The sequence below is a fragment of the Sphingomonas sp. Leaf21 genome (assembly GCF_916858675.1).
Classification (GTDB): domain Bacteria; phylum Pseudomonadota; class Alphaproteobacteria; order Sphingomonadales; family Sphingomonadaceae; genus Sphingomonas.
Window position 1 is genome coordinate 1 of sequence record NZ_CAKASM010000017.1, and the last position, 55629, is coordinate 55629.

The 55629-nt window shown below is 67.6% G+C and carries 55 protein-coding genes and 1 tRNA gene (1 of these 56 only partly in view); 24 read left to right on the plus strand and 32 right to left on the minus strand.

Annotation, left to right across the window (positions count from 1 at the left end; translation table 11 throughout):
- Window positions 1-68: 68 nt before the first annotated feature.
- Window positions 69-1736, minus strand: coding sequence for an aminotransferase class III-fold pyridoxal phosphate-dependent enzyme (locus LRP66_RS12800; RefSeq protein WP_230482991.1), 1668 nt, complete (start codon window positions 1734-1736; stop codon window positions 69-71).
- A gap of 38 nt (window positions 1737-1774) precedes the next feature.
- On the opposite strand from LRP66_RS12800, the gene asd reads away from it, so the two are divergent.
- Window positions 1775-2635, plus strand: coding sequence for an archaetidylserine decarboxylase (gene asd / locus LRP66_RS12805; RefSeq protein WP_230482992.1), 861 nt, complete (start codon window positions 1775-1777; stop codon window positions 2633-2635).
- A 24-nt stretch (window positions 2636-2659) separates the two neighbouring features.
- On the opposite strand, the gene LRP66_RS12810 is transcribed toward asd, so the two are convergent.
- From LRP66_RS12810 to LRP66_RS12830, 5 genes are all read right to left on the minus strand, one after another.
- Window positions 2660-2736, minus strand: a tRNA-Arg gene (locus LRP66_RS12810).
- A 130-nt stretch (window positions 2737-2866) separates the two neighbouring features.
- Entirely contained in the window at window positions 2867-3298 is a 432-nt protein-coding gene (locus LRP66_RS12815; RefSeq protein ID WP_230482993.1) for a DUF1178 family protein, read from the minus strand.
- Window positions 3295-4119 carry a carbon-nitrogen hydrolase family protein gene (locus tag LRP66_RS12820; protein ID WP_230482994.1) on the minus strand — a complete coding sequence of 275 codons (825 nt, stop codon included), beginning with the start codon at window positions 4117-4119 and terminating at the stop codon, window positions 3295-3297. Before LRP66_RS12820 ends, LRP66_RS12815 begins: the two co-directional genes overlap by 4 nt.
- Window positions 4116-4373, minus strand: coding sequence for a glutaredoxin 3 (gene grxC, locus LRP66_RS12825; protein ID WP_230482995.1), 258 nt, complete (start codon window positions 4371-4373; stop codon window positions 4116-4118). Before grxC ends, LRP66_RS12820 begins: the two co-directional genes overlap by 4 nt.
- 31 nt (window positions 4374-4404) lie before the next feature.
- Window positions 4405-5163, minus strand: a complete 759-nt coding sequence (locus LRP66_RS12830; RefSeq protein WP_230482996.1) for a ComF family protein — start codon at window positions 5161-5163, stop codon at window positions 4405-4407.
- Between the two features lie 46 nt (window positions 5164-5209).
- Here LRP66_RS12830 and LRP66_RS12835 point away from each other — a divergent pair, with 46 nt between their 5' ends.
- Window positions 5210-6058 (plus strand): class I SAM-dependent methyltransferase, encoded by an 849-nt coding sequence (locus tag LRP66_RS12835; protein ID WP_230482997.1) that lies wholly within the window; start codon window positions 5210-5212, stop codon window positions 6056-6058.
- 333 nt (window positions 6059-6391) lie between these two features.
- Here LRP66_RS12835 and LRP66_RS12840 read toward each other — a convergent pair whose 3' ends face one another.
- The 8 genes from LRP66_RS12840 to LRP66_RS12875 all read right to left on the minus strand — a co-directional run bounded on the left by LRP66_RS12840 (window position 6392) and on the right by LRP66_RS12875 (window position 19939).
- Window positions 6392-6781 (minus strand): response regulator, encoded by a 390-nt coding sequence (locus LRP66_RS12840; RefSeq protein WP_230482998.1) that lies wholly within the window; start codon window positions 6779-6781, stop codon window positions 6392-6394.
- Between the two features lie 66 nt (window positions 6782-6847).
- On the minus strand, window positions 6848-9259 hold the full coding sequence (locus tag LRP66_RS12845; RefSeq protein WP_230482999.1) for an ATP-binding protein: 2412 nt from the start codon (window positions 9257-9259) through the stop codon (window positions 6848-6850).
- Entirely contained in the window at window positions 9246-10568 is a 1323-nt protein-coding gene (locus tag LRP66_RS12850) for an EAL domain-containing protein (protein ID WP_230483000.1), read from the minus strand. Before LRP66_RS12850 ends, LRP66_RS12845 begins: the two co-directional genes overlap by 14 nt.
- A gap of 298 nt (window positions 10569-10866) precedes the next feature.
- The gene (argE, locus tag LRP66_RS12855) at window positions 10867-12036 is read right to left on the minus strand and encodes an acetylornithine deacetylase (protein WP_230483001.1); all 1170 of its coding nucleotides are present in this window, start codon (window positions 12034-12036) and stop codon (window positions 10867-10869) included.
- Window positions 12037-12147: 111 nt separating this feature from the next.
- Window positions 12148-16389, minus strand: a complete 4242-nt coding sequence (locus LRP66_RS12860) for a translocation/assembly module TamB domain-containing protein (protein WP_230483002.1) — start codon at window positions 16387-16389, stop codon at window positions 12148-12150.
- Window positions 16389-18602, minus strand: a complete 2214-nt coding sequence (locus LRP66_RS12865; protein WP_230483003.1) for an autotransporter assembly complex protein TamA — start codon at window positions 18600-18602, stop codon at window positions 16389-16391. Before LRP66_RS12865 ends, LRP66_RS12860 begins: the two co-directional genes overlap by 1 nt.
- A 141-nt stretch (window positions 18603-18743) precedes the next feature.
- The gene (locus LRP66_RS12870; RefSeq protein WP_230483004.1) at window positions 18744-19181 is read right to left on the minus strand and encodes a hypothetical protein; all 438 of its coding nucleotides are present in this window, start codon (window positions 19179-19181) and stop codon (window positions 18744-18746) included.
- On the minus strand, window positions 19178-19939 hold the full coding sequence (locus LRP66_RS12875; RefSeq protein ID WP_230483005.1) for a prepilin peptidase: 762 nt from the start codon (window positions 19937-19939) through the stop codon (window positions 19178-19180). The genes LRP66_RS12870 and LRP66_RS12875 overlap by 4 nt, the downstream gene beginning before the upstream one ends.
- A gap of 102 nt (window positions 19940-20041) precedes the next feature.
- Here LRP66_RS12875 and LRP66_RS12880 point away from each other — a divergent pair, with 102 nt between their 5' ends.
- On the plus strand, window positions 20042-21223 hold the full coding sequence (locus LRP66_RS12880) for an acetyl-CoA C-acyltransferase (RefSeq protein WP_230483006.1): 1182 nt from the start codon (window positions 20042-20044) through the stop codon (window positions 21221-21223).
- A gap of 259 nt (window positions 21224-21482) precedes the next feature.
- On the opposite strand, the gene LRP66_RS12885 is transcribed toward LRP66_RS12880, so the two are convergent.
- Entirely contained in the window at window positions 21483-21983 is a 501-nt protein-coding gene (locus LRP66_RS12885) for an SH3 domain-containing protein (protein ID WP_230483007.1), read from the minus strand.
- Between the two features lie 121 nt (window positions 21984-22104).
- Between LRP66_RS12885 and LRP66_RS12890 the strand changes: the two genes are divergently transcribed.
- A complete protein-coding gene (locus LRP66_RS12890) occupies window positions 22105-23103 on the plus strand; it encodes a 2-hydroxyacid dehydrogenase (protein ID WP_230483050.1) in 999 nt (332 codons plus the stop codon).
- Between the two features lie 30 nt (window positions 23104-23133).
- Here the strand turns inward: LRP66_RS12890 and LRP66_RS12895 are convergent, their stop codons facing one another.
- A complete protein-coding gene (locus LRP66_RS12895) occupies window positions 23134-23496 on the minus strand; it encodes a hypothetical protein (RefSeq protein WP_230483008.1) in 363 nt (120 codons plus the stop codon).
- Window positions 23497-23654: 158 nt separating this feature from the next.
- Between LRP66_RS12895 and LRP66_RS12900 the strand changes: the two genes are divergently transcribed.
- A complete protein-coding gene (locus LRP66_RS12900) occupies window positions 23655-23846 on the plus strand; it encodes a hypothetical protein (RefSeq protein ID WP_230483009.1) in 192 nt (63 codons plus the stop codon).
- Window positions 23847-23907: 61 nt separating this feature from the next.
- Here the strand turns inward: LRP66_RS12900 and LRP66_RS12905 are convergent, their stop codons facing one another.
- The 3 genes from LRP66_RS12905 to LRP66_RS12915 form a co-directional block, all read right to left on the minus strand.
- Entirely contained in the window at window positions 23908-25311 is a 1404-nt protein-coding gene (locus LRP66_RS12905; RefSeq protein WP_230483010.1) for an NAD(P)H-dependent flavin oxidoreductase, read from the minus strand.
- A 118-nt stretch (window positions 25312-25429) separates the two neighbouring features.
- The gene (locus LRP66_RS12910; protein WP_230483011.1) at window positions 25430-26566 is read right to left on the minus strand and encodes a glycosyltransferase family 4 protein; all 1137 of its coding nucleotides are present in this window, start codon (window positions 26564-26566) and stop codon (window positions 25430-25432) included.
- A 303-nt stretch (window positions 26567-26869) separates the two neighbouring features.
- The gene (locus tag LRP66_RS12915; RefSeq protein WP_230483012.1) at window positions 26870-27730 is read right to left on the minus strand and encodes an alpha/beta fold hydrolase; all 861 of its coding nucleotides are present in this window, start codon (window positions 27728-27730) and stop codon (window positions 26870-26872) included.
- Window positions 27731-27767: 37 nt separating this feature from the next.
- Here LRP66_RS12915 and LRP66_RS12920 point away from each other — a divergent pair, with 37 nt between their 5' ends.
- From LRP66_RS12920 to LRP66_RS12955, 8 genes are all read left to right on the plus strand, one after another.
- Window positions 27768-29144 carry a protein adenylyltransferase SelO family protein gene (locus LRP66_RS12920; protein ID WP_230483051.1) on the plus strand — a complete coding sequence of 459 codons (1377 nt, stop codon included), beginning with the start codon at window positions 27768-27770 and terminating at the stop codon, window positions 29142-29144.
- Between the two features lie 9 nt (window positions 29145-29153).
- Complete coding sequence (gene astD, locus LRP66_RS12925; protein WP_230483013.1) at window positions 29154-30569, plus strand: succinylglutamate-semialdehyde dehydrogenase; 1416 nt, start codon at window positions 29154-29156, stop codon at window positions 30567-30569.
- Between the two features lie 62 nt (window positions 30570-30631).
- Window positions 30632-31423 carry a uroporphyrinogen-III C-methyltransferase gene (gene cobA, locus LRP66_RS12930; RefSeq protein ID WP_230483014.1) on the plus strand — a complete coding sequence of 264 codons (792 nt, stop codon included), beginning with the start codon at window positions 30632-30634 and terminating at the stop codon, window positions 31421-31423.
- Window positions 31420-31716 (plus strand): DUF2849 domain-containing protein, encoded by a 297-nt coding sequence (locus LRP66_RS12935; RefSeq protein ID WP_230483015.1) that lies wholly within the window; start codon window positions 31420-31422, stop codon window positions 31714-31716. Before cobA ends, LRP66_RS12935 begins: the two co-directional genes overlap by 4 nt.
- Window positions 31717-31727: 11 nt before the next feature.
- A complete protein-coding gene (locus tag LRP66_RS12940; protein ID WP_230483016.1) occupies window positions 31728-33353 on the plus strand; it encodes a nitrite/sulfite reductase in 1626 nt (541 codons plus the stop codon).
- Window positions 33346-33804: a DUF934 domain-containing protein gene (locus LRP66_RS12945; protein WP_230483017.1), complete on the plus strand. Its 459-nt coding sequence runs from the start codon at window positions 33346-33348 to the stop codon at window positions 33802-33804. Before LRP66_RS12940 ends, LRP66_RS12945 begins: the two co-directional genes overlap by 8 nt.
- Window positions 33797-34534 carry a phosphoadenylyl-sulfate reductase gene (locus LRP66_RS12950; protein WP_230483018.1) on the plus strand — a complete coding sequence of 246 codons (738 nt, stop codon included), beginning with the start codon at window positions 33797-33799 and terminating at the stop codon, window positions 34532-34534. Before LRP66_RS12945 ends, LRP66_RS12950 begins: the two co-directional genes overlap by 8 nt.
- 20 nt (window positions 34535-34554) lie before the next feature.
- Window positions 34555-35133, plus strand: coding sequence for a dihydrofolate reductase family protein (locus LRP66_RS12955; RefSeq protein ID WP_230483019.1), 579 nt, complete (start codon window positions 34555-34557; stop codon window positions 35131-35133).
- A 77-nt stretch (window positions 35134-35210) separates the two neighbouring features.
- Here LRP66_RS12955 and LRP66_RS12960 read toward each other — a convergent pair whose 3' ends face one another.
- Entirely contained in the window at window positions 35211-36704 is a 1494-nt protein-coding gene (locus LRP66_RS12960) for a replicative DNA helicase (RefSeq protein WP_230483020.1), read from the minus strand.
- A gap of 99 nt (window positions 36705-36803) precedes the next feature.
- Here LRP66_RS12960 and LRP66_RS12965 point away from each other — a divergent pair, with 99 nt between their 5' ends.
- From LRP66_RS12965 to LRP66_RS12975, 3 genes are read left to right on the plus strand one after another with little or no spacing between them, the layout of a single operon-like run.
- Window positions 36804-37286 (plus strand): UPF0262 family protein, encoded by a 483-nt coding sequence (locus tag LRP66_RS12965; protein WP_230483021.1) that lies wholly within the window; start codon window positions 36804-36806, stop codon window positions 37284-37286.
- Window positions 37286-37960 carry a GH25 family lysozyme gene (locus LRP66_RS12970; protein ID WP_230483022.1) on the plus strand — a complete coding sequence of 225 codons (675 nt, stop codon included), beginning with the start codon at window positions 37286-37288 and terminating at the stop codon, window positions 37958-37960. The genes LRP66_RS12965 and LRP66_RS12970 overlap by 1 nt, the downstream gene beginning before the upstream one ends.
- Window positions 37957-38409 carry a cytidine deaminase gene (locus LRP66_RS12975; protein WP_230483023.1) on the plus strand — a complete coding sequence of 151 codons (453 nt, stop codon included), beginning with the start codon at window positions 37957-37959 and terminating at the stop codon, window positions 38407-38409. Before LRP66_RS12970 ends, LRP66_RS12975 begins: the two co-directional genes overlap by 4 nt.
- Before the next feature lie 127 nt (window positions 38410-38536).
- On the opposite strand, the gene LRP66_RS12980 is transcribed toward LRP66_RS12975, so the two are convergent.
- The gene (locus LRP66_RS12980; RefSeq protein ID WP_230483024.1) at window positions 38537-39316 is read right to left on the minus strand and encodes a MerR family transcriptional regulator; all 780 of its coding nucleotides are present in this window, start codon (window positions 39314-39316) and stop codon (window positions 38537-38539) included.
- Between the two features lie 111 nt (window positions 39317-39427).
- Between LRP66_RS12980 and dcd the strand changes: the two genes are divergently transcribed.
- Window positions 39428-39982, plus strand: coding sequence for a dCTP deaminase (gene dcd / locus LRP66_RS12985; protein WP_017979400.1), 555 nt, complete (start codon window positions 39428-39430; stop codon window positions 39980-39982).
- A gap of 84 nt (window positions 39983-40066) precedes the next feature.
- On the opposite strand, the gene LRP66_RS12990 is transcribed toward dcd, so the two are convergent.
- The 5 genes from LRP66_RS12990 to LRP66_RS13010 all read right to left on the minus strand — a co-directional run bounded on the left by LRP66_RS12990 (window position 40067) and on the right by LRP66_RS13010 (window position 43439).
- Window positions 40067-40426: a tetratricopeptide repeat protein gene (locus LRP66_RS12990; RefSeq protein ID WP_230483025.1), complete on the minus strand. Its 360-nt coding sequence runs from the start codon at window positions 40424-40426 to the stop codon at window positions 40067-40069.
- Between the two features lie 449 nt (window positions 40427-40875).
- A complete protein-coding gene (locus tag LRP66_RS12995; RefSeq protein WP_230483026.1) occupies window positions 40876-41301 on the minus strand; it encodes an ExbD/TolR family protein in 426 nt (141 codons plus the stop codon).
- 34 nt (window positions 41302-41335) lie between these two features.
- Window positions 41336-41809 carry an ExbD/TolR family protein gene (locus LRP66_RS13000; protein ID WP_230483027.1) on the minus strand — a complete coding sequence of 158 codons (474 nt, stop codon included), beginning with the start codon at window positions 41807-41809 and terminating at the stop codon, window positions 41336-41338.
- 100 nt (window positions 41810-41909) lie between these two features.
- The gene (locus LRP66_RS13005; protein ID WP_230483028.1) at window positions 41910-42707 is read right to left on the minus strand and encodes a MotA/TolQ/ExbB proton channel family protein; all 798 of its coding nucleotides are present in this window, start codon (window positions 42705-42707) and stop codon (window positions 41910-41912) included.
- A 51-nt stretch (window positions 42708-42758) separates the two neighbouring features.
- Entirely contained in the window at window positions 42759-43439 is a 681-nt protein-coding gene (locus LRP66_RS13010) for an energy transducer TonB (protein ID WP_230483029.1), read from the minus strand.
- 215 nt (window positions 43440-43654) lie between these two features.
- On the opposite strand from LRP66_RS13010, the gene LRP66_RS13015 reads away from it, so the two are divergent.
- The gene (locus LRP66_RS13015) at window positions 43655-44548 is read left to right on the plus strand and encodes a hypothetical protein (protein WP_230483030.1); all 894 of its coding nucleotides are present in this window, start codon (window positions 43655-43657) and stop codon (window positions 44546-44548) included.
- Here the strand turns inward: LRP66_RS13015 and LRP66_RS13020 are convergent.
- Together LRP66_RS13020 and LRP66_RS13025 are read right to left on the minus strand one after the other, a co-directional pair.
- Window positions 44524-44826 (minus strand): Rossmann fold domain-containing protein, encoded by a 303-nt coding sequence (locus tag LRP66_RS13020; protein WP_230483031.1) that lies wholly within the window; start codon window positions 44824-44826, stop codon window positions 44524-44526. The two genes, LRP66_RS13015 and LRP66_RS13020, sit on opposite strands and share 25 nt — an antisense overlap.
- A gap of 5 nt (window positions 44827-44831) precedes the next feature.
- The gene (locus tag LRP66_RS13025; protein ID WP_230483032.1) at window positions 44832-45200 is read right to left on the minus strand and encodes a dihydroneopterin aldolase; all 369 of its coding nucleotides are present in this window, start codon (window positions 45198-45200) and stop codon (window positions 44832-44834) included.
- 115 nt (window positions 45201-45315) lie between these two features.
- On the opposite strand from LRP66_RS13025, the gene LRP66_RS13030 reads away from it, so the two are divergent.
- The 4 genes from LRP66_RS13030 to LRP66_RS13045 are packed head-to-tail and all read left to right on the plus strand — an operon-like array spanning window position 45316 to window position 48193.
- The gene (locus LRP66_RS13030; protein ID WP_230483033.1) at window positions 45316-45834 is read left to right on the plus strand and encodes a GNAT family N-acetyltransferase; all 519 of its coding nucleotides are present in this window, start codon (window positions 45316-45318) and stop codon (window positions 45832-45834) included.
- 48 nt (window positions 45835-45882) lie between these two features.
- Complete coding sequence (locus LRP66_RS13035) at window positions 45883-46455, plus strand: DUF1285 domain-containing protein (protein ID WP_230483034.1); 573 nt, start codon at window positions 45883-45885, stop codon at window positions 46453-46455.
- Window positions 46452-47045 carry a CoA pyrophosphatase gene (locus LRP66_RS13040; protein ID WP_230483035.1) on the plus strand — a complete coding sequence of 198 codons (594 nt, stop codon included), beginning with the start codon at window positions 46452-46454 and terminating at the stop codon, window positions 47043-47045. The genes LRP66_RS13035 and LRP66_RS13040 overlap by 4 nt, the downstream gene beginning before the upstream one ends.
- Entirely contained in the window at window positions 47033-48193 is a 1161-nt protein-coding gene (locus LRP66_RS13045; protein ID WP_230483052.1) for a CCA tRNA nucleotidyltransferase, read from the plus strand. The genes LRP66_RS13040 and LRP66_RS13045 overlap by 13 nt, the downstream gene beginning before the upstream one ends.
- Here the strand turns inward: LRP66_RS13045 and LRP66_RS13050 are convergent.
- From LRP66_RS13050 to LRP66_RS13060, 3 genes are all read right to left on the minus strand, one after another.
- Entirely contained in the window at window positions 48184-49776 is a 1593-nt protein-coding gene (locus LRP66_RS13050; RefSeq protein ID WP_230483036.1) for a putative bifunctional diguanylate cyclase/phosphodiesterase, read from the minus strand. The genes LRP66_RS13045 and LRP66_RS13050 overlap by 10 nt on opposite strands.
- 189 nt (window positions 49777-49965) lie before the next feature.
- Window positions 49966-52218 (minus strand): DNA topoisomerase IV subunit A, encoded by a 2253-nt coding sequence (gene parC, locus LRP66_RS13055; RefSeq protein ID WP_230483037.1) that lies wholly within the window; start codon window positions 52216-52218, stop codon window positions 49966-49968.
- Between the two features lie 48 nt (window positions 52219-52266).
- Window positions 52267-54048, minus strand: a complete 1782-nt coding sequence (locus tag LRP66_RS13060) for a chloride channel protein (RefSeq protein WP_230483038.1) — start codon at window positions 54046-54048, stop codon at window positions 52267-52269.
- 53 nt (window positions 54049-54101) lie between these two features.
- Here LRP66_RS13060 and LRP66_RS13065 point away from each other — a divergent pair, with 53 nt between their 5' ends.
- Complete coding sequence (locus LRP66_RS13065) at window positions 54102-54512, plus strand: MarR family winged helix-turn-helix transcriptional regulator (protein ID WP_230483039.1); 411 nt, start codon at window positions 54102-54104, stop codon at window positions 54510-54512.
- Window positions 54513-54618: 106 nt separating this feature from the next.
- On the opposite strand, the gene LRP66_RS13070 is transcribed toward LRP66_RS13065, so the two are convergent.
- On the minus strand, window positions 54619-55008 hold the full coding sequence (locus tag LRP66_RS13070) for a hypothetical protein (protein ID WP_230483040.1): 390 nt from the start codon (window positions 55006-55008) through the stop codon (window positions 54619-54621).
- A gap of 311 nt (window positions 55009-55319) precedes the next feature.
- Between LRP66_RS13070 and purC the strand changes: the two genes are divergently transcribed.
- Window positions 55320-55629, plus strand: the start of a protein-coding gene (gene purC, locus LRP66_RS13075; protein ID WP_007405170.1) for a phosphoribosylaminoimidazolesuccinocarboxamide synthase. The gene runs 470 nt beyond the window's last position; 310 of the gene's 780 nt are visible here — the first part of the coding sequence; its start codon is at window positions 55320-55322; the stop codon falls past the right edge of the window.

The window sequence follows — 55629 nt, forward strand, 5'->3', positions numbered from 1 at the left end:
AATTGGGTTTCCCCATCGTCGCCTCCTGTCCTCAAAATTAGGACCCGAGGCGTCCAGAAATCTAGGGGCTACTCAAACCTTACCGCCAGCGACTCCTTCAGGATCCGCCGCCGGATCGCCTTGTTCGCCAGCCTCAGGTCGCCCGGCGCATCGGGAGAGGTCCACCACCAGCCATCGTCACGCATCTGTTGTCCCGCTGCAACGAAGCGGTCGCAAATATCGGCGAACAGGGTGTCGTCGATGTCGAGGCTGAAGATCAGCCGCCCGGTCCCGACCCAGCTCAACGCCAGCCCTTCGGCCCGGAGATAATATTGCAGCATCCAGTTATAGGGCGAGGCGACCGAATAGAGGATGGTCCAGATCGCCTGGACCTGCGCGACCGACAGGGGCAGTCCGGCCTCCGCCATCCGCGCATTGAACATCGCCGCGCGCGCGTTCCAGCGGTCGTCCAGCCCGTCATAGAGCGCCGCCACCTCGGGCGTCTCCAGCCGCCGCAGAAACGCGTTCATCGCCCCCATCACCATGGGGTGCGAGTTGAAGGTGCCGCGCGCGAAGCAGATGTCGACCGGGCGATCCTCGCGCCAGCGCTTCATCAGATGGGTGGGGCCACACAGCACGCCGACCGGCAACCCGCCGCCCAGCGTCTTGCCATAGGTGATCAGGTCGGGCTTCACCCCGAAATATTCCGGCATTCCTCCCTTCGCGAGGCGGAAGCCCATGAACACCTCGTCGAAGATCAGGACGATGCCGTTCGCGCGGCAGGTATCGGCCAGCTTGTGCAGCCATTCGCGATACGCGACCAGATCGGCGCCCGCCTTGCGCCCGCCATCGACCAGTTGCCCGTCCGAGGGGGCCGAACCATTGGGGTGCATCGCCTGGAGCGGATTGACCAGCACGCACGCGATGTCCTTGCGCGTCGCCAGCACCTTCAGCGTCCGTTCCGACATATCGGCCAGGGTCAGCGTCCGGTCGGCGGGCACGGGATTGCCGATCCCCGGCTGCACATCGCCCCACCAGCCATGATAGGCACCCGCGAACCGCACGAGGCGCGGACGGCGGGTGTGATAGCGGGCGAGCCGCACCGCCTGCATCACCGCCTCGGTGCCGGACATGTGGAAGGACACCTCGTCCATCCCCGACAAATGGGTCAGGCGGCGGACATTGTCGGCGACGACCGGGTGGAAGGATCCCAGCACCCCGCCCAGGTCGGCCACCATCGCGGCCCCCTCGGCCATGGTCCGCTTGTAGAAGTCGTTGCCGAACAGGTTGACGCCGTAGGAGCCGGTCAGGTCGATCAGGCGATTGCCGTCCAGATCGACCAGGATCGGTCCCTCCGATCGCTCGTAAAAGGCGCCGGTGGCCAGCGTGGTGCGCACCTTTTCGCGGAACTGGAAGGGCACGCGGTAGGCACCGGTGAATTGCAGGTCGGACAGACCGGAACGCGTTTCCCTGGTCAGCGCCAGCGTCCTGGCGAATCGCGTCGCGAACAGCTCGCCCAGCCGCTCGAAGCCCGCGCGACGCCGTTCGGCGACCGCGTCCGGCGCATCGTCGACGCGAAAGAAGCGATCCTCATCATAGCTGTAGAACGGGATCTGCCCGGCGATCCGCTTGGCCATGCGGACATGGCCGCCAAGTCCCGGATGCTTGGCACGCGACAGGGTCAGTCGGCGATGCCCTTTTGTCAGGGCGACCGCACCGGCGGAGGCGGCCAGCAGGCCAGCGAGAATCGGGTTCATGCGGCCTTTGACCGCGTGCCCATGACGGAGGCATGACAATGCGTGGACCGATCATGCGGTTCTTCCTGAACGAGGACATCAATTTCCTCGTCACCAACCGTCTGCCACGCCGATTCGCGACGAAGCTGGTCGGCAAGATCGCGCGTATCGAACATCCGCTGGTCGCGAAGCCCAGCATCGCGCTGTGGAAATTCTTCGCGGGCGTCGACCTGTCCGACGCGCGGACGACGCGGTTCAAGTCGTTGCGCGACGGCTTCGTCCGCCCGCTTCGCGACGATGCGCGCATGTTCGACACCGACCCGGACACGATCGCCAGCCCCTGCGACGCGCTGGTCGGCGCGCATGGCCGGATCGAGGACGACGGGCTCTATCAGGTGAAGGGCTTTCCCTATCACCTGGGCGACCTCATCCCCGACCCCGATCTGGTCGAGCGATTTCGCGACGGATCGTTCGTCACGCTGCGACTGACGGCGGGCATGTATCACCGCTTCCACGCGCCGGCCGACATCGCGGTGGACGGCGTGACCTATCTGTCGGGCGACTGCTGGAACGTGAACCCGATCGCGCTCAAGCGGGTCGAACGCCTGTTCTGCCGCAACGAGCGTGCGGTGATCGAGGCACGGACGCTGGTTTCGGGACGCCCCCTGCTGATCGTGCCGGTCGCCGCGATCCTGGTCGCGAGCATCCGCCTCCACTGCCTCGATACGGAACGGACGCTGCGCGACCACGGCCCCGGCCGCCGTCCCTGCAGCGCGCGGATCGCCAAGGGCGAGGAAATGGGCTGGTTCGAGCATGGATCGACCATCCTGCTGTTCCTGCCCCCTGGCATGATGCTGTCGGACGAACTGGCGGAAGGACGGATGATCCGCGCGGGCGAGGTGATCGGGCGCGTTTCGTAGAAGCGCTCCAGGGCAATATGCGCGTGGTGACCCCGACTGGATTCGAACCAGTGGCCCCCAGATTAGGAATCTGATGCTCTATCCTGCTGAGCTACGGGGCCCCACGCGGACGCGGTGATACTCGGGACGCCCGGCGGGGTCCAGAGCGGTTCGCCGCTCATCCGAAACGACGTCTTGCCTTCCCTCGCCCCTCGCAGACGGGAGAGGGAAAGAAGAACGGTATTTCGCCAGTCAATTGACCTGCTTGGGCGGCACCACGGGAAACGGCAGCGGTGCGACGGGGACGCCCTCTTCGACCAGTGCCTTCGCCTCGGCCAGGCTCGCCTGACCGTGGATCTGCGCGACCGGTGCCTCGCCCTCGTGCATCGCCCGCGCGCGCTCGGCGAAGGCGGTGCCGACCCAGGTCGATTTTTCCAGCATCCGGGCCTGCTGCCCCGCGAGCTGCGCAAGGGCGATGCGGATCGCCTCGGGCGAGGGCGTATCCGGGCGGCTGTTGCCCTTGGCGGGGATTTGCGGCGCCATGACCGCCTTCTCGATCTGGCGATCCCCGCATAGCGGGCACGCGACCTTCCCGGCCTCCTGCTGTTCGGCATAGGCGGTCGAGGACGCGAACCACGCCTCGAACACATGACCCGTGGCACAGCGGAGATCGAAGACGATCACAGTCGCTCCACGGCCGGGATGGCGCGGCGATGGCGGATCGCGGGCAGACGCTGGCGAACCGCGTCGACCTGCGCCGGATCGATGGTCGCGAAGCCGAGCCCGGGTGCCTCGCCCATGTCGAGCAGCACCTCTCCCCACGGACCGACCACCAGCGAATGGCCATAGGTCGCGCGGCCGTCCTGATGCTCACCGGTCTGCGCCGCCGCCACCAGATGGACGCCCGCCTCGATCGCGCGGGCACGCAGCAGGACGTGCCAGTGCGCGGCACCGGTCGGGCGGGTGAAGGCGGCGGGTACGGACAGGATCGTCGCCCCCGCCTCGGTCAGCGCCGCGAACAGTGCCGGAAAGCGCATGTCGTAACAGATCGACAGGCCCAGCCGCCCGACAGGCGTATCCACCACCACCGCGCGCTCGCCGGGCGCATAGGACGCCGATTCACGCCAGCTCTCCCCGGTCGGCAGATCGACGTCGAACAGATGCATCTTGTCGTACCGCGCGCGGATGTCGCCCCTGTCGTCGATGACGAAGGCGCGATTGGCCAGCCGCCCGTCGGAACACCTGATCGCGAGCGAGCCGGTATGGACCCACAGCCCATGCGCCGCCGCCGTCGCGCGAGCGCGGGCGAGTACCGGATCATGCTCCTCGACATGGAGATGCGGCGCCGCGCGCGCCTTGTCACGGTCGATCAGGCCCGACATTTCCGGGGTGAACAGCATGGCCGATCCGCGCGAGGCCGCCTCGGCGATCGCCTGTTCGAGCGTATCGGCATTGGCGGCGGGATCGATGCCCGCCGTCATCTGAAGGACCGCGATCGCGGTCATGCGGACAGGAGCGGGTCCAGCCCTCCACGTTTGTCGAGCGCGGCCAGATCGTCCGAGCCGCCGATATGACGCCCGTCGATGAAGACCTGCGGCACGGTGGTGCGCCCGTTCGCACGCTCGATCATTTCGGCGCGCTTGGGCCCGCCCATGCTGATGTCAAACTCCTCGGGCTCGACGCCCTTGGAGGCGAGCAGCGCCTTGGCCCGTGTGCAATAGGGGCAGAACGCCTTGGTGTAGATTTCGACCTTTGCCATGATGCTCAGGTGTGGCGCGGGGGGCCGCTTGTCAATCGTCGGACCCCGCGATGACGCGCGCCCAGCACAGGATCGCGACCGACGCCGCGCCCGCCGCCAGCAGCGCGCGAACGCAGGCCCCCGCCGTCGCGCCGGTCGTGTAGACATCGTCGATCAGCACGATCCGGCGACCCCTAACGGCATCCGGCTCGCGCACGTCGAACGCCGCCGTCACCGCCGCCCGGCGCTGTTGCGGCGACAGTCCGCGGAGCAGCGGCGTGGCGCGAACGCGCCGCAACGCGGTGCAGGCGATCGGCACGCCGGTCCGCCGCGCCACGCTTCGCCCGATCAGCACCGACTGGTTGAACCCGCGTCGCCACAACCGCCAGCGGTGGAGCGGAACCGGCACGAGCAGGTCCGCCCCCGGCGGCAGGCGCCGCGCCATCGGCCCCGCCATGGTCTCCGCCACGCCGATCCGCCCGCCATGCTTGAGCCGGATGGGCAATTCGCGCGCGATCCGGCCATAGGCGACCGCCGCATGGATCCCCGCGTGTCGCGGCGGCTTCGCCAGGCACGGCGCGCACCAGCGTTCGCCGAGCGCATCGCCGTCGAGCGGAATGCCACAGCGCGCGCATCCGCTATCGTCCAGAAAGCGCAACTGGCCCCAGCATGATGCACAGAAGCGATGGTCCGCCTCGACCGGCTCGCCACAGCCGGGACAACGCGGTGGCAGCGCCCAGCGGACCGCCCCGGCGATCAGCGCCGCGCCCCGCTCCAACGCATATTCCGGCCAGTTCGTGCGTGCCCCCATCGGCTTTGTCTTGTCCGCTATCGCGCAAGCGCGCACAAGCGCGCGGGTGAGCAATCCGAATATCTTCGATCGCCAGGCGCGCCGCCTGCGCCGCGACCGCGCCCAGCCCGACTATGCCGAGCATGATTTCCTGCGCGCCGCGATGCTGGACGGAATCGCCGAGCGGCTGGATGCGGTCACCCGGCCGTTCCACGATATCCTCGATCTCGGCTGTTTCGACGGCGCCTTCCTGGCCCCACCCGGCACGCGGGTCGCGCGGCTCGACCCCGGATTCGCGTTCGCGCACGCGGCACGCGGTGTCCAGGGCGACGAGGACCGCCTGCCCTTCGCGGATCGCAGCTTCGATCTGGTAATCAGTGCGGGCGTGTTGGACCAGATCGACGATCTGCCGGGGGCGCTGACGCTGATCCGGCGGGTGCTTCGGCCCGATGGGCTGTTCCTGGGGGCATTCGTCGGCGGCGGATCGCTGCCCCGGCTTCGCGCCGCGCTGCGTGTGGCGGAGGCCGAGCGGCCCGTCGCCCGGCTTCACCCGCAGGTCGATGTGCGCTCGGCCGGAGATCTGCTGATGCGCGCGGGCTTCACCCTGCCGGTCGCGGATATCGAGACGCTGACGGTTCGCTACCGCGATTTCGTTCGGCTGCTCGGCGACCTGCGCGGAATGGCGGCGAGCAACCTGCTCGCCGAACGCCGCCCGATCGGCCGCGCGGCGCTGGCGGCCGCGGCATCGGCCTTCGCCGACATGGCCGACACCGATGGCCGCGTGGCCGAGCCGTTCAACCTGATCTTCCTGACCGGCTGGGCCCCCGACCCGTCACAGCCCCTCCCCGCCAAGCGCGGCAGCGCGACCGCGTCGCTCGCCGATGCGCTGAAGGTCAAGCCGGATGGGGAAAAGTAGAGGTCATCCGGTTCCCCCTCGCCCCTCGCAGACGGGAGAGGGAGAAAGTAAGAATGACGCTCGGGTCCGGTCTAGGCCCGATCGACATTCAACTATGCCTGTCCATCCCTCGCCCCTCGTAGAGGGGAGAGGGTTGCGCAGACTTGGTCTTTGCGTAGCAAAGGCTTAGTCGGAGCTGGGTGAGGGGTGAAGCGCTCGAAGAGCGCGCGAGCCGAAGGCTCGCTCAACCCCTCACCCAAGCTGCGCTAGCCAGCACGCTGGCAAGCTTCGCTAACCCTCTCCCCTGTCCAGGGGAGAGGGGAGAGGGGAGAATAAGCGGAATGTCGATCCGGTCTAGCTGATCATCGCCCCGCCGCGATCGCCCGCCAGGATGCGGCCCATCGCCTCGAACAGCTGATCCATCGCCACCGGTTTGACGATCACATCGTCCGCCCCCGCGCTCATGCAGCGTTCGCGAAGATCGATGCCGCTGTCGGCGGTCACCACGATGATCGGCACCTCGCCCTTGGCATCGCCGCGCGAGCGGATCTGCTGGATCGCGGTGATCCCGTCCATGCCCGGCATGCGCAGATCGATGAGGATCATGTGATAGGCGTCACGCTCGATCATATCGAGCCCGATCTCGGCATTCTCCGCTTCGGCCATGCTGGCACCCGCGACGTCCAGCATGTCGCGCACGACACGCCGGTTCATGCGATCGTCCTCGATGAAAAGAACGTTCATCGACGTTCCTTCCCCGTATCGCATCTACTCGCGGTCATGATCCCGATCATAGCTCCGCCCTAACGATCATGCCGCTTGCGTTACAAGGGGCGTCGAGACGGTTTGCGATGAGGTGCCGAACATCTTGCGCATCACCTCGACCCCCGCGATCGGCTTCGCGATAACCTCAATTAACTCTGGGTCGAAAAATTCGTTCCCTTCCAGCGACTCCGTTTCCGGCCACAACAGATAGACGGGCGTCTCGGCGTTCCGGGCCGCCATCACGGCGGACAGGTCCGGCCGCCCCCCGGCATCGCGGATCGCGCTGTCGTCGGCCAGGATCCGGGCGATGCCGCCCTCGGCCAGTCGCTTTGCCGCCTCGGCCGAATCATCCACGAACTGCACCGCGGCATGGGGTGCGCACAGGCTGGTCCACATAGCCCGCCGGATCGGGTTGCGATCGATGATGAGGACGACGGGACGCTCCGCCTGGACCTCGGCCCTGACTTCCTCCAGCGGCAGTGCCAGGGTGAAGGTGGAGCCCTGTCCCGCGACGCTGTCGACCGTCACGTCGCCGCCCATCGCGCGTGCCAGCCGCCGACAGATGGCCAGCCCCAGGCCGGTGCCGCCGAACTGGCGCGTGGTACTGGCATCGGCCTGGCGAAACGCCTCGAATATCTGTTCCAGCTTGTCGGGCGAAATCCCGATGCCGCTGTCGCTGACGCGAACCGCCACACCATCGGCCGTCCGCGACGCCGTGAGGGCGACGGTTCCGGTGGCGGTGAACTTCAGCGCGTTGGACAGGAGATTGAAGACGATCTGCCGGATTCGCGCCGAGTCGCCGAGCACGGTCGCCGGGCAATCCGCCAGGTCGATCGTGAAGCGCAGTCCCTTGGTCGCGGCCTGCCCCTCGAACAGGCGGGAAGCGTCGCGGACCGTCGCCGCCAGATCGAACGGCGCCTGCTCCAGCGTCATGCGACCATTTTCGATCTTCGCCACGTCGAGCAGGTCGTCGACCAGCGCGCGCATGGTCATGCCCGCGCCGTGCATCACCTCCACCCGCTCACGCTGATCGCCGGGCAGGCCGGTGTCGGCCAGCATGATCTGGGTCATGCCCAATATGCCATTGAGCGGGGTGCGGATCTCGTGACTGGTCGTCGCCAGGAACTCGGTCTTGACCGCCAGGGCCTTTTCCAGGCGATCGTTCGTCACCGCCAGATCACCATGCGCCGCACGGATCCGGTTGCGGCTACGCCCCAGCGTCACCAGCCAGATGCCGAGCAGTGCGAGCACCACGATGATCGCCACGACCGATCCGATCAGGATGATCCGTTCGGTCCGCAACTGCTCGCGCTCGAAGGCGATATTGCGTTGCAGCTCGACCGCCTTCAGCCGCGCGATGCGCAGTTCCTGATTGGCGAAGTCGAACCGCGCGCCCATCAGCGCCAGGCTGGTCGAGGTGGCGAGTCGGGTCGCCTCGTCATCGATCCGCTTCAGCGCCTCCAGATGACGGAGCGCGTCCCCCGTGCGTCCGACGGCGGCGTAAATCTGATAGGCGCGCTTGTGCGCTTCGGCCTGTGACGTCGCGGTTTCGTCGACATCGACGCCCTGGAAACTCTGGTCGATCAAGCCTGCGGCCTCGGTCAGGTCGCCGCGCTGAAATGCGGCCTGCGCCGCGATGCTGGTCAGTGCGCGGTGGTCTGATGAATCGGCGCGACGCGCGCGTTCGATCGAGGCGGAGGCCGCGGCGACCCGACCGAGGCGAAGCTCGCTACGCGCGATGTTGCGCCACACCTGCGACAATAGGGCCGGGCTGTTCATCCTCTGCGCCAGTGCCGCCACTTCGCGAAGCTGAACCAGCGCGTCTTCCGTCCGCCCCAGCTCGTCCAGGGTTACCGAGCGATTGTTGAGGACGACCATGCGTAAGGCGTCATCACCGCGATAGGTGGTGCGCGCCTGCCCCAGATAGCGGAGCGCCGATGTAAAATCCTTGGCGTCGATGTAGAGATTGGCGATCTGCACCAGCGCGCGAGCCTGTCCCCGCGAGTCGCTCAATCGCTGAAAGACACGATAGGCCGCCTGATAGGAGTCGAGCGCAGCGGCGATGTTACCGCCTTCGGTATCGAGGCTGCCCTTGGACAACAGGACATTGCCGTAAAGATCGGATTGTGGCGCTAGTCGCCGTGCCGTCGCCAGCGCATCCGTGATGGCGAGCCGCGCGGTGTCGTTGTCCCCGGTCCGGCTTGCGCCTTCCCCACGCAGCCAGTCGGCCGTCGCCAGGGCCAGCGCACGCTGGTCGGCGTCGGCGAAGCCCCGCGCATAGCGTCGCGCCGCTTCGGCCTGTTGGATTGCGACCGCCGGGTCACGTAGCATTTCCGTTTTAGCCGCGGCGATCGCGCGATCGAACACCGGCTGCGGCGTTGTCGCACTGTGCGCGCGTGTCTCCAGTCCCGCCGCGAGCAGTGCCGCGACGATCAGCGCGATCCTAAGCGCGCGCATTCGCGACCAGCCGCGCGAAGGGCGCGGGCTTCGACAGCGCGACGGCGGCCTCATGCCCCTGTTCCGCGAGGAACCGGATCAGCGCATCCAGCCCGATCGGCCGACTGATCAGATAGCCCTGGACCATGTCGCACCCCATGACACCCAGCAGCGCCAGCGTGGCGGGCGTCTCAACCCCTTCCGCCACGACTTCCATCTCCAGCGCATGGGCAAGGTCGATGGTCGAGCGGACGATCAGCGGGTCTCGGTTGGAACTGGTCAGTTGCGTGATGAACAGCTTGTCGATCTTCAGCTCGCACGCGGGAAGCTGCTTCAGATAGGATAGCGACGACAGCCCCGCACCATAATCGTCGATCGCGATCGTGATGCCCATGTCGACAAAGGTCTGGAGGTTCGAGATCGCGCTTTCCGGATCGCGGATCACCGATGTTTCGGTGATCTCGAAGCCGATGCTGGCGTGGCTGTCGGTGACCAGCGCGCACGCCTCGCGCACGAAATTCTGGTCGCTGAGCAGCATTCCCGAGATGTTGACATAGATACGCAGGTCATGACCCGCGCGGGTCAGGCGCTGCTGGTCCGCGATGACCCGCCGGAGCGTCCAGAGCGTCAACGCCGCGATCGACCGCGACTCTTCGGCAACCGGGATGAATTCCATCGGCGAGATCATGCCGTGGGTCGGATGGCGCCAGCGCAACAGCGCCTCGATGCTGGATATCCGCTGCTGCCGGACATGCACCTTCGGCTGATACTCGACATAGAGCCCGTCGCATTCGACCGCCTGGCTGAGATCGCGGGCCAGGGCGATCCGGTCGAGCCGGTCGGCCCGCGCCGCCATTTCGCGCACCACGGGTCGGCATTCGATATGCGCGTCCGCGAGCGCATGTTCGGCATCCTCGAGCAGTCGCACATCGTCGTCATGCGGCACGGTGGTCACGGCGATCCCCAGGATCGGCTCGATCCGGCAGCGATCCTCCGCGACGACGAACGGGTCGGACAAGAGCGATGCGATCGCCGCCAGCCGCGCGTCCAGCATGGTGCGGGTCGGCGCCAGGAACATCATCTCGATCTGAGCGGCACCGGTCGGCCGTACCACCGAATCGGGGAAGCCCTCGGCCAGACGGATCGCGACATCCTCGATCAGGGTCGCGCAGAGCGGGCGACCGAATCGCCGCCGCAACATGGTGAAATTGCCGACCGCGAGCAGGATCAGGAACTGCCACTGCGGCGCTGGAGCCACCGCCACGACATCGCTGCCGGGCACATCGGGCGCAGAGTCGCCCAGGGCGATTCGAGGAGGGCTGTCGTTCACGCCTCGAAATGTAACCGTCACCCCTGAAAAAGGGGTTAACCTCCTTTCACCCCGATTCCCAGTCCGTTGGCGGATTCTATTGCCCATTGCGTCATGGTTAATTCGATATTAACTATCGTTACGCGCCCGAAAATGGCGTCAACGAGGGAGTAAATCCATGCTGAAGTTCCTTATCGCGCTGATCCACGGCGAGACGATGCGCCCCTGGTAAATCAGGTTAAGTCGTGAGGCGATTTCGTGCGGGATCCACCGCCGAATCGCCTCATGATTTTCGGGCCGCCGTGCCGACGACGGCCTCTCAGCGCGACAGATCGTCCGCCAGCCGCAGCATGAACGCCGCGCCCCGCTCGACCTGAGCCACCTCGATATATTCGTCCGGCTGGTGCGCCTGCGCGATCGATCCCGGACCGCAGATGACGGTCGAAAAGCCCGCCCCCTGAAACTGACCGGCCTCGGCCGCATAGGGCACCGCCCGCGCCGGGCCATTATCCCCCGCCCAGCTCCTTGCCAGCCGCTCCGCCGCACCGTCGCTTTCGGGCGCGAAGGCAGGCGTTCGCGACCGCCGCTCGACCAGTACGCCCGCGCCGGGAAATCGCTGGCGCAACGCCGCATCCGCATTGGTACAGGCCGCGAAGAAGGGGGCCAGGATCTCGTCCGGCTCCTGCCCCGGCAGCGTGCGCAAGTCGAAGGCGAAGCGGCATTCGCGTGCCAGGATGTTGACCGCCGTGCCGCCCGCCATCTGCCCGACGGTCAGGGTCGCATGATGCGGACAGAATGGCCCATGCGGGTCCCCTTCCCCGGCCAACCGATCGGCGAGATCGGACAGTTGCTGCATCAGCCGGATCGCAACCATGTTCGCCGACACGCCAAGATGGGTCAGGCTGCTATGCGCTTCATGCCCGGTGACCGTGATGGTCCAGGTAGCGATCCCCTTATGCCCGCTGACGACGACCATCTCGGTCGGCTCGCCCACCACCACGGCGGCGGGTGACGGAAGCTCGCGTGCGATCTCGGCGATCATCGACGGCGCGCCCAGGCAACCGACCTCCTCGTCATAGGAGATCGCCAGATGCAGCGGACGCGCCGCCATACCGCGCGCGATCTCGGGCGCCAGCGCCAGCGCGAGCGCGATGAACCCCTTCATGTCGCAGGTGCCCCGCCCCAGCAACCGGTCGCCGCGCCGGGTCAGCTTCCAGGGATCGCTGGTCCAGGGCTGGCCATCGACCGGCACGACATCGCTATGCCCCGACAGGACGACGCCGCCGGGCACCATCGGGCCGATGGTGGCATAGAGATTGGCCTTGCTGCCATCGGCGTTGAGCACCCGCCGCGCGGTAACGCCGAACCCAGCCAGATGCCGTTCGACATAGGCGATGAGGTCGAGATTGGACTCGCGCGAGGTCGTGTCGATCGCGATGAGATCGGCAAGGATCGCGGTGGCCTGGGCGGACAGCTGGTCGGGGGTCATGCCGCCATCCTGCCGTATGTTACGGTTTGGTGAAACCCCGTCGACGCGCTGCAACCCTTATCCTTCCCACCCGCTTGCAGCGGACGGGAAGGGTTAGGGTGCTGGCGCCACTTAGAAATCCCGCGAGTAGCGCAGGCTCGCCGCCGAGCCGCCGAACGATCCCGTCTGGGTGAGCAGGCTTAGGGTACGGGTCAGGGCGATCTGCAATTGCGTGGCGGTGAAGCCTCGCGCGTCGGTCACGATCTCCACATAGATCTTGTCGGTCAGGTACTTGCCCGCCGCAAGGCTCGTCCCCCGGCCGGTCGCCTCATCGGCGCCCAGCACGCGCAGCCGGTCGAACCCGGTCGCCGAGCGCAGCTTGCCCAGCGGGTTGAGCCCGCCGCCGCCCGAACCGCGCAACGAGTTGAGCGCGGCGGCGAGCTGGATCGCCTCGGTCGCCGACAGGTTTTCCGGATTGGTGCCGAACAGCAACCGGCTGAGCACCTCGTCCTGCGGCAGGGTTGGCGTCGAGGTGAAGCTGATCTGCGGACGCTGGCCCGTCCCCGTCACGTTAATGACCGCGGTGATGCCGTCGGTGGTCGTCGTCGCCTGGATGTTGATGTCCGGATCGGTCAGCGCGCCGCCCCGGAAGCGGATCGTGCCGCGATTCACCTCGAAGCGCTTGCCCGCGAAGCTGTAGGTGCCGCGCACGAGGTCAAGGCCGCCATTGATCGTCGGCGCCGCGCTCGTGCCGCCGATGCGCAGATCCATCTCCCATTCGGACTCCAGCCCCATGCCCGACACGAACAGCTGGTTGTTCGCCCGCACGCGCAGGTCGAGGCGGAACAGCCCCGGCGGTGCGGCGGGCGCAGGCCGGTCGGTCGGACGCGGCGTGCGGATCTCGCTGCGACGCCGGACGCCGGTCAGCTCGGGCACTTCGGCCTGTCCCTGACGGATGATCTGATAGCGCGCATTGGGCACGGTCAGGTCGCCCTGGATCAGCCCGCCGTCGCGACCATGGGTCAGGCGGACCGTCCCGCTCGTCGTCGCGGCGAGTGCGTCACTGTCGGCGAGACGTGCATTGTCGAGCTGTGCGCGGATATCGATCGGATAGCCGCTGTCCGCCGCCAGCCCGATCGTGCCCTGCGCCTGGATGCTGCCCTCACCCGCCTTGGCCTGGAGACGCGTGATCTCCAGCCGGTCGTTGGAGAAGCGTCCCGCCAGCTGCATGTTGCTCAACCGGGTGCCATAGGTTTCGTTGTCATAGGTCAGGTTGTCGGCGCGGATCAGCCCGTTGAGCTGCGGCGCGGAGACGCGGCCCGAGAAATCGGCGGCGACCGCGATCGGACCCGAAAGCTGCTGGTTGGGCAAGGCCGCGAAGGAGAAGAGGACAGCGGACGGGCCGTTATAGCGGATGCCGCCCGACAGCGGGGCCTGCATCAGCCGGTTGACCCAGCCGCCATTGCCCGGCGGCAACGGACGCAGATTGGCGACCATCCGCCCGACGACGAGCTGCCCGCGCCGGATCAGCGCGCGCGCCTCGCCGCCATCGGGGACCAGGCGTCCGGCGAAGACGATGTCCACCGCTTCCGATACCGCCGACAGGCCGGTGCGCCGGAAATTGGCGATGGTCAGGCGGGCCTCGGCGGCGGGGAAGCTGGCGTCGCGCGCCTGGGAGAAGTCGAGCGCACCGCTCGCCTGCCCCGAAATTCCCAGATTGGGGACGAAGGCGTCGAGGATCGACATGTCCAGCTTGTCGAGACGGGTCTGGACCTTCATCCCCTTGCCATAGCTGCCCGCGATCCGCACCGATCCCTGGCCAAGGTCGATCCGGGTCGGCGACAGCTGCCATTCGCCGGCGACATTCTGCACCCGCGCAGGGTTGGTCGTGCGGAAGTTGATGCCGTTCGCCTGTCCCTTCGCCGCGATCAGATAGTTGTTCGGCGACAATTGCGCGTTGAGCGCGACATTGAACGGGATGCTCGACGATCCGGTCAGCACCGCCTGTGCCGTGCCGCGCCCGCCGGTATAGTTCACCTTGGCGCGCGCCGACTGGATCACGATCTCGCCATAGCGGGTGTCGGCCAGTTGCGCGTCGGCCACGATCTGCGGCGCCTTCGGCAGCATGACGACGCTGGCATTGACGATGGCGCGGCCGATGGTGAAGTCGACCATGCCGGGCACGCGCGCATTATAGGCCCGCGCCGCGATGTCGGCGCGCTGGTTGCCGCCCTGATCGGCGAGCTGGACGCGACCGTTGATCCCCTGCCCCGCGAATTGCAGCGCCCCCGCGAACGGACCGGCGGGCGTCTGGACGACGCGGCCCGTCGCGTTGATCCCGGCAAAGACCAGGCTGCGGATATCGATCGCCAGTTGCCGCCCGGTGCTGACCAGCACATTGGCGGTGAAGGGGCCGTAATCGGTATCCCCGCTGGCGTTGACCGCATAGGCGCCGTTGCGCCCGACCACCCGCGCCTGGAGATTGGCGAGGCCGACCCCCACGCCCGGCTTGGCCGCGCGCAGCACGATCACCGGATTGGTCTGCGACCCCGTCACCCGCGCGCTCAGCGGGCCATATTGGTTGGAATAGGCGTCCGCCGCCACGGCCACCGCGCCGGTCGCGGGATCATAGCGCCCCTGCCCGCGCGTCACGCGGAACTGGGGCGCGGTCAGGCGAAGGCCGCTGAACGTCACGATGCCTTGCGGGCTATATTCGACATCCGCGCGAACGATCGCATTGCCGCCCAGGAAGTTGCGCGCGCCCTCGTTGAAGATCTGCGAGGTCCGCGCGACCACGCGGCCCTTCATCCCGAAGCCGCTCGGCGTCGCCACCAGATTGGCGTCGGTGGTCAGGTTGATGATGCCGATGCTCTCGACCCGGTAATTGTTCACCCGGCCCTTGAGCGCGCCGGTGTAGCGCCCGGTCTGCATATTGGCGACGACCACCGCGGTCGCGTCGATATTGTCGGAGCGGATACGCAGGTTGTCCGACAGGATATTGGGCATGGCGACCGCGAAGTCGCCCTGGATCGCGACATTGTTGGTCAGGCCGCCGACCGCGGCGTTCAGCCCGGCGATCCGCCTGGCGCGCGCCTTGACCGGCACCAGGATGCGGTCGGCATTCACCTTCGCCAGGCCCTCGGCATAGAGATTCTCGACCGAGGTCTCGCCGAAGCCGAGCGAGGTTGCGCGGATCTTGTAATCGACGGTCGGCGTCGCGAATGCGCCGTCCAGCACCACGCGCGCCAGCACGTCGCGGCCGCGCAGATTGGGTGCGATGGTGCCCGGCGTCAGCAGCTTGGCGTCGACCGCGAAATTGCCGAAGCGGCTGTTGGCGAGGTCGAGCAGACCGCCCGCATCGACCATCAGCGCGGCGGAGCGCAGCTTCATCCGCGTATCGGCGCGCCGCTGGTCAAGCGTCGTATCGATAGCGACCTGAAGCGCGGGCGCGGTCAGCCGCTCGACTGGGCCTTCCAGATACAGGCCGGGGCGGGTCAGGCCGCGCACCGCGATATGGCCGTCGCGCGCGGTGGCGGTGAGGTTGGCGAGTTCGCCGCCGCCGAGCGTCGCGATCGCGCGGCCCTGCCACGCCTTCCAGCCGCCACGGCCATCGACCGACACGGTCAAGGGCGCCTTCAGCCCCGCCATCGACGCGACCACGCCGCCGGTCGGCGCGGTCAGCTTGACGTCGACCGCCAGCTTGTCGGCATCGGGCACCGCGTCGAGGACGAGGCGAAGACGATCGCCACCCGCGACGCCCGGTCCGCGCAGCGCGTCGACACTGGCGCTCACCTGTGCCCGGCGGTCGGCGATGTGCACCTTTCCGTCCATCGCCAATATGTGCCGCTGCCCCGTGACCGGCGCGCCGATCACGAAGCGCTTCACGGTCAGCCGGTTCACATCGATGTCGAGATCGGGCAGCAGCGGCGCGTTGGGGTCGCTGGGGGTCGGCTTCAACACCGGCTTGCGCGCCAGCGTGACGAGGTCGGCATTCAGCGACCGCACGTCGATATGGTTTTTGGTATAGGCGAAGGGACGCCAGTCGACATCGAGACGCGGGCTCGACAGGAATACGCCCCTCGGATCGCTGACCCGCAGGTCGACCAGGCTCATCCGGCCATAGAGAGAGCCCTCGATACGCCCCACCCGGATATTCAGGCCCGACGCGGTGGTGTAGCCGCCAAGCTGGTTCGCGACGAAGCGCCGACCCGGATCGGTGTTGATCCCCAGCAGGATCGCGCCGACCAGCAGCACGAGGCCCAGCAGGACGATGCCGATCCACTTCAGGATGCGTTGCCACAGCGGGCGGCGGACGACCACGGTCCGGGTCGCCGGGACTTCGGGTTCGGGCGCCATGGTCTGTTCGTCCGCCATCAGAAGGCCTGCCCGATCGAGATATACAGGGCCACCTTGCCGTCACCCGGACGCGGGTTCAGCGGCGTCGCGACGTCGACGCGCAGCGGCCCGAAATTGGTGTAGAATCGCCCGCCGATGCCCGCACCGAAGCGCAGATCCTGACCGGTGGGCAGCGTGCTCGCATAGCTGTTGCCCGCATCGACGAACGGCACGATGCCGAAATTGCCGAAACGATAGCGCGCCTCCAGCGCGAATTCGTTCAGGCTGCGACCGCCGACCGGATTGCCCTGCGGATCGAACGGCCCGAGCCGCTGGAAGCCATAGCCGCGCACCGACCCGCCGCCGCCGCCGTAATAGCGCCGCGAGGGCGCCAGATCGTCACGGTCGATGCCGAAGATCGCACCCGCGCGCGCACGCCCCGCGATCACCAGGCTGTCGTTGAAGGGATAATAGAAGGTTCCCTCGATCATCGTCCGCGCATAGGGCTGCACCGCGCCGCGCACCGAGGTTTCGGGGCTGAGGTTGAGCTTCAGGCGGTAACCGCGGGTCGGGTTGAGCAGATCGTTGGACTGGTCGAATACCACCTGCCCCGGAATGGCGGCGATGCCATAGGTGGCGCGCACCCGTTCGCCACGCGCGAAATCATAGACGCTTTCGTTGGTGCCGGTCAGCTCGCCACCGAACGCATAGGTGAACTTCTTCTGCCAGATCGGCGTCGAGTCGTAGCTCCAGCGGAAGGCGACGGTGCCGATAAACGCGTCGAACGCGTCGTAATTCTGATGGCTGGCCGAGGCGATGACCTGGAAGGTCCGGTCGCGCTGCCCGGCGTTGGAACGACGGAAGGTGCCGCTCACGCCCTGTTCCTGCGTACCCGCGATCACCGAGGCGATCAGCGCGCCTTCGTCGGGGAAGGCGTTGCGGTTGGTGAAGCTGCCCTGCAGGCGGACGCCCTGGCCGGTCGAATAGCCGCCCTCGCCCGACAGCGTGCGACTCTTCCCCTTGGTCTGCGTCACCTGGAGATCGATGGCTTCAGTGCCGTCGGCGTTGATCCGACCGGTCCGCTTGGGCTCGACCGCGATGCCGTTGAACAGTCCGGTCGCGACCAGCGCGTTGCGCAGATCGTCGGTCAGCCGCGAATCGTACAGCTCCCCCTCGTCGAAGCGCGGGAAGATGTTCAGATGGTCGAGGTCGAAGACCTGGTCGCCGATCGTGGTCAGCTTGCCGAAGGACGAACGCGGTCCCGTATCGACCGGCAGCGTATAGGCTCCGACCGGCTCCGGCCCCTGATCCTCCAGCAGGATGTCGCGGTCGCCGACCTTGACGAAAGGATAGCCGCGCTGGGGAAGGACCAGGCTGACATTGGCCTCCGCCCCCTCGATCCGCGCCGCCTCGATCGGGTCACCGACCTTGATCGGCAGGTTGTTGCGGACCAGGTCGGGCGGGGTCGTGGGCTGCGCGTTCACGGTGACCGAGGACAGGCGGTAGAGCCGCCCCGGCGTCGCGGTCAGCAATACCTTCAAGCGCCCCGTCTCGCCTTCGCCCGCGCCCTCGCGCTGGAGCGTCGAGACGGCGGTGGCGTCGTAATAGCCGAGCGACTTCATCAGGCGGATGGCAAGCTGTTCGTCCTCGCGCGCGCGCGCCGACACCTGGGTCGCATTGGCGGCCTTGCCCTTGCCTTCGCGCAGCGATGACAGGCCCTTGAACTCGTCGTCCAGCTTCAGTTCGGCCAGCCCGCGAACCTCCATATCGTACCGGATCTCCGGCGCGCGCTCGCCCTTCGGATCGGCGGCGAGCTGAAGCGGCGTCGAATCGAAGCTGCCGAGCGGGGTCAGCGGCTGGGCGAGTTGCGGATCCTCGGGCGCGACCGGGCCGATCGCCTCGCCGGTCGCCAGCGGCTCTGCGGTCTGCGCCTGGGGCAGCGGCGGGGCGGCCTGCGGCGTCGGGATCGTCTGCGCCTTCGGCTGGTTCGTCGACATGGTCGACATTGGCTCGAGCGGTGCGTTGATGTCGCCGCTCAGAGGAGGGAGTGCGGCGTTGAACTGGGCGTCGGGCAGGATCGGGGCGTTGCCCTGCGGATCGGCCGTTCCGTCACGCTGATCCTGCGGCACGCTGGGCCCCTGCGCGGGCGCGGTGCCGGGCTTCGCGAGCTGCGCCGTTGCCGGGGATGACAGGAAAGTGGGAGCAATCAGCGCGACCGCGAGCCAGGTGTGTCTGCCGTTCCGTCCCGCCACGCCGTAAAAAACCCCTTTCCGCGTAAAGGTCTTCCGTCGTTCGGATCGATCCCCCAGCGCTTCCCTAACGTCGAAAGGTCAGTGGGGGTTCCGTGATTTTGCGGCAAGCCGAGCGCATCCGCCACCGCAAAGCATTGCGTGTCAGGGACGGGCGACAGGCGCGCAGCCGACCAGCCCGCCGACCGGCACGACGACCTCGTCCTGTCCCGCGCGGGCGAGGCTGAGGCTCGCGTCGGAGACGATCGCGCCGTCCTGCAACGTCTCGCGCTGGGCGATGGTCATGGTCAGCGTCGCCGTTACCCCGCCCCCGGCATAGCGGGTGGTGCTCGCCAGCCCCAGCGCGCCGCCGCCATCGGCCTGCGTCGCGGCGAGATCGATCGCCTTTCCGTCGATGGACAGGCGCAACCGCGTCGGCTCCACCATCGCGACGAAGCGCTGGTCCTGCACGGTCCACAGATAGGCGGCACAGCCGCGTTCGGGCAGTTGCTGTCGGGGCAACGTGCCCAGCGCCGGGGCGGTGGCGGGCGGCACGGCCTGCGCCGGCATCAGCGCCAATGCGAGGATGGACGAAAGCATCATGCGCCCGATGCTATCATCAACACCCAACACGGGTAAGCCGCGACCGCCAGCAACAGGCCCAGCGGCACCATATCGTCCGCCGCGACCCGGCCGCCCGACATCCGGCGCACCAGCACATAGCCCAGACCGACCACGCACGCGGCGAGCAGCACCCCCGGCAGCATAGGCCAGCCCAGCCACAGCCCGATCGCGCCGAACAGCTTGGGATCGCCGCCGCCCATGCCCTCGCGCCCCCGGATGTGGCGATAGCCGGTCGCGATCGCCCAGAGCAGTCCGAAGCCCGCCATTCCGCCGACGATCCGATCGCCAAGCAGCGGCGCGAACCCCAGCGCGCCGGTTGCCAGCCCACTAACCGCCAGCCACGCCGTCAGCCGGTCCGGCAACCACAGCGCCAGCGCATCGAGCGCGCCGAGCGCGAGCAGGGTCCAGCCGAACAGCGCGCCCGTCCACCCCTCCGGCCCCGCGACCCAGCCTGCCGACAGGCCGACAAGCGCACCGAGAAGCTCGATCCGGCGATGGACGGGATCGATCCGCGCCCCGCACCGCGCGCACCGACCGCGCAGGGCGAGCGCACTGACGATCGGCACCAGTTCCCAGACGCGAAGCGTCTTGCCACAGCCGTCACAGGCCGAGCGTCCCCGCAGCACCGATCGATCGTCCAGCCAGCGAAGCACCAGCGCCGCGACGAACGATCCCGCCAGCGCGCCCGCCAGTCCGTAGATCGCGGCCCATGTCACCGATGCGGCACCGAACGTCATGCTCCGCGTCCTAGCGGCGTGCCCCTTTGCGCGCCACGGTCAAAAGGATTAAGGCCGCGCCAAAGCGAATACGCGAAAACCAGATCTGGAGAGTATGCCGTCATGACGGATCCCATCGTCATCCTGTCCTATGCCCGCACCCCGATGGGGTCGTTCCAGGGCAGCCTGTCCGGCCTGTCCGCGACCCAACTGGGCGCCGCGGCGGTCAAGGGCGCGGTCGAACGCGCGAGCGTCGACGCCGCCGCGATCGAGCGAATCCATATGGGCTGCGTCCTGCCCGCCGGGCTCGGCCAGGCACCCGCGCGGCAGGCGGCGATCTTCGCCGGGCTGGGCGAGCATGTCGAGGCGACGACGGTCAACAAGATGTGCGGATCGGGGATGCAGGCCGCGATCATGGCGGCCGAGGCGCTGGCGGCGGGCTCCGCCGACATGATCGTCGCGGGCGGCATGGAGAGCATGACCAACGCCCCCTATCTCAGCCAGAAGCATCGCGGCGGCGCGCGGATCGGCCATGATACGCTGTATGACCATATGTTCCTCGACGGGCTCGAGGACGCCTATGAGCGCGGGCGGCTGATGGGTCATTTCGCCGAGGAAGCGGCGCAGGACTATCAGTTCACGCGCGGCGCGCAGGATGATTTCGCCATCGCCTCTCTGGAGCGCGCCAAGGCGGCGCAAGCCTCTGGCGCGTTCGATCGCGAGATCGTGCCGGTGACGGTCAAGACCCGCAAGGGCGAGGAGCGGATCGCCCTCGACGAACAGCCCGCCAAGGGCGACGCCGCCAAGATTCCGACGCTGAAACCGGCCTTCTCCAAGGACGGCACGATCACGGCGGCCAACGCGTCGTCCATCTCGGACGGTGCGGCCGCGCTGGTGATGACGCGCATGAGCGTCGCCGAGCGGCTGGGCCTGACCCCGATCGCGCGCGTCGTTGCCCATGCGGCGCACGCCCATGCCCCCGCCCGCTTCACCACGGCGCCCGTCTTCGCGATGCGCAAGGCGCTGGACCGCGCGGGCTGGTCGACCAATGACGCCGACCTGTACGAGGTGAACGAGGCGTTCGCGGCGGTCGCGATGATCGCGATGCACGATATGGGCCTGTCGCACGAACGGCTGAACGTCCATGGCGGCGCCTGCGCGCTGGGCCACCCGATCGGCGCGAGCGGGGCGCGGGTGCTGGCGACGCTGCTGTCCGCACTGGAGAGCAAGGGTGCGAAGCGCGGCATGGCATCGCTCTGCATCGGCGGCGGCGAGGCGACCGCGATGGCGGTGGAGCTGCTGTAAGGGTTGACGCCCGCGATTTCCGGGACGTTCCCGAAAGTCCTGGCACGCCCCTCCCGCTTGCGGGAGGGGATGGGGGAGGGAAAGCCACGCGCGATGGTCTCGGTGAGACTTCCTGCCCTCCCCCAACCCCTCCCGCCTGCGGGAGGGGAGAAGAAGGGGCCCCTCCCGCCTGCGGGAGGGGAGAAACAAATGGGGCCCTGCCGCCTGCGGGAGGGGAGAAACAGGCCTCCCCCCGCCTGCGGGACGGGCGTGCCGCGAATTAGGGCACCGTCTCACCCGGCTCGACGCCCCAGATCCCGCCGACCGGCACGAAGCCCGCCTGCCCCTTCACATCCAGTCGGCACCAGCCGCCATTGCATTCGCTCAGTCGGCCGACCACGCCCGGCTCGGCGCGCCACAAGGTCTTGGCCGTCTCGTTCGGCGCCGTCCGCATCGGCAGCGGTTCGGTGCCGCGCACGATCGCGGTTCGGGTGTTGCGCAGCAGGACCGCCAGCATCCAGCCCTCGGTCCCATCGGGATCCTGGACCTTGCGCCATTCCTTGAACGCCGCGACGATCTTCACCGGCAGGTCGGCCCGGCGATAGGTCCAGCTGGCGGGATAGGCGCGCGCAGGGCCGGTTCGCATACGCGCCACCGACGCCCCGATCGAGCCATAATAGGGCATGGCCCGCTTTTCGGATGCGGCGTGCGCGCTGGACGCGACCGGACCCGCCGATAGCAGCATCGCCACCAAAGCCAGTCCCATTCTGGACCTGCGCATCCCGTTTCCTTCTGTTTGCCCACTCCCGTCCGGCTCTACGCCGATGCGGGGGGACGCTTCAAGACATGGCTGACCGCATCGCCGGTTGACGGACCGGCGGGCTTGCCGCAATCCGGTCGTCATGGTCGATCCGCGCCGCTGCCTGAACCCCAGGGTGGTCGTCACCCGCGAACTGCCCGATCCGATCATGGACCGGATGGCCGCGCTGTTCGACAGCCGCTTCAATCGCAGCGACGAGAAGATGAGCCGCGCGGCGCTGGCGACCGCGATGGCGGACTGCGACGTGCTGGTCCCCACCGTCACCGACGCGATCGATGCCGAACTGATCGGCCAGGCGGGGCCCCGGCTGAAGCTGATCGCCAATTTCGGCGCCGGCATAAACCATATCGACCTGAAGGCCGCGCGCGCGCGCGGCATATTGGTGACCAACACGCCGGGGGTGCTGACCGAGGATACCGCCGACATGACGATGGCGCTGATCCTGTCGGTGCCGCGCCGCCTGGCCGAAGGCGAGAAGCTGGTCCGCTCGGGCGCGTGGAGGGGGTGGAGCCCCGGCGGGATGCTGGGCCACCGGATCGGCGGCAAGGCACTGGGCATCGTCGGCATGGGTCGGATCGGCCAGGCGGTGGCGCGGCGCGCGAAGGCGTTCGGCCTGTCGATCCACTACCATAATCGCCGCCGCCTGCCCGCCAGCATCGAGCAGGACCTGGGGGCGACCTGGTATGACGACCTCGACGCGATGCTCGCCACCGTCGACATCGTGTCGATCCATACGCCGCTCAACGCCGACAGCCACGACCTGCTCGACCGCCGCCGCATCGCGCTGATGCGCCCCCATGTCTATCTCATCAACGCCAGCCGGGGCGGGATCGTCGACGAGGAGGCGATGGTCGATGCGCTGGAGGGCGGACGGCTGGCGGGCGCCGGGCTCGACGTCTGGCGGCATGAGCCCGAGATCGACCCGCGCCTGCTCGCGCTGCCCAATGTCGTGATGACCCCGCATATGGGATCGGCGACGCTGGAGGGCCGCGTCGCGGCGGGCGAGCGGGTCATCGCCAATATCCGAAGCTGGGCCGACGGCCACCGTCCGCCGGACCAAGTCCTGGAGGGGTGGCTGTAACGCTATGCCCGGATGGCCGGTATCGGCCGATCACGCCACCGGTTGGACGACATAGCTGAACCAGGCGCCGATGGCATGATCGTATAGCTGGGCGACCTGATCCTCGATCCGGCACGTGAAGTGGCCGGATGTGCTCCGGTCGAAGCCCTTCGCGCCGTCCTCGCCGACCTCCATATAGATCGCCGCCCCGCTGCCGGTCTCGCGCAGTTCGGGCAGCGTGCCGCCGAACTTGACGTTCCGGTCACCGTCGAGCCCCTGCAAATGCTCGCCCCGCGCCTCCGCGGCGATCAGCAGGTGACGATCCGCCGTCTGGTCATAAATTCCGGCGACTTTCCTGCCGGTTACGAAGGCGTGGGAGGCGGCGGCGACGATCGCACGAGTTTCTGGCTGCATGACCATCGCCTGACACAGCCGACAGACGGGATCAACCGCGACGCGATACAACCTGGCTGCGAATCCCCCCTGCCGACCCATGTCAAAATGTTGCGATGCGGAACCCGGACGGTGGCCGCGGCATTCCCCACCCTGTCATTCAACAGGAGCTAACCCCCATGAAAAAGCTGGCCATTACGTTCACGCTCGCTGCAGCCGCCGTCTCCATGTCGGCTTGCTCGACGCTGAAGGGCGCCGCGATCGGTGGCGCGGGTGGCGCCGGTGTCGCGGCGGCGACCGGCGGTAGCGTCCAGAAGGGCGCAGCGGTCGGCGGCACCGCTGGCGCGGTGGTCGGCACCGTCGCCGACTGAACGAAAAAGGGGCCCTCCCGCATCGCAGGAGGGCCCCTTTTCCATCAACCGCGATCGACGATCAGTCCCCGGTCAGGATCCGGTCGACCAGTTGCTTCACCGTCGGCACGAACCCGTTCGAGTAGAACGGATCGCGCTTGAAGTTATAGGCGGCGTGGCCTGCGAACATCAGGTTCTGCTCGACATCGCCGCCATGCGCGATCTCCTGCAACGTCTTCTGGATACAGAAGCTGCGCGGGTCGGCCAGGCGACCGGTCGAGTTGGTCTCGCTGTCCGCCCAGCTCGAGAACAGGCACTGCGACAGGCAGCCCATGCAGTCGGCCTGATCCTTGCGGATCTCCTTCGCCTCCTCCGGCGTGACGAAGACCAGCGTGTTGTCCGGGGTCTTCAACGCCATCGTGAAGCCGCCGCCGAACCATTCGCGCGCGCGCAGCAGGTCGCCCTTGGTCACCCAGAAATTCTTGCCCTTCACGCCGACGTCGAGCTGGAAGACATGGTCGCCCGCCTCCTGCGTCGAAAAGGCGATCTGGCGTTCCGAGCGCGCTTCGAGATTGCGCAGGAAAGGATTGCGCACCGCACTCGAATAAAAGCCGGTCGGCGAGAAACGATGGAGCAGGACGTCGCCCTCCTCGATCGTCATCAGCCGCTGCTTCCAATCCTCGGGGATCGGGCTTTCCTGGGTGAGCAACGGGCGCGTACCGAACTGGAAGGCGATCTTGCCCAGCTCGGGATTGTCGATCCAGTCGTTCCAGTCGCGCAAGTACCAGACGCCGCCCGCCATCACGATCGGCACGTCGTCCGAAATGCCGCCCTCGCGCATCGTGTCGCGCAGCGCCTTGACGCGCGGATAGGGATCCTGCGGCGCCAGCGGGTCCTCGGCGTTGGACAGGCCGTTATGGCCGCCGGCCAGCCAGGGATCCTCATAGACCACCGCCGCCAGCCACTCCGCCGCCTTCGAATAGGCGCGCTTCCACAGCGCGCGGAAGGCGCGGCCGGAGGAGACGATCGGCAGATAGCTGACCTCGTGATGCGCCGCGATCTCGGACAGCTTGTAAGGCATACCCGCGCCGCAGGTGACGCCAGCGACCAGACCCTTGGTGCGTGACAGCACGCCTTCCAGAACCCGCTGCGCGCCACCCATTTCCCACAGCACGTTGATGTTGATCGCGCCCTTGCCACCGGCGATGTCCCAGGCGCGCTTCACCTGCTGGACCGCGCCCTCGATGGCGTATTCGATCAGCTCCTCGTGCCGCTCGCGCCGGGTCAGCGCGCGGTAGATCTGGGGAATGATCTTGCCCTCGGCATCGTAGCTGTCGGCATTGACCGCGGACACGGTGCCGACGCCGCCAGCCGCCGCCCAGGCCCCCGCCGAGGCGTGATTGGTCGCGGCGACACCCTTGCCCCCTTCGATCAGCGGCCAAACCTCGCGGCCGTTATACAGGATGGGGCTCAAGCCTTTGAACACGTCTTACCCTTCTGGTCCGAAAGGGTCTCATATAGCGTGTTGGGAACGCTATGCGAGCGCGAATTAAAGGCACGCCCCCGTGCCGGTGAGCGCCGGATGAGCGCCGATGAGCGCCGGGTCAGCCGAGCGCGCCCGGTCGCCCGAGGACCTGTTCGTACAGGGCCTTATAGCGGGCGACCATCTGGCTCTGGTCGAATTCGGCGCGCGCGCGGGCCTGGTTGGCGGCACCCGCCTGGGCGCGAAGCTCGGGGTGGGCGATCAGCGCCTGGATCACGTCGCGCAGGCGAACCTCGTTGGGCGCGTCCGCGATGAACTGGCGATTGGCCTCCGACACCATCGACCGGACATCGCCCACCGGCAGCGATGCGATCGGCAGCCCCGCCGCCATACCCTCCAGCACCGAGATCGGCGCCTGTTCGGACAGCGACGACAGGGCGACGATGTCGAAATGCCGGATGAATCGATAGGGGCGTTCGAGGAAGCCGGGCATGACCAGTCGGTCGGCGATGCCCATCGCGGCGGCGGCCTGCTCGATCGTCGCGCGCTCGGGCCCCTCGCCGACGATGACCAGCCGGAAACGCCCCGGGATCCCACCCATCGCGCGGACCAGCATCGGCAGGTTCTTGACCGGACGTAGGCCCGCCAGCACGCCGACGACGATCTCCCTGGGCTGGCGCACGAATCCCGGAATGGCGGTCGGTTCGGGATCGCGCGCATAGAGTTCGGTCGCGATGCCGTTGGGAATACGGTGAACCCGCTCGGCGGGCTGCTTCCAGGTGCCAAGCGCGATGCGCTCCAGCACGTGGCTCGGCACCGCCAGCGCATCCGCCGCCGACAGGGCGATGCGGCGATAGATGTTGCGCTCCAGCTTCAGCCCGCGCGCCTCGTCGGCGTTGAACCCGTCCTCGTGATGGACCAGCGGCGGTGCGCCCTTGGGATAGACGCGCCGCGCCATCACCCCGTCGATCGCACCCCAATTATAGGTTAGCACCAGGTCGAAGCGACGCATATAGGCCGCGATCGCCTCATAGCGCTTGACCGAGGGCTTGCCGGTCAGCGGCGGCGCATCCTGTGCGATCTCGTAGCGTATGCCCTTGGCGATCGACGCGCGCGCACCCAGTTCGTCGGGCATCGCCGAGACGATGCTATGCTTGGCCGCATCGCCGAACGCATTCATCAACGCCACCGCCCGCGCCTCCTTGCCGCCCAGCGAGAAGGAGGAGTGGAGGTGGAGGATGTTGAGCGGTCGGGCCATGGGTGCCGGATTAACGGGCGGCGGCGGCAATGGAAACCGCCGGAGCGTTATTTCCTGGCTCGTGACGATCCGCCTTTTCCCTCTCCCCTGGACAGGGGAGAGGGTTAGCGAAGCTTGCCAGCGTGCTGGCTAGCGCAGCTTGGGTGAGGGGTCGAGCGAGCCGAACGGCTCGCGCCCGCGTCCGCGGGCATCACCCCTCACCCAGCTCCGACTAGGCCTTTGCCTCGGCAAAGACCAAGTCTGCGCAACCCTCTCCCCTCTGCGAGGGGCGAGGGAAGAGCGGTATGGCTGGATGCCAGTCCGCTAGCTCGCCACGCGGTCGAGCAGACGCCCGATCCCCGCCAGCGCCTCCGGCTCGGTCAGCAGCGGCGTGTGGCCGACATGCGGCACGGTCACCAGCTCGGACGGTGACAACACCTGCACCATCCGCTCGGCGACGGCGGCGCTCAGGATATCCGAGCGCTCGCCCCGCACGACCAGCGTCGGCACGCCGTTCAGCGCGTCGAGTGCCGCCCACATATCGGGGCCAGCCTCGGCATTGGGTACGCGGAACGGCTCGGCGATCTTGAGATCGTAATCGAGCACGATCCTGCCCGCGCTTGTCAGCCGGTGGGTGCGCTTGGCCATGGCCAGCCAGTCCTCGATCCCCCAGTCGGGATAGACGTCCGCATTGGTCTCCTGAAGGCAGCGCGCGGCGTGGAGCCAGGACGGAAAGCTCTGCCCCTTGCCGACATAGCCGCGGATCCGCGCCAGCCCGGCCGCCTCGATCTCCGGCCCGATATCGTTGAGCACCGCGCCCGCCAGCCGCCCGCGCGCCGTCGCCGCCAGCACCATCGTCACGATCCCGCCCAGCGAGGTGCCGACCGCGACGAACCGGGTGATGCCCAGCTCCTCCAGCATCGCGTCGACATCCTGGACATAGGTCAGCGGGACATAGGTCATCGGATCCTTGGCATAGGCGCTTTCGCCCCGCCCCCGGAAACTGACCGCGATCAGCCGCGCGCGTCCGCCCAGCGCATCCGCCAGCCCCTCGAAGTCGCGGGCGTTCCGGGTCAGGCCGGGCAGGCAGATGATGGGGGGCAGCGCATCCGATCCCGGATAATCGCGCGCATGGAGCCGCAGGCCGTCTTTCGACCACCAATATCGATTCTCATGAGGAGTCATGCTTGAAGGTCCTCCGGTGCCGCCTCCATATCGCGGTATGCCCCTTTCCCCGCAAGCCTATCGCCCGTCGACCGCCCTGACCGAGGTCGCGGATTTCCTAGCCGATCCGGTGGAGGCGGCGGATTTCCCACAAACGATTCTCCGCTTCCGCAACGATCGCGCCGCCGCCGAGATCGGGCTGGAGACGCTGAGCGACGCGGAATGGACGGCGCATCTCGGGCGGTTCCAGCCGCTGCCCGGCACCCTGCCCGGTCCGATGGCGCTGCGCTATCACGGGCATCAGTTCCGCCAGTATAACGCGGACCTCGGCGACGGGCGCGGCTTCACCTTCGCGCAGATGCTGGCGACCGACGGCCGCTTGCTCGAACTCGGCACCAAGGGGTCTGGCCAGACCCCCTATAGCCGCTTCGGCGACGGTCGCCTGACCCTGAAGGGTGGCGTCCGCGAAATCCTGGCGACCGAGATGCTGGAGGCTCTGAATGTCCCCACGTCGCGCACCTTGTCGCTGATCGAGACGGGCGAGGCGCTTCATCGGGGCGACGAGCCCTCCCCCACCCGCTCCGCCGTGATGGTGCGGATGAGCCATGGCCATATCCGCATCGGCAGCTTCCAGCGGCTCGCCTTCGAGCGGGACGAGGCGGGGATGAAGCGGCTGGTCACCTATGTGCTGCGGCATTTCTACGCCGAGGAGTCCGACGATCCCGTCCGACTGCTCACCCTGGTGGCGCAGCGAACCGCGACGCTCGCCGCGCGCTACATGGCCGCCGGGTTCGTCCATGGCGTACTCAATTCGGACAATATCAACGTGACGGGCGAAAGCTTCGACTATGGCCCGTGGCGGTTCGCGCCGAAATGGGATCCCGAGTTCACCGCCGCCTATTTCGACCAGACGGGCCTCTATGCGCTCGCGCGGCAGCCGGACGCGATCCAGTGGGACGTCATGCAGCTCGCCTCCAGCCTGCGCCTGATCGCGGAGAGCGATCCGCTGATCGCCGCGCTGGAAGGGTTCGCGACGACCTATCAGGCGGAGATCGTCACCGCGATCCTGTGGCGGCTGGGCCTGACCCCGCGCGGCGGAACCGAGGACCGCGCGCTGGTCCAGACCTTCGAACGGGCCTTGCGCACGTCGCAGGCCGGGATCGATCGCGTCTATTTCGACCTGTTCGGCGGACAGGTGCCCGAAAGCTACGACGAGACGTGGAACGAGCTTCGCGACCTGATCGAGCCCTATACGCCCCGCCGCGCGCGGGATCATGGCTATTGGCGCGGCGAGCCCGAATCGATGCTGATCGATGAGGTCGAGGCGATCTGGGCGCCGATCGCAGAGGATGACGACTGGTCGATGCTCCACGACAAGATCGCACGGGTACGCGCCATGGGCGCCGCGCTTGCCGACCCCGATGCGGCGGCCTAGCCTCACCCCATGACCGAGATGCTGTCGACCTTCGAACCCGCCACCGGCGCGCTGCTCACCGAACTCCCCGTGGGCGACGCCAACCGGGACGTCGCCGCCGCGCGAGACGCCTGGGACGCCTGGGCCGCGACCCCGCTCGCCGAGCGAACCGCCATGCTCCGCCGCTTCGCCGAGATCGTTCGCGAGCGGGCCGAACCCTTCGCCGACCTGATCGCGCGCGAGACGGGCAAGCCGCTGTGGGAAGCCAGGACCGAGGTCGATACCGTCATCGCCAAGGTCGCCATCTCGATCACCGCGCAAGCCGAACGCGCGGGCGAGCGCGCCAGCGATCAACCCGGTGGCGGGCAGATGGCGTTGCGCCACCGTCCGCACGGGGTGGTGGCGGTGCTGGGGCCCTATAACTTCCCCGCGCATCTGCCCAACGGCCACATCGTCCCCGCGCTGCTGGCGGGCAATGCGGTGGTGTTCAAGCCGTCCGAGAAGACGCCCGCGACGGGGGCGTTCCTCGTCGAATGCTATCATGCGGCGGGGGTTCCCGAGGGCGTCGTCCGGCTGTTGATCGGTGGCCCCGATCAGGGCCGCGCGCTGGCCGGGCATGACGACATCGACGGGCTGCTCTTCACGGGATCGGCACGCACCGGCATCGCGCTCAACCGCCAGTTCGCCGAGCGGCCCGAGAAGATCCTGGCGCTCGAGATGGGCGGGAACAACCCGCTGATCGTCTGGGACGAACCCGACCTCGACACCGCCGCCGCACTGATCGTCCAGTCGGCCTATACCACCGCCGGACAGCGCTGCACGGCGGGACGGCGGCTGATCGTCGAGGATCGACTGTACGAGCCGCTGATCGCCACGCTGACCCGGCTGACCGACCGGATCATCGTCGGCGCGCCACATGACGAACCGGCGCCGTTCATGGGACCGGTGATCGACAATGACGCGGCCGATCAGCTGCTGGCGCGCGTCGCGGACCTTGTCGCCGCCGGGGCCAGCGCGATCCGCCCGCTGGAACGTCGCAGCCCGAACCTGCCGTTCCTGACACCCGCGATCCTCGACGTGACGAACGTCGCCGACCGCCCCGATGACGAACTGTTCGGCCCGGTCCTGCAAGTCTCCCGCGCTCGGGACTTCGGGGATGCCCTGCGCCAGGCGAACGCCACCCGCTATGGCCTGTCCGCCTCGCTGATCAGCCCGTCGCGCGAACGCTATGACGCGTTCTGGGCCGGCATCCGCGCCGGCATCGTCAACTGGAACCGCCCGACCAACGGCGCCGCCTCCAGCGCACCTTTCGGAGGGATCGGCTTCTCGGGCAATCACCGCCCCAGCGCCTATTACGCCGCCGATTACTGCGCCTATCCCGTGGCCAGCGCGGAGGTGGCGGAGGCCGCGGCGACGATCGCGGTCGGCGTCCGTCCCGAAAGCTGATCTACCCCCGCCCCAAGGATCGCTCGGTTGTGGACGCCGGGCGGGACGATCATCTGTTGGACATGGCTAGCCTTCTCGACCCCGCCGCGCGCGGCCGCGTGATCCTTGTCGGTGCCGGACCCGGTGATCCGGGGCTGCTGACCGTGCGGGCGGTCGAGGCGCTGAAGAACGCCGATGTCGTGGTGCATGACGGGCTGATCGACCCCCGCGTCCTCGACATCGCGCCCGCGGAGGCACAGCGCATCTCGGTCGCCAAGCGGCGCGCGCGGCATACCCTGTCACAGGACGCGATCAACGCGCTGATCGTCGCGCATGTGAAGACCGGCGCGATCGTCGTTCGACTGAAGGGCGGCGACCCGTTCATCTTCGGGCGCGGCGGCGAGGAGGTCGAGGCGGTACGCGCGGCGGGCCTGAGGGTCGAGGTCATTCCCGGCGTTTCGGCGGCGCTCGGCTGCGCGGCGGAGGCGATGTTGCCGCTGACCCACCGCGACCACGCCTCGGCGGTGTCCTTCGTCGCCGGGCAGTGCAAGGGGCTGACCGATCAGGACTGGTCTGGCCTCGCCGGACAGGGGCGCACGCTCGTCATCTATATGGGCGTGGCGACCGCGAACGGCATCGCCGACAAGTTGATGGCGGACGGCGTCGCGCCCGACATGCCGGTCGCGGTACTGGAACGCGGCACGCTGGAAGGGCACCGGGCGGTGCGCACGCTGCTCGCCGATCTTGGTCCGATGGTCGAGCGCGAAAAGGTGCAGAGCCCGGCGATCATCGTCGTCGGAGAGGTCGTGCTGTTGTCGGATGCCGAGGACAAGCTGGCGCGTTGGGCCCGTGTGGCGGAAGGGATGAACGCATGAAGCTGCTGACCGGCAATGATCTGGCGACCGGTGACGTCGTCTGGTGGACGGGGCGCGACTGGTCGCGTCATATCGAGGATGCGGCCGATGTCGGCGCGACCGGCGAAGCGACCTTGCGCGCCGAGGAAGGCGCGCGCCGGGTCAACGTCCCGTATCTGATCGACGCCGAGGCCACCGAACAGGGCCCTCGCCCGGCCCATATCAAGGACCGCATCCGCGCGCTCGGCCCGACGGTGCGCCCCGACCTGACGCTCAAGCCCGCCGATGCGGATGCCGGCGCCTGGGTCATTTGAAAGAATAGCGCATGTACGTTTACGACGAATATGACCAGAACATCGTCGATGCCCGTGTCGAGGAGTTTCGCGATCAGGTGAGCCGTCGCCTGTCGGGCGCGATGACCGAGGATCAGTTCAAGCCGCTGCGGCTGATGAACGGCCTGTATCTGCAACTTCACGCCTACATGCTGCGCGTCGCGGTGCCCTATGGCACGCTGGACAGCCGCCAGATGCGGATGCTGGGCCATATCGCGCGCAAGTACGACCGTGGGTACGGCCATTTCACCACGCGCCAGAACATCCAGTATAACTGGATCAAGCTGGCCGATGCACCCGACATCCTGGCCGAGCTGGCGACGGTGCAGATGCACGCCATCCAGACCTCGGGCAATTGCATCCGCAACATCTCGTCCGACCAGTTCGCGGGCGCGGCGGCCGATGAGGTCGCCGACCCGCGCCCCTGGGCCGAGCTGATCCGGCAATGGTCGACCTTCCATCCGGAATTCACCTACCTGCCGCGCAAGTTCAAGATCGCGGTGATCGCCGCCGACGACGACCGTGCGGCGATGCGGCTGCATGACATCGGTATCCAGCTCCTGGAGCGGGACGGCGTGCTGGGCGCGAAGATCTTCGTCGGCGGTGGCATGGGCCGTACCCCGATGATCGCGCACGAGGTGAAGGACTTCATCACCGCCGACCACCTCATGAGCTATCTGGAAGCGTGCCTGCGCGTCTACAACCGCTATGGCCGCCGCGATAATATCTACAAGGCGCGGATCAAGATCCTGCTGCACGAGATCGGCGTCGAAGCCTATCGCGAACAGGTGGAGGCGGAGTTCGCCGCGATCCGCGATCTGGGCATCGACCCGCCGGTCGCCGAGCTGGCGCGGATCACCGCCATGTTCGGGGGCCCCGATTTCGCCAGGGACGCGCCAGACACGGTCGATCGCTCGGACCCCGATTTCGCCGTCTGGCTCGACCAGAATGTCGCGGGCCACAAGCAACCCGGCCACGCCATCGTCACGATCAGCCTGAAGCCGATCGGCGGCATCCCCGGCGACGCGTCCGCCGACCAGATCGACCTGATGGCGGACCTGGCCGAGCGTTACGGCCATGACGAACTGCGCGTCACCCACGCCCAGAACATCGTCCTGCCGCATGTCCGCAAGGCCGACCTCTACGCCATCTGGACCGCGCTTCGCGATGCCGGGCTGGCCGAGGCCAATCTCGACCTGATCTCGGACATCATCGCCTGCCCCGGCCTCGATTATTGCAGTTTGGCCAATGCGCGCTCCATCCCGCTGGCGCAGAAGATCGGCGAGCGTTTCGCCGGTCGGCAGCGCGAGCTGGGCGAGTTGAAGCTGAAGATCTCGGGCTGCATCAACGCCTGCGGCCACCATCATGCCGGGCATATCGGCATCCTGGGCGTCGATAAGAAAGGCACCGAGAATTACCAGCTGCTGCTCGGCGGATCGGGCGCGGAGGACGTCTCGCTCGGCAAGATCACCGGCCCCGGCTTTGACGAGGACGGCGTGGTCGACGCGATCGAGCGGGTGACCGACCGCTATGTCGAATTGCGCGAGGGCGGTGAACGCTTCCTCGACACCTATCGCCGTGTGGGTATGCAGCCGTTCAAGGAAGCCATCTATGGTTGATCCGATCACCGTGAATACCGACGCGGGCGCCACGCTGCTGCGGTTTCGCGACGACATCGTGCATGACGAACCCGCGGTGACGCTCGACGCGTTCCTGGGCCAGACCAATGCCACCGCCGTCCGGCTCGAGGCGGGCGACGACGCGCGTGAACTCCTGCCCCATCTGGGACAGATCGGGCTGGTCGAAATCAGCTTTCCGACCTTTCGCGACGGCCGCGGCTATTCGGCGGCGCGTATCCTGCGCGAGGCGGGGTTCGAGGGCGAGCTGCGCGCGGCGGGCGACGTGCTGGTCGATCAGATCCCGCATATGCGCCGCTGCGGCTTCGACAGCTTCGCACCCCAGGCGCCGATCGACGGGCCGACGCTGAACAAGCTGCTGGCGCTCTATCCGAAGCCCTATCAGAAGGCGGCCGACGCCCGCGTGCCGGTGTGGAAACTCCGCCATGGCTGAACGCTCGCTCGACCGGATCGACGTTCGGCCGGCCTACAGCCTGGAGGACGCCGCCGCCTATGAGACGCGATTCGCCGGCGTTCCGGCGCCGGAGATGCTGCGTACCCTGCTGACCGGCGAATTGCGCGGGCAGATCGCCGCTGTGTCGTCCTTCGGCACCGAATCCGCCGTCCTGTTGCACATGGTGGCGCAGGCCGATCCGGCGACGCCGGTGGTTTTCACCGACACGCTGAAGATGTTTCCCGAGACGCTGGTCTATCGCGATGTGCTGGTCGAACGGTTGGGCCTGCTCGACGTGCGCGTGATCCGGCCCGACCCGGCCCGGCTTGCCGCCAGGGACCCCGACGGCATCCGCCACGGTTACGATCCCGATGGCTGTTGCGACCTGCGCAAGGTCGAGCCGCTCGCGCGCGGCCTCGCGCCGTTCGAGGCGTGGATTTCGGGTCGCAAGGGTTTCCAGGCGGGAACCCGCCGGGCCCTGCCCCGCTTCGAGGTCGAAGAGGGGCGGTTGAAGCTCAACCCACTGGCCGATTGGGACAAGGTCGCGCTGGACGACTATTTTACGCGTCGCGACCTGCCCCGCCATCCGCTGGAGGCGGAGGGCTATCTCTCGATCGGCTGCGCGCCGTGCACCAGCAAGGTCAAGCCCGGCGAGGATCCGCGCGCGGGCCGCTGGCGCGGGTTCGACAAGGTCGAATGCGGGATACACCGGCCGGTGTCCGCCGTTTAACCTCCACCAAGGAGGCGGGTATGCGCGAACTGATCCTGAAGATGACGATGTCGCTCGACGGATTCGTCAGTGCGAGCGATGGCGACAATCGCTGGATGTTCGGGCAGGACCCGATCGCGAAGGCCTGGAGCATCGATTATCTCGCGCAGGCCGGGCTGCATATCATGGGGCGGGAGACGTTTCATGCCATGGCCGATCACTGGCCGGGCTCGAGCGATCCCTTCGCCGCGCCGATGAACGCGGTGCCCAAGGTCGTCTTCTCGCGCGAGGGCGATGAAATCGTGCCCGACGTGGTGACCCTGCCGCCCGGTGGCGAAAGCTGGGCCGAGGCCTATGTGGCGAACGGCGACCTCGGCGAAGAAGTCGCCGCGTTGAAGGCCGAGCCGGGCGGGCCGATCATCGCGCATGGCGGGGTACGCTTCGCGCGAAGCCTGATCGCGCATCGCCTCGTGGACCGGTTCGCGCTGCTCGTCGTGCCGGTCGCGCTGGGACGTGGCGAGGCGTTGTTCCCGGAACTCGAGGCGCCGCTGGCGTTGACGCTGTTGGAGGCGACGGCCTTCCCCGGCGGGGCGATCGCGAAGGTGTTACGCCCTTCGTGACGCCGTGCGGGGCGTGGCCTTCGGCTTCGCTCAGGCGGAACGGGGGGCGCGTCGGTCCTACGCCCCACCCCGTGCGATCAATACCCCGCGAAGTCGGTGAACCGCGTGATCGTCGGATCGAACTTCATCACCACCTTGCCGGTCGCGCCGTGACGCTGCTTCGCCACGATCAGCTCGGCCAGGCCATAGACCCGCTCCACCTCGGTCGCCCATTTGGCATGGTCCTCGAAGACCTTGCCGTCATCGCCTTCCATCGGGCGCTTGGGCTCGCGCTGCATCATGTAATAGTCCTCGCGGAACACGAACCAGACCATGTCGGCGTCCTGCTCGATCGAGCCCGATTCGCGAAGGTCGGACAGCATCGGCCTCTTGTCCTCGCGCTGCTCGACCGCACGGCTGAGCTGCGACAGCGCCAGCACCGGCACGTTCATGTCCTTGGCCAGCGTCTTCAGCCCGCGCGAAATCTCGGAGATTTCCTGCACGCGGTTGCCCTCCGACGACTTGCCCGAGCCGGTCAGGAGCTGGAGATAGTCGACCACGACCAGCCCGATCTCGTTGTTATGCCGCCGCTGGAGCCGCCGGACGCGGGTGTGCAGCGCGGAGATGGACAGGCCACCGGTGTCGTCGATGAACAACGGCAACTGCTCCAGCTCGGCGGCGGCGGCGGCGAGTTGCGCGAACTCGTTGCGACTGATCTTGCCCATGCGAAGCGCTTCGGAGCTGATTCCCGACTGCTCGGCCAGGATACGGGTGGCGAGCTGGTCGGCCGACATTTCGAGGCTGAAGAACGCGACCTTCGCCCCCACCGACTCGGAGGGCGGGATGCCGTCCTGCATGTCGCGCATCCACCGCCGCGCGGCGTTGAACGCGATATTGGTCGCAAGCGAGGTCTTGCCCATGCCTGGACGGCCCGCCAGGATCATCAGGTCGGAGCGGTGCATACCGCCGATCTTGGCGTTGACCGAGTCCAGGCCCGTCGTGATGCCCGAGACATGGCCACCCGAATTGAGCGCGCGCTCGGCGTTCTTGACCGCCATGGTGGTGGCCTGGGCGAAGCTCTTGACCGCATTTTCGGAGCCGCCGTCCGCCGCGACCTTGAACAGTTCGTTCTCCGCCAGCTCGATCTGCGCGCGCGGGTTCACCTCTTCGGAGGTGTCCATCGCCCGGTCGACCAGCGTGCGCCCCACCGTCACCAGCGCGCGGAGCATGGCGAGGTCGTAAATCTGCGTCGCGAACTGCCGCGCGCCGATCAGGCCCGCGCCCGAACCGGTCAGTTGCGCGAGGTAGGACGGGCCGCCCAGCGCCTTCATCCCCTCGTCCGCCTCGAACATCGGGCGAAGCGTGACGGGGGTCGCCAGCATGTCGGTGGCGCGCAGATTCTTGATCGCGGCAAACACACGGCCATGCACCGGCTCGAAGAAATGGTCGGCGTCGATCCGGTCGACCAGATCGTCGGCCAGCCGGTTGTCGATCATCATCGCGCCCAGCAGCGCGGCCTCCGCCTCGATATTGCGGGGAAGCTGCTGCGGCTCGGCACCGGCAGCGGGGTTCGGGAATGCAAGGGTGGCCATTTCTCCTGCGTTAGCGCGCAACGTGGCCGTCTGTGAAGTTGATTGCGTCGATCAGCGGGGGATTTGCGGCGCACGCGCTTCGCGACTATCCCGGTCGCCATGGCCGATCCGCGGATCATATCGATTGACCTGGACGAGCGCAGCCTGGGCTGGCGCTCGTCCGATGTCGAGCAAGAGCGGCGCATCGCGATCTTCGACCTGATCGAGGAGAATTACTTCGCCCCGCAACGGCCCCAGGCGGACGGCTATGCGGGGCCCTACCGCATCAAGCTGGAGTCGGAGGAAGGGCGGCTGGGCATCCATATGCACCGTGAGGACGGGACGCATATCGAGACGCTGGTGCTGGCGCTCGGGCGCTTCCGGCGACCGATCAAGGACTATTTCGCGATCTGCGACAGCTATTATCAGGCGATCCGGGCCGCGACCCCGCAACAGATCGAGACGATCGATATGGCACGGCGCGGCATCCATAACGAGGCGGCGGAGATGTTGAAGGAACGACTGACGGGCAAGATCGAAGTCGACTTCGATACCGCGCGTCGCCTCTTCACACTGCTCTGCGTCCTGCATATCCGCAACTGATGGCGATTCTCTGGAAAATCGGTGCGGGGCTGCTCGCACTCGGCGTGATCAGCGCGGGCGGGCGGCATTGGGCGACCCATTGGCAACCCGCGACCGAGACCTACAAGCTGCAGGGCATCGATCTCCCCGAAAACCCGCCAGCGGTCGAGTGGCGGACGCTGCGCGCGAACGGTGCGGACTTCGCCTATCTGGTCGCCACCTCGGGCGCGGATCGGCGCGATACGGCGTTCGAGGGCAATTGGGCCGCTTTGCCAGAGGCCGGGCTGCGGCGGGGGGCGATCCATATCTATTCGCTGTGCCAGCCCGCCACGGCGCAGGCGGATGCGTTCAACATCTTCGTGCCGCGCGCGGGCGACGCGCTGCCCGCCGCGATCGACCTGTCCTATCATGCCGATTGTACCGCACGGCCCGATCGCGCGACGCTGGTCGCCGACCTGACGCGCTTCGTCACGATGGTCGAGACGCATACCGGCAAGCCCGTGATGCTGCGCGTGTCCAAGCCGTTCGAATCGGATTACGCCATCACCGCCGCCCTGCCCCGCCCGGTCTGGGCGATGGGCAACATGCTCAAACCCGATTATGCCGCGCGCCCCTGGCGCATGTGGCGTGCCAGCGATTTCCGCCGGGTCGAGGGGGTGGAAGGCCCCGTCAACTGGGACGTCGTCACACCATGAATGCCATCGATCCAAATGCCCTGATCGCTGCCGCGCGCACCGCCGCACGCAATGCGCATGCGCCCTATAGCCGGTTCGCGGTGGGCGCGGCATTGGCGATGGAGGATGGCTCGATCATCACCGGCGCCAATTTCGAGAATGCGAGCTATGGCCTGTCGCTCTGTGCCGAGACGGTCGCCATCGCTACCGCCTCCGCCGCCGGTCGGCTGCGCGAGATCGTCGCGATCGGCGTGATCGGCGGTGCGATGGACGCGGACGGCGTTGCCACCGGCGACACCCCGGTGAGCCCTTGTGGCCGCTGCCGCCAGGTCATCAACGAAGCCGCGCAAATGGGCGGCCGCGACCTGCCCGTCCATTGCGGATCGGCGGAGGGCGATGCCGTGCGGACGTACCGGCTTTCGGATCTGCTGCCGGATGCCTTCGGTCCCGCGGATCTGGGGATCGGATGAATTCGTTCGCGCGAAGGCGCGAGGACGCGAAGATTGGGGGCGCGGAGACGGTCGGGGCCGACACCTCCCCGGTCTCCACGCCTCCACGCGGACATGATTTCTCCTCCGCCGCTTCGCGCGAACAAATTCAAGCTCCCGGCACCTCGCCCCGCGCCTTCATCGCGGCACTCGCCGCCTGGATGAATTGCCACACCTCGGATGAAAAGCCGGGATCGGCCTGCCCCTCCCACGCCGCCCGGTTCTCGTGCAGCCGGGTCGCCCCCGCCCACATGTCCGGCGACGCCACCGCACGGAAGGGCGCCAGCAGCGCGAACCACTCACGAACGAAGCCGCGCGCCGCGTCCGAAGCCGGGTCCATCGGCAGCGCCGCCGCGATCCGCTGGCCGAGTTCCGCCCATTTCGCCTGATACGCATCCTGGTCGAAGTCCGGCGCCAAGGCGTTCATCCGCTCGGCCCAATGTGCCTGTTCCGCGGGCGTGAAGTGCTGGTCGACCACGGATTTCCACTGTGTCGTCGTCATGGCATGTCCTTTTCGGATCAGCGAGCATAGCGTCGCGACATCGATGTGCTCGCCAACATCGATGCGGGACTGAATGGACCCAAGCAGCGCGGCGGTGTCCGTCAGCGCCGCACGCTCCGCCTCGACCACCTTGACCTGCGCCGCGATCATCGGGCCCAGCCCTATCCCGCGCCCGTCGAGCATTCGGCCGATCGCGGCCAGGGTGAAGCCTGCCCGTTTGAGCGCGACGATGGCGTGCAGCCGTTCGACCTCGCCCGCACCGAAAATGCGTCTGCCGCCCTCGCTGCGCAGCGGCCGTATCAGCCCCCTCGCCTCGTAAAAGCGCAGCGCCCGGCTGCTCAGGCCCGTCGCACGGGCGATCTCTGTGATGTCGAGCATGGCGGTCATGCGCGCACCGTACCGCTTGACGCAACGTCAACCGCAAGCCCCAATATGACGATGCCGCTTGCCCTGCCCCCGCGATCCGGCGATGAGCGGCCACGCAAAAGGGGAATGAAGATGTCGATCCTGTCCGACCGCTGGATTCGCGAAGCCGCGCAGACGCAAGCGATGATCGAGCCCTTTGTCGAAAGCCAGCGCCGTGACGGCTGCATCAGCTATGGGCTGTCATCCTATGGCTACGACGCGCGGGTGGCGGACGAGTTCAAGATCTTCACCAATGTCGACAGCGCCGTCGTCGATCCGAAGGATTTCGCGTCGAACAGCTTCGTCGACCGCAAGACCGATGTCTGCATCATCCCGCCCAACAGCTTCGCACTGGCGCGGACGGTCGAATATTTCCGGGTGCCGCGCGACGTGCTGGTCATCTGCCTGGGCAAGTCGACCTATGCGCGGTGCGGCATCATCGTCAACGTGACGCCGCTGGAGCCGGGCTGGGAGGGGCATGTGACGCTGGAATTCTCCAACACCACGCCGCTGCCCGCCAAGATCTATGCCAATGAGGGCGCCTGCCAGTTTCTGTTCCTCAAGGGCAATGAGCCCTGCGAGACCAGCTATGCCGACCGGGCGGGCAAATATATGGGGCAGCGCGGGGTGACGCTTCCGCGCCTCTGACGCTGCCGACCGACGCCCCGGCGACGGCATCGCGCGATCATCGGGCAAGTCCGGGCGGCATATGGCCCGGACCCGCCCCGGCGATCACCGCGCGGCGATCGTCTGCGGCAAGTGGCGCAGCCCCGTTCGCGCGACGGTGTGCGACGACAGGATCGCGCCCGACGGCATGTCCATGGCGATCGGCTTTTCCTGCAGCACCGCGTCGTAGAGCGAGCGTGCTTCGGCCGCGCGACCGGTCTTGGCATAGACCGCGGCGAGATTGAGCATGAGCTCGGGACTATCCGGGCTGGCGCGCCGCTCCTGGAGCAGCGTCTGTTCGGCGACGTCGTAGCGACCCGCCGCGATTTCCTGAAACCCCGTCCGCTGCGGCCAGCTATCCTGGGCCATGGCCGGGGCCGCCATGCCCGCCGCCGCGACAAGGAACACCGAAACGACTCCACGCATATCTGCTCTCCTTTATTTCACTTTTGTGACGGTACGTTGTCACTTTTGTGAAACGTGCGCAAGCGCCGAAGGATGCGGTGGATGGTTCGCCAGCATGTCCCGTGGATTGACGCCGGTCGACATTCCAATTCCCCCCTGCCAGCGCAGGATCGCTGGCGGAGATGGCGGAGACCCGACGCCCGCGAAGACAGCGTCGCCTTTCCGGCCAGGACATGCCTCCGTCAGGCCATCGGCCTGCCACCGCCCCTTACAGCGGGAGGAAATAGGTGCGGTCCCGTATCCCGTCGGACAGCGGCGTTTGAGCGCCTGTCACAAACTGACGCACGCCCCCAAGCGCCCGTTCAGCCCGAGCGAAGTCGAAGGCCACACGGCTCCCGCGGTGCCCAATACAAAAAGGGCGGCCTCCGCAGAGACCGCCCCATATGTCGTCCGACACTGATCGATGAGGATCAGAAGTCGTTGCGATACTGCTCGTTACCGATGAAGCCGAGCTTGGTCACCGCCGAGCGCTTGATGATCGCCAGGGTCTCGTCGACCTTGGCGTATTTCGCGTCCGGAGCGGGCTGGAAGTGCAATTCCGGCTCGGGGTTCATCGCGGCAGACTGATCCAGATACTGGCGCAGCGTGACTTCGTCGACCGGCGCACCGTTCCAGGTGACCGTGCCGGCGGCGTCGATGCCGACCTTGTTCTTTTCGCTGTTCACCTGCGGCTGGTTTCTCGGAGAGTTGACCGGAAGGTCGACCTTCACCGCGTGAGTCTGGATCGGGATGGTGATGATGAACATGATGAGGAGCACGAGCATGACGTCGATCAACGGCGTCGTGTTCATGTCCATCATCGGCTCGCCATCATCGGATCCGGCGCTCATTGCCATGGCGTGCTAACTCCTATCGTGTCCGCCGCGTCGATCAGACGCGCGGGTTGCCGCCGGGGGGCGGCTCGGAGATGAAGCCGACACGGGCGAAACCGGCCTGCTGCATCGTGTAGATGGTGCCGCCGATACACCGGTACGGCGTATTCACGTCGCCACGGATATGGGCTTCGGGCAGCGAGTCCGGGGTGATGTTGGCACCCAGACGCTCGACTTCGGCCTTCAGCTTCTCGACCGCGCGGGTGCGCAGTTCGTCCGAGGTCACGGGGCTGAGACCCCAATAGACCTTGCACTGTCCGTTCTCGCTGGTCACCGAGAGCGACACGTTTTCCGGCTTCGTCGTCGTCGGATCGAAGCGGACGTTCGGCAGCTTCAGCGGAACGGTCTGAATCACGACCGGAACCGCGATCAGGAAGATGATGAGGAGCACCAGCATGACGTCCACGAGGGGCGTCGTGTTGATCTCCGACATCGGTTTCTCGGCGGAGTCACCGCCAACGCTCATCGCCATGAGAGAGCTATCCTATCCATGCATTCTTTCGCCGCCCCGAACGGGGAGGCGGTGGGTGGCGGGGCCGTGTCCCGAGGGACCGGTCCCCGCCCCCTCAGGCTCAGGCGCGGGTCTGAACGCCACCGGCCTGGCCGGCGGTCGTGGTCGCCGGGGTCGCCTTGACGGCGGTCGGCTTGGCAGCGGCACCGGCGGTGGCGGGGCGAACCGCACCGTTCGAGGCCAGGAAGCCCAGCACGTCGTTCGAGAAGGACGACAGGTCTTCCGCGATGCTCTTGTTGCGACGCTGCAGCCAGTTGTAGGCGAGCACGGCCGGAACCGCGACGACCAGACCCAAAGCGGTCATGATCAGCGCTTCACCGACGGGACCGGCGACCGCGTCGATCGAGGCCTGGCCCGACGAGCCGATCTTGATCAGCGCGCGGTAGATGCCGATAACCGTACCGAACAGACCGATGAACGGCGCGGTCGCGCCGACGGTCGCGAGGAAGGCGAGACCGCCACCCAGCTTCGAGTTGATCGCGGCTTCCGAACGCGCCAGCGAACCGTGCAGCCAGTCATGCGCCTCGACCGGATCGGTCAGCTTCGAGTGCTGGTCCTGAGCGGCCAGACCGTCGTCGACGATCTGCTTGTAGGCCGAGTTCTTCTCGAGCTTGGCCGAGCCCTCGCGCAGCGAGTTCGACGACCAGAAGCTCTGACGGACGCGCTTCGCCTGGTTGATGATCTTCTGCTGCTCGAACAGCTTCGAGAACAGGATGTAGAACGAGACGATCGACATCAAGCAGAGGATGGTGAACACCGACTGCGAGATGAGGCCGCCTTCCTTGAGGGCCTGGCCGAGACCGTAGGGGTTTTCGGCACCGGCCGCTGCGCCGCCCGCGGCGAGGATGGTGGTGAGCATGGTTGGTTAGGTCCTCTGACTAAAGCGTTGGGTTTGATCGGCTTTTAGCCGTTATTCCTGTGGCAGCTGCCAACGGATGTTAAGCGTGTACGACGAGGCGACCGGATTACCGGCGGCGTCCTGCGCCGGGGTAAAGCGGACACGCGCCTTCGAAATCCGGCACGTCGCATCGTCCAGGGCCCGGTTGCCGCTGCCCGACAGGATCGAGCAATCGGTAACGCGCCCATCGGTGCCGATCGACAGCTTTGCCGACACGCGACCTTCCGCGCCTTCGCGCTGGGCCGAGGGCGGATAGGCGTCGGGACCGAAATACTGGCCCGGATTACCGCGCAGGCCTGCTGCCTTCGATACCGCAGGCGGCGCCGGCGGAGCAGGCGGAGACGGCGGGGCGGGCGGCGCCGGCGGGGCCGTCGGCTGGCTGAGCGGAATCACCGACGTCGTCGTGACGGCAGGTGCGGGCACCGGCAGCTGCACGATCGGCGGCGGAGTCACCACCGTGGTCGGCGGCGGCGGCACATTAGGCTGCTCCGGCGGCGGGGGCGGCGGATCTTCCGGCGGTGGGGGGGGCGGCGGCTCTTCCACGTTGAACGTGTCGAGCTTTTCGGTAGCCTTCTTCACGTACTGGTAAGCCAGCCCCGTGACGAAGGCATAGCCCAGGGCAGCATGGATGAGCACGACGATAACGATCGCGACCACCTTGCCCCCGGACATCTTCTGGTCAGTATAGGCCATTCAGCAACGAAACTCCTCAGTCTGCCAGTTTCGCCTCGCCGTAGCGTGGGGACGTGGGAAACTCCTGCCATGCTCTTACGGCATGCGGCAGAGCCTTGGACCCTATCGCGACGGCTGGCACGGCGCAATCAGTTTGTCGGACGTAATAAACGTACAACCGGGACATGACGAAATTATTTCTGTACCGTTAATGCACGAAGGAGTAGCCCAAAGCGATGAATCCGTTGTCCCACGCCATTCGCGCTTGCGTCTTGACGCTGGCGATTCCCGCTCTCGTCACCCCCGTTTCGGCACAGGTCGCCACCCGCCCCTCGGTTCGCGCGGGCGATTCGATGGTAGCGCAAACAGGCCCGGGTTATGCCGACCTCGCCGACCTGGTGCTGTCGGCGCCCGTCATCGCCGACGTGACGATCCGCTCGGCGACCGCGATCAAGGGCGCGGAGGCGGCGGGCGTCGCGCCGGGACATCAACGTTTTTATGTGGAAGCGGATGTCGGGACGTTGATCCGGGGCGCGGGCGGGCTGCCCGCGCGGGTCGGCTATCTGTTCGATGCGGGCACTGATGCGCGTGGTCGCGCACCGAAGCTGAAGAAGATGCGCGTGCTCGTCTATGCCCGCCGCGTGCCGAACGCCGCCGACCAGCTCCAGCTCGTCGCGCCCGATGCGCAATTGCCCTGGACGCCCGATACCGAGCAGCGCAGCCGTAGCATCGCGCGCGACGCGCTGTCGCCCGATGCGCCGCCGGTCATCACCGGGGTGGGCAACGCCTTCTATGTCGCGGGCAGCCTGCCGGGCGAGGGCGAGACGCAGATCTTCCTGACCACCGCGAACAACCGCCCGGTGTCGCTGTCGGTGCTGCGCCGCCCCGGCGAGGAGCGCCGCTATGCCGTGGCTTTGAGCGAGATCGTCGACGAATCCGCCGCGCCCCCGGCCCGCGATACGCTGTTGTGGTACAGGCTCGCCTGTGCGCTGCCGGAATCGCTGCCCGACCATAGCACGGCGTCGCTGTCGCCCGAGGATGCCCAGGCGGCGCGCGACGATTATCGTTTCGTCCTGCAGAAGCTCGGCCCCTGCAGCCGCGAGCGTCAGGTTCCGACCGCGACGAGCTGACCCGTGACCGCATGGGCGGCGGCAAGATAGGCGACCACCGCCGCCACCGCGTCCGGCCGGGCGTCAGCGGCCGGGACGACGGCATTGATCCGCGCGGCGGGGGCGGCGGCGATCGCGAGCGGTGCGATGGCCGCTTCCGCCATCGCCTGCGCGACCGGGTCGCGCCCCGCCAGCAGGACCAGTACCAGGTCCACGCCCGGATGGGCGGCCACGACCGCCGCGACGTCCCCGTCGGGCGCCACGTCGATCCGCCGCGCCGCCGACCGGCTGAACGCCATGCCGATCAGCGCCGGTGGCGGACCAGCGTGATGCCGATCGCCTCGCCGTCCTCGGCGATCGCCAGCTTGACGATCTTCACCTGCACCCGGCGCACGCGCTTGTCCTGAAGGAAGAGCGTGTCGCAGATATGATCGGCGACCCCCTCTATCAGGGTGAAGTGGACGTCGTCGGGCAGCGCGGTCGCGGCGTGCTTCAGGTCGAGATAATTCTTCGACTCGGTCAGCGGGCTGTCGGGCGTGTACCGCGCCGGACAGTCGAGATCGACGGTCAGCGAGATACGCAGCGGCTGCGGCAGATGGGTTTCCTCGGAATAGATGCCGGTCAGCACCTGGACTTCGAGGTCGTGGACTTCGAGCTGGAGACGGTCTTCCATGACCGCGCCTCTAGCAGAGCGCGTGCGCTTAGGGAAAGCGTCAGGGAAAGCTTGCATCGCGCGGCGGGCGCGCTAAGGGCGCGCGTCCCCTTCCCGCCACCGGACCACCGCCCCCGTGACCGTCACCACCGTTCTCGCCCCGCTCGACGCGGTCGAACCCGCTGCGGTCGAGGCGCTGCTGGACCGCGCCTTTCCGCCGGGGCGGCAGGCGCGTACCGCCTACAAGGTGCGCGGCAGCGTCACGCCGATCGCGGCACTCTGCTTCGCCGCGCTGGATGGCGACACGCTGATCGGGTCGATCCAATGCTGGCCGGTCGCGCTGACCGGCGACGACGGCGTCATCCATCCGCTGATCATGGTCGGCCCGGTCGCCGTCACGCCCGAGCAGCAGCAGGGCGGGATCGGTCGTCGGCTGCTCGGCCATATGCTTGCCCGCGCCTCCGCGCTCGGGCTCGACCGGGCGCTCATGCTGATCGGCGACCCGGAATATTATGGCCGCTTCTTCGGCTTCACGTCGGAGCGCACCGCCGATTGGCGGCTGCCGGGCCCGGTCGAGCGGCATCGGCTGCTGGCGCGCGGCGACGATGTGCCCACCGTCGCTGGGGTCCTGGGTCCCGATCCGGAACGCGGCTGAACCGCTGGCCTTTACCTGGGCCGAGTCCGTCCCTAACTCACAGCCATCATGCCAATGGCGCCCCCTCCCGATCTGTCCTCGCTCAGCCTCGCCGAAATCGTCCAGGCCATGGAGGCGCAAAAGCTGCCGCCGGTCGCGCACTGGCATCCGACGCATTGCGGCGACAGCGAGATGCGGATCGCACGCGACGGCACCTGGTTTCATCAGGACAGCCCGATCACCCGCCCGGCGATGGTCCGGTTGTTCTCCACCATCCTGCGTCGCGAACCCGATGGCCGCCATGTCCTGGTCACGCCGGTCGAGAAGCTCGACATCGCGGTCGAGGATGCCGCCTTCGTCGCCACCACGCTGAAGGCCGAAGGGCAAGGGCAGAACGGCCGATTGGTGTTCCAGCTCAACACCGGCGATCTGGTCGCCGCCGGCCCCGAACACCCCTTGCGCTTTGTCGAGGGGGAGGATGGCCCCCGCCCCTATCTCCAGGTGCGCGACGGGCTGGAGGCGCTGATCGCGCGGCCGGTCTATTACGAACTGGCGGAGCGCGCGCTGGTCGGTGACGATGATGTCCCCGGCGTGTGGAGCGACGGCGCCTTCTTCCCGCTGACGGGCACGGCCACGGCATGACGCTGGCCGAAAGGCTGGCACAGGCGATGGCGCGCATTCCCGCCGCCGCGTTGCTGACCGGCGACGGAGTCGAACCGCATGAGATGACGGCGCCGCCGACCGCCGCCGCCGTCCTGGTCCCCGTCACCGATCGCGCCGACCCCGGCGTTGTCCTGACCCAGCGGACCGAGACGCTGCGCAACCATGCCGGGCAAATCGCCTTCCCCGGCGGTCGCGCCGACCCCGGCGACGTCGATCTGGTCGCCACCGCGCTTCGCGAAGCGGAGGAGGAGATCGGCCTCCACCCCGACGCGGTGACGGTGATCGGGCTGGCCGACCGCTATCGCACCGTCACGGGGTTCGAGGTGACGCCGGTGCTGGGCGTCATCCCGCCCGACCTGACGCTTCGCGCCGCCGAGGGCGAGGTCGCCGACCTGTTCGAGGTGCCGCTGGCGTTCCTGCTCGACCCTGCCCATCACCACCGGGTCAGCGCGCCGTGGCGCGGCCGCACCCGCCATTTCTACGAGATATTATGGAACGACCGGCGCATCTGGGGCGCGACAGCGGCAATGATCGTCAACCTGTCACGGCGGCTGCAATGGTCGGCCTGAACCCGGCGACCGCCCCCTGGGCCGACCGCCGCGATCTGATCGATCTCGCCCGGCGGCTGGACGCGCGCTTCGTGGGTGGCGCGGTACGCGACACGCTGCTCGGCCTGGCGGTCGCCGATATCGACCTCGCCACCCCCCTCTCGCCCGAGACGGTGATCGAGCGGGTGCGCGAAGGCGGTCACAAGCCCGTACCCACCGGCATCGCGCACGGCACGATCACCGCGGTGCTGCCGGATGGGCCGATCGAGGTGACGACCCTGCGCCGCGACGTCTCGACCGACGGTCGCCATGCCGTGGTCGCGTTCACCGACGACTGGCGCGAGGATGCCGCGCGGCGGGATTTCACGATGAACGCGCTCTATGCAGACCCCGCGACCGGCGAACTGTTCGACTATTTCGGCGGCGTCGACGACCTGAAGGCGGGGCGCGTTCGCTTCATCGGCGACCCGTTGCAACGGATCGCGGAGGATCATTTGCGCATCCTGCGCTTCTTCCGCTTCCATGCCCGCTTCGGCCAGACGGTGGACGAAGCCGGGCTGGAGGCGTGCACGCGGCGCGCCAACGACCTGATGGCCCTGTCGCGGGAGCGGATCGCCGCCGAACTGCTCAAGCTGCTGGTCGCGGACCGTGCGGTGCCGGTGATCGCCCTGATGGTCGAACGCGGGATTTTCCGCGCGGTGATCCCGGAGATCGATGGCGGCGGCGCCGATCGCCTGGCCGCCCTCGCCGCGCGAGAGGCGCAGGCCGGGATCGTCCCCGATGCGATACGCCGCCTCGCCGCGCTGCTGCCCCCGGATGCCGCCGAGTCGGTCGGTGCGCGGCTGAAGCTGTCCAATGTCGATCGCAAGCGCCTGATCGCGGCGACCGCGGGGCCGGGGGACGAAGGGCCGCGCGCACTCGCCTACCGTGTCGGAACAGGGGGCGCCGTCGACCGGCTGCTGCTGGCGGGCGAGCCGGTCGATGCGATCCGCGACTGGACCCCGCCCAGCCTGCCGCTGACCGGTGGCGCCTTGGTCGCGCGTGGCATCGGCAAGGGGCCGGAAGTCGCCAAGCTGCTGCGCCAGGTGGAACGTCAGTGGATCGCGGAGGGCTTTCCCGACGCAGCGCGGGTTGCCGAGATGGCGGACGCGGCGGTGGCTCAGACCTGACGCGCGATCATCGCGAAGGCGGCGTCGGGATCGAGCGGGCGGGCATAATAATAGCCCTGGCCATAGGTGCAGCCCAGCGCCGCCAGCGTTTGCCCCAGTTCCACCGCCTCGATCCCCTCGGCGGTCGTCTGCATCCCCAGCGCCTGCCCCAGGCCGAGGATCGCGCGGACGATCGCGATCTTGTCGCGGTCCGCCAGCATCCCGCCGATGAAGCTGCGGTCGATCTTCAGTACGTCGATCGGCAGCTTTTGCAGATAGGCGAGGCTGGAATAGCCGGTGCCGAAATCGTCCATCGCGATCGTCGTGCCCAGCGCCTTCAGCGCCTTCATGATCGCGGTCACCCGGTCGGGATCGCCGACGATCGCGCTTTCGGTCAGCTCGAGCGTCAACCGCTCGCCCGCAATGCCCGCCTGCGCCAGTGCCGCCTCGATCACCGACGGAATATCGTCGCGCTGTAGCTGGATCGCCGAGACGTTGACCGACATGCGAACGCCGCAATCGCCGCCCGCCGCCCGGTCCCAGGCCGCCAGCTGGCTCAGCGCCTCGTGCACCGCCCAGCGGCCGAGCGGTACGATCAGCCCCGATTCCTCGGCGACCGGAATGAATTCCGTCGGCGAATGGCTTTGGCCATCCACGTCGATCCAGCGCGCCAGCGCCTCGAAGGAGACCGTTCGACCGGTGGCGAGGTCGCAGATCGGCTGATAGGCGAGGTGGAGCCCGTCGTTTTCGATCGCGCGGCGAAGCGCGGTTTCCATCGCGAACTGCGCACGCGCGATGGTGAAGGCCTGGGGGTGATAGGTTTCGGTGCGTCCCGCCGTCTTGGCATGCTTCACGGCGAACTGCGCGTGGCGGATCAGCTCTTCGGCGTCGCCGTCCGGCCCCTCGTTGAAGGCGATGCCGACCGACGCCTCGACATTGACCTCGTAATCGGTCAGCCGGAAGGGCGCACGCATGGCGCGGTCGATGCGATCGGCCAGGATGTGCGCCTCATCCTCGCTGCCGTCCATCATCATCAGGATGCCGAACTCGTTGCCGCCGATCCGGCCGATCGAGTCGCGGGAGCGAAGCGCCCCCTTCACGCGCCGCGCCACGGTGATGAGCAGCTCGTCACCGACCAGCGAGCCCATGCAGGCATTCAGCCGCCCGAAGCGGTTGAGATCGATGACCAGTACGGCATGACGCTGTCCCGTCGCCATCATCGATTCGATCAGGTCGCCGAACCCCTGCCGATTGGGCAGTCCGGTCAGGCTGTCGGTCGTCATCTCGCGACGAAGGCTGCGCTCGGTATGATGCTGCGCGGTATGGTCGACCAGCATCAGCACGCAGGCGTCCATCTGCCCCTCGGCCGAGCGGGTCAGGGTCGCCTGGAAATACCGGCAGTCGATCACGTCACCCAGTTGCAGCGGGAACTCGACCGACTTGTGGTCCGAATCGAGAAGCGCGATCACCCGCTGCGCCAGCTCGCTGGTCAGCAACGACTGGGCACGATGCTCGTCCAGCCCGGCGCGGCGATAGGCGTCATTGGCGGCGGCAACGATCAGACGGCCGTCGAACAGGCGCAGCTCGGCCGCCGGGATCGCCATGATCTCGATCGCGCAGGACGTCAGCGACGCGAAACTTCGCGTCGAAGGGCGTTGCGCAGGATATGCGATCGAAGCCATTTCCCGTTGTTCTAACGGGCGAATGTTAAAACCGCCTAAAAGCGATTGTCATTAAGTCCGACTTTCGGTTCCGAAGTCGGAGGGGACGAGCCAGCCCGCCCCCTGCCCTGCTCAATCGAACCGATTGTCGCGCGGGAAGCCGGTCGGCGGCATCCGCCCCGCCGCGCCGCGCGCCGTCCGCCACGCCGACAGATCGGTCTCGGTCCGCACCCGTCCGCTCTCGCCGCCCATCGTCCAGCTCAATCCGTCCTTGAACACGAAGGTCGTCGCATCCGACAGCCCACCGTCGCGATAGCGCTGGAGCTGGACGCCGGTGCCGCGCGACAGCTCGACGAACTCGGTCAGCGGGAAGACCAGCAATTTCCGGTTGTCGCCGATCGCCGCCACATAGTCATGCTCCGCCGACACCGGCCGCACGACCTTCAGCGTGGCACCGGCGCGCGGGGTCAGCACCGTCTTGCCCTTTCGCGTCTCCGCGATCGTGTCGGCGGCCGGCACGATGAAGCCGCGCCCGTCCGACGCCGCGACGAGCAGCTTGGCCGCGCGTGCGACCGGCAGGAAGCCGACGATGCCGATCGATCCGTCAAGATCGATCATCGCGCGCACCGGCTCACCGAACCCGCGCCCGCCGGGCAGCTTGTCGGCGGCCAGCGTGAAGAACCGCCCGTTCGCCGCCGCCAGCAACAGCTTGTCGGTCGTCTGGGCGTGGAAGGCGAAGGCGGGGCCATCGCCCTCCTTGAACTTGGCGGTATCGGCGGAGGCGAGGTCGACATGCCCCTTCATCGCGCGGATCCAGCCGCGCTGCGACAGGATGACGGTGATCGGCTCACGCTCGATCATCGCTTCGAGCGGAATGTCGCGGGTCGGCGCCGCCTCTTCGATCAATGTGCGACGCGCGCCCAGCACGGTCTCCGGGCCGTAGCGGTCGCGGATCCTGGCGAGATCCTTCTTCATCCGCGTCCGCTGCCGCGCTTCGGAACCGAGCAACAGGGTAAGTTGCTCGCGTTCCTTGTCGAGCTTGTCGCGCTCGCCGCGAATCTCGAACTCCTCCAGCCGCCGGAGCGAGCGGAGCCGCATGTTGAGGATCGCTTCGGCCTGACGGTCGGTCAGGCGGAATTCCGCGATCATCACCGCCTTGGGCTCGTCCTCGGTGCGGATGATCTCGATCACGCGGTCGAGGTTCAGATAGGCGACCAGATAGCCGTCGAGCAGCTCGATCCGGTCGGCGATCTTGCCCAGCCGGTGTTCGGAACGCCTGCGCAGCACCACGAACTGATGCTCGACCCAGGCGGCCAGCGCGTCGCGCAAGCTCATGACGCGCGGGGTGCGGTCCTTGTCGAGGACGTTGAGGTTCAGGCTGACCCGCGTTTCCAGATCGGAGAAGCGGAACAGCCCGTCCATCAGCACCTGCGGATCGACGGTGCGCGACCGCGGCTCCAGCACGATGCGGACCTGCGCATCCGATTCGTCGCGGACATCGGCCAGGATCGGCAGCTTCTTGTCGTTGATGAGCGTCGCGATCTGTTCGATCAGCTTGCCCTTGGCGACGCCGTAGGGGATTTCGCTGACGACGATCTGCCAGCCGCCGCCCTTCTCGCGTTCGATCTCGAAGCGTGCACGGACGCGGAAGCCGCCCCGGCCGGTGGTATAGCTTTCGCGCAGGATCGCGGGCGCGTCGACGACGATCCCACCCGTCGGAAAGTCGGGCCCCTTGACCAGCGCCAGGATCGCGTCGTCATCGGCGTCGGGCCGATCGACCAGCAGGATCGCGGCCTCCAGCAACTCGGCGGCATTGTGCGGCGGGATGCTGGTCGCCATGCCGACCGCGATGCCACTCGCCCCGTTGGCCAGCAAATTGGGGAACAGGCCGGGGAACAGCTCCGGCTCCTGCTCTTCGCCATTATAGGTCGGGCGATAGGCGACCGCGTCCTCGTCCAGCCCGTCCATCAGGTCGATCGCGACCTGGGTCAGCCGCGCTTCGGTATAACGATAGGCGGCGGCGTTATCGCCGTCGATATTGCCGAAATTGCCCTGCCCGTCGACCAGCGGGTATCGCAGCGCGAAATCCTGCGCCAGGCGGACCATCGCGTCATAGACCGACTGGTCGCCATGCGGGTGATATTTGCCGATCACGTCGCCGACGACACGCGCGCACTTCTTGTAGCCGGAAGCGGGATCGAGCTTGAGCAGCCGCATCGCCCAGAGCAGCCGCCGGTGAACCGGCTTCAGCCCGTCGCGGACATCGGGCAGCGAGCGCGCGGTGATCGTGGACAGCGCATAGACCAGATACCGCTCCGACAGGGCGCTGTCGAAGGGGGCATCCAATATGCCGACGGGAGGATTGTCGCGGAGATCGATCGCCATGGAAGCCCAGCTTCTAGCAAGCCCGCGGGGCCGGGGCAATCAGGGAGATCAAACCGGGAACGATCGGCCCATGGTGGCGAAGCGTCGCTTGTCCTGTTCGTCGCTCAGCCAGCCCGACCGCGCGCGCAGCAGATCGCGCCGCGCCAGCAGGCCGACCAGCACGCCCTGCGCGTCGACCACCGACAGGCGGTCCACATCCTCCGCCAGCATCCGCTCCGCGGCGCGGTCGACCGGCCATTCGGGCGACACCAGGGGCAACGCGGCGTCCGACACGACCTCGCGCAGCGTCGCTCCGATCTCCGGCGGCGCGTCGAACCAGCGCAGCGCATCCGCGCGCGACACCAGGCCGACCGGCCGCCCCTCGCCGTCCACCACCGGATAGGCGCGGTGATCGGCATCGGCGAAGAAACCTGCCGCCTCGTTCACCGTCATCGTCGCGGGCAGGGTGGCAGGCGTGGGCGTCATGATCTGCGCCACCCGGACCAGGCTCAGGGGGTCGACGGCATATTCCTGGCTCAGATGGCGGCCCCGCCGGGCGATCTTCTCGGTCAGGATCGACCGGCGCAGCACCAGCACCGCGATGGCATAGGCCGCCACGCTCGCCGCCGCCGTCACCGGCAACGCATCGAACCGCCCGGTCAGTTCGACCGCGAAGATCGACGCGGTCAGCGGCGCGCGCATCGACGCGCTCATCATCGCGGCCATCCCCGCCAGCGCATAGAGCGGCACTCCACCGGGCAGCGCATGTCCCGCCAGCGCCCCCAACGCCCCGCCCAACATCAGCAGCGGCGCAAGAATGCCGCCCGACGTGCCCGATCCCAACGCGATCAGCCATACCACCGCCTTGACGATCAGCAGCAGCAGGATCGCCTTCACCACCATCGAGCCGAGCAGCAAAGCCTGGATATTGTCATAGCCTGCGCCCAGCACGCGCGGGTCGATCATGCCACCGATGCCGACCGCCACCGCACCGATGGCGGGCCACCACATCCAATGGACCGGCAGGCCGTGAAAGCCGTCCTCGATCCGATAGAGCGCCCAGGACAGGCCCGACGCAATCGCGCCGACACCCAGCCCCAGCGCCACTGCTCCGACCAGCGCCGCCGCATCATAGGACAGCGTCATGGGCAGCGGAAACATCGGCCCCGCCCCGATCAGCCAGGGCCGCCAGGCGATCGCGGTCAGCGCGGCGACCGCGACCGGCACGAAGCTGCGCGGCTTCCACTCGAACAGCAGCACCTCGACGCCCAGCAGCATCGCGGCAAAGGGGGTGCCGAAGATCGCCGTCATCCCCGCGGCCGCGCCCGCGACCAGCAGGGTCTTGCGCTCCGATGCGCTCAGGTGAAAGCATTGCGCCAGCAGCGAGCCGATCGCGCCGCCGGTCATGATGATCGGTCCCTCCGCACCGAACGGCCCGCCCGACCCGATCGAGACGGCGGCGGACAAGGGCTTCAGCACCGCGACCTTTGGCGACAAGCGGCTCTGACCGAACAGGATGGCCTCGATCGCTTCGGGGATGCCGTGGCCGCGAATCTTATCCGACCCGAACCGCGCCATCAGGCCGATGACGAGGCTGCCGACCACCGGCACCGCCAGCGTCCGCCAGCCTTGCGCCGCCGGGCCGATCGCGACGGGCGCGAAGGAAAACTGGCCGTACCAGCCGATATTCGTCGCCAGCGCGATCAGCTTCAGCAGCACCCAGGCCGCCACCGCCCCGCCCGTGCCGATGACCAGCGCCGCCATCGCCAGCGCGACCATGCGCCGGTCGGCACTATGGTCGGCGAGTCGGACCATGGGAGCGGGCAGCGGCAGGGCGCGGGATGACGTCATGGCCGCGCCAATATATCGCATTACGATATTTCTCAAGAGCGATGATTTGTGGCATGGGCGACCGCATGGACGATCCGATCAGCGACCGGGATTACCGCGCCCTTGCCGGGTTCCGCCGACAGCTCCGCACCTTCCTGTCGTTCAGCGAAGAGGCGGCGGCAGACGCGGGCATCACCGCGCAACAGCATCAGGCGTTGCTGGCCTTGCGCGCCGCGCCCGACCGCGCGCTGCTGATCGGCGAACTGGCCGAGCATCTGCGCCTGCGCCCGCACAGTGCGTCGGGGCTGGTCGACCGGCTGGAAAAGTCGGGGCTGGTCCAGCGCGATCGGGGAACGGACCGGCGGCGCGTGCCGGTCGTACTGACCGACCGGGGCGCCGAGACGATCGCGACCCTCGCCCTCGCCCACCGCGCGGAACTGCGCAGGTTGCGGCCCCTGCTGGTCGAGATGCTGTCCGAACTCTGATCGAGCATGATTCCTCCCCTCGCAGGGGAGGAGTTTTTCGACCCAAAATCAAAAGCGGGCGCGATTCTCATCGCGCCCGCTTCATGTCCGGCGAACGGCCCTTGGATCAGGCCTGGTTCGCCTGGGCCTGGGTCACATCCTGCTGGAAGTGATCGCCAGCGGCCACCGTGCAGTTCTGGAAGGCGACGGGGGTGAAGGTTTCGACCCCGGCGACTTCCTCATCGGTCTTCACCTTGCCATGCGGTCCACGGACCGGCTGGAAGGCGACGACTTCGGGACGGAAGGTGGCGAGCACGTCCGCCGTGTCGCGGCAGGCGACCGTGCGCTCCGTGGCGCCGTTCTTCACCACCGCGATGGCTTCCATACCGTTGGCGAGCGGGACGCGCGCCTGTTCCCAGACCTGCGCCTGTTGCGCCATATGCATCGGCCGGGCCACCGCAGTACCCGCCGTCAGCATCAGAGCCCCACCAACAACACCGATCATCAGCTTGTTCATGACTACCTCCTTTGCAAGCACGATCAGAACCCACAACTTTGATGATCGGTTTCCTATACTTTGCACCTTACGATTTTTTCATGCAGCATCAAATTCCTGTTCATCATATCAACCCGATGACATTGACGTAACCTTGCGAACTTTCGCAGCAATTCCAACCGGCAAGCCATTGGGCGGCACCCCGAAAGGCCTCGCGCCGCCACGCACGCTTCCATTGCGCCGCCGCACCGCATCCATTATAGGCCGCGCCATCCCGCCTCGGGCCTCAGCATGGGGGCGCCGGGGCTGTACTCATTTCAGGGGACCGCCGCATGGCTCGCCGCCGCCAAATCTACGAAGGCAAGGCCAAGATCCTGTACGAGGGCCCCGAGCCCGGCACGCTGATCCAGTATTTCAAGGACGACGCCACCGCGTTCAATGCCCAGAAGAAGGGCACGATCAACGGCAAGGGCGTGCTGAACAACCGTATCTCCGAGCATGTCTTCACCATGCTGGACCATATCGGCGTTCCGACCCATTTCATCCGCCGCCTGAACATGCGCGAACAGCTGATCCGCCAGGTCGAGATCGTGCCGATCGAGGTCGTGGTGCGCAACGTCGCGGCGGGCTCGCTGTCCAAGC

Coding starts and splice junctions, on each gene's coding strand:
- LRP66_RS12890 (WP_230483050.1), top strand. CDS start 22,105: ATGGTCGATCCGCGCCGCTGCCTGAACCCCAGGGTGGTCGTCACCCGC.
- LRP66_RS12945 (WP_230483017.1), top strand. CDS start 33,346: ATGGTTGATCCGATCACCGTGAATACCGACGCGGGCGCCACGCTGCTG.
- LRP66_RS12870 (WP_230483004.1), bottom strand. CDS start 19,181: ATGATGCTTTCGTCCATCCTCGCATTGGCGCTGATGCCGGCGCAGGCC.
- LRP66_RS12800 (WP_230482991.1), bottom strand. CDS start 1,736: ATGAACCCGATTCTCGCTGGCCTGCTGGCCGCCTCCGCCGGTGCGGTC.
- LRP66_RS12895 (WP_230483008.1), bottom strand. CDS start 23,496: ATGCAGCCAGAAACTCGTGCGATCGTCGCCGCCGCCTCCCACGCCTTC.
- LRP66_RS13065 (WP_230483039.1), top strand. CDS start 54,102: ATGGGCGACCGCATGGACGATCCGATCAGCGACCGGGATTACCGCGCC.
- LRP66_RS13020 (WP_230483031.1), bottom strand. CDS start 44,826: ATGGCGTTCAGCCGGTCGGCGGCGCGGCGGATCGACGTGGCGCCCGAC.
- LRP66_RS13015 (WP_230483030.1), top strand. CDS start 43,655: ATGAATCCGTTGTCCCACGCCATTCGCGCTTGCGTCTTGACGCTGGCG.
- cobA (WP_230483014.1), top strand. CDS start 30,632: ATGGCTAGCCTTCTCGACCCCGCCGCGCGCGGCCGCGTGATCCTTGTC.
- LRP66_RS13045 (WP_230483052.1), top strand. CDS start 47,033: ATGGTCGGCCTGAACCCGGCGACCGCCCCCTGGGCCGACCGCCGCGAT.
- LRP66_RS12845 (WP_230482999.1), bottom strand. CDS start 9,259: ATGCGCGCGCTTAGGATCGCGCTGATCGTCGCGGCACTGCTCGCGGCG.
- LRP66_RS12820 (WP_230482994.1), bottom strand. CDS start 4,119: ATGACCGCGATCGCGGTCCTTCAGATGACGGCGGGCATCGATCCCGCC.
- LRP66_RS12970 (WP_230483022.1), top strand. CDS start 37,286: ATGGCGATTCTCTGGAAAATCGGTGCGGGGCTGCTCGCACTCGGCGTG.
- LRP66_RS13035 (WP_230483034.1), top strand. CDS start 45,883: ATGCCAATGGCGCCCCCTCCCGATCTGTCCTCGCTCAGCCTCGCCGAA.
- LRP66_RS12900 (WP_230483009.1), top strand. CDS start 23,655: ATGAAAAAGCTGGCCATTACGTTCACGCTCGCTGCAGCCGCCGTCTCC.
- LRP66_RS12950 (WP_230483018.1), top strand. CDS start 33,797: ATGGCTGAACGCTCGCTCGACCGGATCGACGTTCGGCCGGCCTACAGC.
- LRP66_RS12880 (WP_230483006.1), top strand. CDS start 20,042: ATGACGGATCCCATCGTCATCCTGTCCTATGCCCGCACCCCGATGGGG.
- LRP66_RS13000 (WP_230483027.1), bottom strand. CDS start 41,809: ATGGCGATGAGCGTTGGCGGTGACTCCGCCGAGAAACCGATGTCGGAG.
- LRP66_RS12860 (WP_230483002.1), bottom strand. CDS start 16,389: ATGGCGGACGAACAGACCATGGCGCCCGAACCCGAAGTCCCGGCGACC.
- LRP66_RS12960 (WP_230483020.1), bottom strand. CDS start 36,704: ATGGCCACCCTTGCATTCCCGAACCCCGCTGCCGGTGCCGAGCCGCAG.
- LRP66_RS13025 (WP_230483032.1), bottom strand. CDS start 45,200: ATGGAAGACCGTCTCCAGCTCGAAGTCCACGACCTCGAAGTCCAGGTG.
- grxC (WP_230482995.1), bottom strand. CDS start 4,373: ATGGCAAAGGTCGAAATCTACACCAAGGCGTTCTGCCCCTATTGCACA.
- LRP66_RS12830 (WP_230482996.1), bottom strand. CDS start 5,163: ATGGGGGCACGCACGAACTGGCCGGAATATGCGTTGGAGCGGGGCGCG.
- LRP66_RS12965 (WP_230483021.1), top strand. CDS start 36,804: ATGGCCGATCCGCGGATCATATCGATTGACCTGGACGAGCGCAGCCTG.
- parC (WP_230483037.1), bottom strand. CDS start 52,218: ATGGCGATCGATCTCCGCGACAATCCTCCCGTCGGCATATTGGATGCC.
- LRP66_RS13060 (WP_230483038.1), bottom strand. CDS start 54,048: ATGACGTCATCCCGCGCCCTGCCGCTGCCCGCTCCCATGGTCCGACTC.
- LRP66_RS12910 (WP_230483011.1), bottom strand. CDS start 26,566: ATGGCCCGACCGCTCAACATCCTCCACCTCCACTCCTCCTTCTCGCTG.
- LRP66_RS12990 (WP_230483025.1), bottom strand. CDS start 40,426: ATGCGTGGAGTCGTTTCGGTGTTCCTTGTCGCGGCGGCGGGCATGGCG.
- argE (WP_230483001.1), bottom strand. CDS start 12,036: ATGACCCCCGACCAGCTGTCCGCCCAGGCCACCGCGATCCTTGCCGAT.
- LRP66_RS12840 (WP_230482998.1), bottom strand. CDS start 6,781: ATGAACGTTCTTTTCATCGAGGACGATCGCATGAACCGGCGTGTCGTG.
- LRP66_RS12875 (WP_230483005.1), bottom strand. CDS start 19,939: ATGACGTTCGGTGCCGCATCGGTGACATGGGCCGCGATCTACGGACTG.
- astD (WP_230483013.1), top strand. CDS start 29,154: ATGACCGAGATGCTGTCGACCTTCGAACCCGCCACCGGCGCGCTGCTC.
- LRP66_RS12915 (WP_230483012.1), bottom strand. CDS start 27,730: ATGACTCCTCATGAGAATCGATATTGGTGGTCGAAAGACGGCCTGCGG.
- LRP66_RS12995 (WP_230483026.1), bottom strand. CDS start 41,301: ATGGCAATGAGCGCCGGATCCGATGATGGCGAGCCGATGATGGACATG.
- asd (WP_230482992.1), top strand. CDS start 1,775: ATGCGTGGACCGATCATGCGGTTCTTCCTGAACGAGGACATCAATTTC.
- LRP66_RS13040 (WP_230483035.1), top strand. CDS start 46,452: ATGACGCTGGCCGAAAGGCTGGCACAGGCGATGGCGCGCATTCCCGCC.
- LRP66_RS12955 (WP_230483019.1), top strand. CDS start 34,555: ATGCGCGAACTGATCCTGAAGATGACGATGTCGCTCGACGGATTCGTC.
- LRP66_RS12940 (WP_230483016.1), top strand. CDS start 31,728: ATGTACGTTTACGACGAATATGACCAGAACATCGTCGATGCCCGTGTC.
- dcd (WP_017979400.1), top strand. CDS start 39,428: ATGTCGATCCTGTCCGACCGCTGGATTCGCGAAGCCGCGCAGACGCAA.
- LRP66_RS13050 (WP_230483036.1), bottom strand. CDS start 49,776: ATGGCGATCCCGGCGGCCGAGCTGCGCCTGTTCGACGGCCGTCTGATC.
- LRP66_RS13070 (WP_230483040.1), bottom strand. CDS start 55,008: ATGAACAAGCTGATGATCGGTGTTGTTGGTGGGGCTCTGATGCTGACG.
- LRP66_RS12885 (WP_230483007.1), bottom strand. CDS start 21,983: ATGCGCAGGTCCAGAATGGGACTGGCTTTGGTGGCGATGCTGCTATCG.
- LRP66_RS13010 (WP_230483029.1), bottom strand. CDS start 43,439: ATGGCCTATACTGACCAGAAGATGTCCGGGGGCAAGGTGGTCGCGATC.
- LRP66_RS12935 (WP_230483015.1), top strand. CDS start 31,420: ATGAAGCTGCTGACCGGCAATGATCTGGCGACCGGTGACGTCGTCTGG.
- LRP66_RS12980 (WP_230483024.1), bottom strand. CDS start 39,316: ATGACCGCCATGCTCGACATCACAGAGATCGCCCGTGCGACGGGCCTG.
- LRP66_RS12975 (WP_230483023.1), top strand. CDS start 37,957: ATGAATGCCATCGATCCAAATGCCCTGATCGCTGCCGCGCGCACCGCC.
- LRP66_RS12920 (WP_230483051.1), top strand. CDS start 27,768: ATGCCCCTTTCCCCGCAAGCCTATCGCCCGTCGACCGCCCTGACCGAG.
- LRP66_RS13005 (WP_230483028.1), bottom strand. CDS start 42,707: ATGCTCACCACCATCCTCGCCGCGGGCGGCGCAGCGGCCGGTGCCGAA.